Annotated in this window: 43 protein-coding genes, 1 tRNA gene and 4 pseudogenes (1 of these 48 running past the window's edge); 23 read left to right on the top strand and 25 right to left on the bottom strand. The window is 57.3% G+C overall.

Features of this window, described 5'->3' with window-relative positions:
- The 4 genes and pseudogenes from ACVWXW_RS09505 to ACVWXW_RS09490 form a co-directional block, all read left to right on the top strand.
- A pseudogene (locus ACVWXW_RS09505) lies at positions 1–278 on the top strand (IS630 family transposase) (it extends 645 nt beyond the left edge of the window).
- Between the two features lie 320 nt (positions 279–598).
- Positions 599–2851 carry a hypothetical protein gene (locus ACVWXW_RS09500; protein ID WP_457403664.1) on the top strand — a complete coding sequence of 751 codons (2253 nt, stop codon included), beginning with the start codon at positions 599–601 and terminating at the stop codon, positions 2849–2851.
- A gap of 252 nt (positions 2852–3103) precedes the next feature.
- Positions 3104–3283 carry a hypothetical protein gene (locus tag ACVWXW_RS09495; protein WP_011432732.1) on the top strand — a complete coding sequence of 60 codons (180 nt, stop codon included), beginning with the start codon at positions 3104–3106 and terminating at the stop codon, positions 3281–3283.
- 3 nt (positions 3284–3286) lie between these two features.
- On the top strand, positions 3287–4366 hold the full coding sequence (locus tag ACVWXW_RS09490; RefSeq protein WP_457403663.1) for a DNA polymerase III subunit delta': 1080 nt from the start codon (positions 3287–3289) through the stop codon (positions 4364–4366).
- Here ACVWXW_RS09490 and ACVWXW_RS09485 read toward each other — a convergent pair.
- Positions 4350–5693 carry an ATP phosphoribosyltransferase regulatory subunit gene (locus ACVWXW_RS09485; RefSeq protein WP_457388616.1) on the bottom strand — a complete coding sequence of 448 codons (1344 nt, stop codon included), beginning with the start codon at positions 5691–5693 and terminating at the stop codon, positions 4350–4352. The two genes, ACVWXW_RS09490 and ACVWXW_RS09485, sit on opposite strands and share 17 nt — an antisense overlap.
- A gap of 49 nt (positions 5694–5742) precedes the next feature.
- Complete coding sequence (locus ACVWXW_RS09480) at positions 5743–6813, bottom strand: isochorismatase (protein ID WP_457403662.1); 1071 nt, start codon at positions 6811–6813, stop codon at positions 5743–5745.
- Positions 6814–7128: 315 nt separating this feature from the next.
- On the opposite strand from ACVWXW_RS09480, the gene ACVWXW_RS09475 reads away from it, so the two are divergent.
- From ACVWXW_RS09475 to ACVWXW_RS09455, 5 genes and pseudogenes are all read left to right on the top strand, one after another.
- Complete coding sequence (locus ACVWXW_RS09475) at positions 7129–8511, top strand: nicotinate phosphoribosyltransferase (protein ID WP_457388620.1); 1383 nt, start codon at positions 7129–7131, stop codon at positions 8509–8511.
- 130 nt (positions 8512–8641) lie between these two features.
- Positions 8642–9778 carry a GDP-mannose 4,6-dehydratase gene (gene gmd / locus ACVWXW_RS09470; RefSeq protein ID WP_414344822.1) on the top strand — a complete coding sequence of 379 codons (1137 nt, stop codon included), beginning with the start codon at positions 8642–8644 and terminating at the stop codon, positions 9776–9778.
- Between the two features lie 176 nt (positions 9779–9954).
- A complete protein-coding gene (gene rpsD, locus ACVWXW_RS09465; protein ID WP_011432724.1) occupies positions 9955–10566 on the top strand; it encodes a 30S ribosomal protein S4 in 612 nt (203 codons plus the stop codon).
- Positions 10567–10919: 353 nt separating this feature from the next.
- Positions 10920–12121, top strand: a pseudogene (locus ACVWXW_RS09460) (RNA-guided endonuclease InsQ/TnpB family protein).
- 100 nt (positions 12122–12221) lie between these two features.
- Complete coding sequence (locus ACVWXW_RS09455; RefSeq protein WP_457403661.1) at positions 12222–12728, top strand: heavy metal-responsive transcriptional regulator; 507 nt, start codon at positions 12222–12224, stop codon at positions 12726–12728.
- On the opposite strand, the gene glmS is transcribed toward ACVWXW_RS09455, so the two are convergent.
- The 8 genes from glmS to rplI all read right to left on the bottom strand — a co-directional run bounded on the left by glmS (position 12689) and on the right by rplI (position 22711).
- The gene (gene glmS, locus ACVWXW_RS09450) at positions 12689–14536 is read right to left on the bottom strand and encodes a glutamine--fructose-6-phosphate transaminase (isomerizing) (protein ID WP_414382665.1); all 1848 of its coding nucleotides are present in this window, start codon (positions 14534–14536) and stop codon (positions 12689–12691) included. The two genes, ACVWXW_RS09455 and glmS, sit on opposite strands and share 40 nt — an antisense overlap.
- A 176-nt stretch (positions 14537–14712) precedes the next feature.
- On the bottom strand, positions 14713–15936 hold the full coding sequence (locus ACVWXW_RS09445) for an MlaD family protein (protein ID WP_457403660.1): 1224 nt from the start codon (positions 15934–15936) through the stop codon (positions 14713–14715).
- The gene (locus tag ACVWXW_RS09440; RefSeq protein WP_414355855.1) at positions 15936–16742 is read right to left on the bottom strand and encodes an ABC transporter ATP-binding protein; all 807 of its coding nucleotides are present in this window, start codon (positions 16740–16742) and stop codon (positions 15936–15938) included. Before ACVWXW_RS09440 ends, ACVWXW_RS09445 begins: the two co-directional genes overlap by 1 nt.
- 486 nt (positions 16743–17228) lie before the next feature.
- Positions 17229–18125, bottom strand: a complete 897-nt coding sequence (locus ACVWXW_RS09435) for a TerC family protein (RefSeq protein WP_457403659.1) — start codon at positions 18123–18125, stop codon at positions 17229–17231.
- 260 nt (positions 18126–18385) lie between these two features.
- Positions 18386–19219, bottom strand: coding sequence for a nickel pincer cofactor biosynthesis protein LarB (gene larB / locus ACVWXW_RS09430; protein ID WP_457403658.1), 834 nt, complete (start codon positions 19217–19219; stop codon positions 18386–18388).
- 46 nt (positions 19220–19265) lie between these two features.
- Entirely contained in the window at positions 19266–20162 is an 897-nt protein-coding gene (locus ACVWXW_RS09425) for a universal stress protein (RefSeq protein ID WP_457403657.1), read from the bottom strand.
- Between the two features lie 130 nt (positions 20163–20292).
- The gene (gene dnaB / locus ACVWXW_RS09420) at positions 20293–22068 is read right to left on the bottom strand and encodes a replicative DNA helicase (protein ID WP_414374022.1); all 1776 of its coding nucleotides are present in this window, start codon (positions 22066–22068) and stop codon (positions 20293–20295) included.
- A gap of 178 nt (positions 22069–22246) precedes the next feature.
- Positions 22247–22711: a 50S ribosomal protein L9 gene (rplI, locus tag ACVWXW_RS09415; RefSeq protein WP_414329820.1), complete on the bottom strand. Its 465-nt coding sequence runs from the start codon at positions 22709–22711 to the stop codon at positions 22247–22249.
- A gap of 775 nt (positions 22712–23486) precedes the next feature.
- Here rplI and pstS point away from each other — a divergent pair.
- From pstS to ACVWXW_RS09375, 8 genes and pseudogenes are all read left to right on the top strand, one after another.
- The gene (gene pstS / locus ACVWXW_RS09410; RefSeq protein WP_457403655.1) at positions 23487–24563 is read left to right on the top strand and encodes a phosphate ABC transporter substrate-binding protein PstS; all 1077 of its coding nucleotides are present in this window, start codon (positions 23487–23489) and stop codon (positions 24561–24563) included.
- Between the two features lie 33 nt (positions 24564–24596).
- Positions 24597–25565: a phosphate ABC transporter permease subunit PstC gene (pstC, locus tag ACVWXW_RS09405; RefSeq protein WP_457403654.1), complete on the top strand. Its 969-nt coding sequence runs from the start codon at positions 24597–24599 to the stop codon at positions 25563–25565.
- A gap of 6 nt (positions 25566–25571) precedes the next feature.
- Positions 25572–26462, top strand: a complete 891-nt coding sequence (pstA, locus tag ACVWXW_RS09400) for a phosphate ABC transporter permease PstA (protein WP_011432706.1) — start codon at positions 25572–25574, stop codon at positions 26460–26462.
- 82 nt (positions 26463–26544) lie between these two features.
- Positions 26545–27372: a phosphate ABC transporter ATP-binding protein PstB gene (pstB, locus tag ACVWXW_RS09395; RefSeq protein WP_457403653.1), complete on the top strand. Its 828-nt coding sequence runs from the start codon at positions 26545–26547 to the stop codon at positions 27370–27372.
- Positions 27373–27467: 95 nt separating this feature from the next.
- The gene (locus ACVWXW_RS09390; protein WP_457403652.1) at positions 27468–28295 is read left to right on the top strand and encodes a TlyA family RNA methyltransferase; all 828 of its coding nucleotides are present in this window, start codon (positions 27468–27470) and stop codon (positions 28293–28295) included.
- Positions 28296–28338: 43 nt separating this feature from the next.
- Entirely contained in the window at positions 28339–28761 is a 423-nt protein-coding gene (locus tag ACVWXW_RS09385) for a tetratricopeptide repeat protein (RefSeq protein WP_457403650.1), read from the top strand.
- Between the two features lie 354 nt (positions 28762–29115).
- A complete protein-coding gene (locus ACVWXW_RS09380; RefSeq protein WP_414332524.1) occupies positions 29116–29292 on the top strand; it encodes a hypothetical protein in 177 nt (58 codons plus the stop codon).
- Between the two features lie 112 nt (positions 29293–29404).
- A pseudogene (locus ACVWXW_RS09375) lies at positions 29405–29506 on the top strand (copper amine oxidase); the annotation flags it as partial.
- 123 nt (positions 29507–29629) lie between these two features.
- Here the strand turns inward: ACVWXW_RS09375 and sat are convergent.
- The 3 genes from sat to ACVWXW_RS09360 all read right to left on the bottom strand — a co-directional run bounded on the left by sat (position 29630) and on the right by ACVWXW_RS09360 (position 32278).
- On the bottom strand, positions 29630–30820 hold the full coding sequence (gene sat / locus ACVWXW_RS09370) for a sulfate adenylyltransferase (RefSeq protein ID WP_457403649.1): 1191 nt from the start codon (positions 30818–30820) through the stop codon (positions 29630–29632).
- A gap of 166 nt (positions 30821–30986) precedes the next feature.
- The gene (locus ACVWXW_RS09365) at positions 30987–31355 is read right to left on the bottom strand and encodes a hypothetical protein (protein WP_457403648.1); all 369 of its coding nucleotides are present in this window, start codon (positions 31353–31355) and stop codon (positions 30987–30989) included.
- A 140-nt stretch (positions 31356–31495) separates the two neighbouring features.
- Positions 31496–32278: a ParA family protein gene (locus ACVWXW_RS09360; protein WP_457403647.1), complete on the bottom strand. Its 783-nt coding sequence runs from the start codon at positions 32276–32278 to the stop codon at positions 31496–31498.
- 124 nt (positions 32279–32402) lie between these two features.
- Here ACVWXW_RS09360 and ACVWXW_RS09355 point away from each other — a divergent pair, with 124 nt between their 5' ends.
- The 5 genes from ACVWXW_RS09355 to ACVWXW_RS09335 all read left to right on the top strand — a co-directional run bounded on the left by ACVWXW_RS09355 (position 32403) and on the right by ACVWXW_RS09335 (position 37950).
- Complete coding sequence (locus ACVWXW_RS09355) at positions 32403–33689, top strand: glucose-1-phosphate adenylyltransferase (protein WP_457403645.1); 1287 nt, start codon at positions 32403–32405, stop codon at positions 33687–33689.
- 121 nt (positions 33690–33810) lie between these two features.
- Positions 33811–35583: an ABC1 kinase family protein gene (locus ACVWXW_RS09350; RefSeq protein WP_457403643.1), complete on the top strand. Its 1773-nt coding sequence runs from the start codon at positions 33811–33813 to the stop codon at positions 35581–35583.
- 48 nt (positions 35584–35631) lie between these two features.
- Positions 35632–36000 (top strand): hypothetical protein, encoded by a 369-nt coding sequence (locus ACVWXW_RS09345; protein ID WP_457403642.1) that lies wholly within the window; start codon positions 35632–35634, stop codon positions 35998–36000.
- A gap of 170 nt (positions 36001–36170) precedes the next feature.
- Positions 36171–36506 carry a YggT family protein gene (locus ACVWXW_RS09340; RefSeq protein WP_457403641.1) on the top strand — a complete coding sequence of 112 codons (336 nt, stop codon included), beginning with the start codon at positions 36171–36173 and terminating at the stop codon, positions 36504–36506.
- Between the two features lie 79 nt (positions 36507–36585).
- Positions 36586–37950: a cytosine deaminase gene (locus ACVWXW_RS09335; RefSeq protein ID WP_457403639.1), complete on the top strand. Its 1365-nt coding sequence runs from the start codon at positions 36586–36588 to the stop codon at positions 37948–37950.
- Between the two features lie 719 nt (positions 37951–38669).
- On the opposite strand, the gene ACVWXW_RS09330 is transcribed toward ACVWXW_RS09335, so the two are convergent.
- The 8 genes and pseudogenes from ACVWXW_RS09330 to zds all read right to left on the bottom strand — a co-directional run bounded on the left by ACVWXW_RS09330 (position 38670) and on the right by zds (position 53524).
- On the bottom strand, positions 38670–42032 hold the full coding sequence (locus tag ACVWXW_RS09330; protein ID WP_457403638.1) for a Swt1 family HEPN domain-containing protein: 3363 nt from the start codon (positions 42030–42032) through the stop codon (positions 38670–38672).
- Positions 42033–42070: 38 nt separating this feature from the next.
- Positions 42071–42643, bottom strand: coding sequence for a Uma2 family endonuclease (locus ACVWXW_RS09325; RefSeq protein ID WP_457403637.1), 573 nt, complete (start codon positions 42641–42643; stop codon positions 42071–42073).
- 39 nt (positions 42644–42682) lie between these two features.
- Positions 42683–43255, bottom strand: a complete 573-nt coding sequence (locus ACVWXW_RS09320; protein WP_457403666.1) for a Uma2 family endonuclease — start codon at positions 43253–43255, stop codon at positions 42683–42685.
- Between the two features lie 47 nt (positions 43256–43302).
- A complete protein-coding gene (locus tag ACVWXW_RS09315) occupies positions 43303–43950 on the bottom strand; it encodes a Uma2 family endonuclease (RefSeq protein WP_457403636.1) in 648 nt (215 codons plus the stop codon).
- A gap of 308 nt (positions 43951–44258) precedes the next feature.
- Positions 44259–47354 carry a DUF1156 domain-containing protein gene (locus tag ACVWXW_RS09310; RefSeq protein ID WP_457403634.1) on the bottom strand — a complete coding sequence of 1032 codons (3096 nt, stop codon included), beginning with the start codon at positions 47352–47354 and terminating at the stop codon, positions 44259–44261.
- Between the two features lie 675 nt (positions 47355–48029).
- Positions 48030–51629 carry a helicase-related protein gene (locus ACVWXW_RS09305; RefSeq protein ID WP_457403633.1) on the bottom strand — a complete coding sequence of 1200 codons (3600 nt, stop codon included), beginning with the start codon at positions 51627–51629 and terminating at the stop codon, positions 48030–48032.
- Between the two features lie 212 nt (positions 51630–51841).
- Positions 51842–52025, bottom strand: a pseudogene (locus ACVWXW_RS09300) (hypothetical protein); the annotation flags it as partial.
- Between the two features lie 59 nt (positions 52026–52084).
- Entirely contained in the window at positions 52085–53524 is a 1440-nt protein-coding gene (gene zds, locus ACVWXW_RS09295) for a 9,9'-di-cis-zeta-carotene desaturase (RefSeq protein ID WP_457403632.1), read from the bottom strand.
- A 152-nt stretch (positions 53525–53676) separates the two neighbouring features.
- Between zds and ACVWXW_RS09290 the strand changes: the two genes are divergently transcribed.
- A tRNA-Gly gene (locus ACVWXW_RS09290) sits at positions 53677–53748 on the top strand.
- A 106-nt stretch (positions 53749–53854) separates the two neighbouring features.
- Here the strand turns inward: ACVWXW_RS09290 and ACVWXW_RS09285 are convergent.
- The 4 genes from ACVWXW_RS09285 to ACVWXW_RS09270 all read right to left on the bottom strand — a co-directional run bounded on the left by ACVWXW_RS09285 (position 53855) and on the right by ACVWXW_RS09270 (position 57212).
- Entirely contained in the window at positions 53855–54682 is an 828-nt protein-coding gene (locus tag ACVWXW_RS09285) for a M15 family metallopeptidase (protein ID WP_457403630.1), read from the bottom strand.
- Positions 54683–54730: 48 nt separating this feature from the next.
- A complete protein-coding gene (locus ACVWXW_RS09280) occupies positions 54731–55168 on the bottom strand; it encodes a peroxiredoxin (protein WP_011432689.1) in 438 nt (145 codons plus the stop codon).
- 70 nt (positions 55169–55238) lie between these two features.
- Positions 55239–55856 (bottom strand): HD domain-containing protein, encoded by a 618-nt coding sequence (locus tag ACVWXW_RS09275; protein WP_011432688.1) that lies wholly within the window; start codon positions 55854–55856, stop codon positions 55239–55241.
- Between the two features lie 216 nt (positions 55857–56072).
- The gene (locus tag ACVWXW_RS09270; protein WP_457403628.1) at positions 56073–57212 is read right to left on the bottom strand and encodes an NYN domain-containing protein; all 1140 of its coding nucleotides are present in this window, start codon (positions 57210–57212) and stop codon (positions 56073–56075) included.
- Positions 57213–57671: the final 459 nt, after the last annotated feature.

Genomic DNA, 57671 nt, shown 5'->3' with positions numbered 1-57671 from the left:
GACTCATGTCCGGAACTGGATGCGCGGAAGGTGGTGATTAGAGTTCGGAAGTGGAGGGTTTGATTCAAGGAACAGGTGCGCGGATCATAGACCTGCCTGTGTATGCACCAGAGTTGAATCCGATTGAGAGGATGTGGTCGGTATTGAAGCCTTTTATCCGGCAGTTTTCCAGAGCCGGGAAGTATGGGATGGAGCAGATAGCAGAGACCTCTTGACTACTCATCAATCCATTCTGCTTCCGAAGTTGGTTTGCTAGGTGTTGCTACTGTGCCCCTTGATTCCTTAACAGGCTGTACTGCTCCATCCCTATGCACGAAGAGGGATGCCGCCGCCCTAATTACTGGGAAGAGACTCCCAGATACTTTGTCCCTCTAATGTCCCTCTAGTAAGAGGTACTGCACCACGAAGCACTCAGTGCCGCCGCAGGCGAACAAGCTGGCGGAGTTCGCAGTTACTGTATCAAGAAGCCGTCATAAAGGGCGGGGCTTGTAACCCAGTTTTCTGGTCAATGTGGCGTTGGCATCTCTTTGTGCTTTATCCTGAGGGGCGATAAGCTAAAGTACAGCAACAACACAGTCCTAAACTGGGAACTTTATTGATGCCTCCGCGCTCCTCTTCCTCCCAGAGTGGCTCTACCCCATTCCCCTTTCTGGAGGGGCGGGGTGCTGCTGCCGACGGGGCTGAGTCGAGCTTACCGCTGGGACAGCGTTTGCTGCGGGCGGGTCTGATCTCCCAATCCCAGTTGGCTCAGGCTCTGCGAGAGCAACAGCAAAACCACCTCAAGTTGGGAGAAGTGTGTCTCGAGCACGGCTGGCTCACCCCAGCCGCTCTCTACCGCTTCCTGCCCAGCCAGTCCCTTTCTCTGGGAGAGATTTTGGTGGCACTGGGCCACTTGGATTTTGAGCAGTTGCGGGTTGCTCTGGCCCAACAGCGTCGCTACGGGCGGAAATTGGGGGAGATTCTCACCTGGAAAGGCTGGGTACAGCCCGCCATTTTGGATCGCGCCTTGGATGTTCAGGTGCAACTGCAACGGATGGCTTCCCCCAATGCGTGGGAAGCACTGCAGCCTTTTTTGGCTAAGGATCCCGTACCCGAGGTTCAGCCTATCCCCCGAAGATCGACAATTCCTGGCCGAGAAGACCCAGCTCAGGATTGGCCTGCACCCGAAGAGGCCAGGAGAGAGAGTACGGTTCAGCCGCCGAGTCTTGAATCTGCGGCTGGGGGAGATTCCATCCCTGGAACATTAGCCGCGGCAGCCTCGGATCCCTTTGCCGATGAGCCTCAACCGGCCACCTTGGCTGACTACCGCAAGCAAGTGGAAGCCTTGCGGCTACAAATCGAGCTCCAGGAACAGGAATGGGATCGGATCCTGGCCAGCATGAACCAGCAGATTGCCGATTTTCAAAACCAGTATCAGCAGCGCATTCAAAAACTGGAAGCCACCATCCGTCTCCAACAAGCAGAGCTCCAGCACCAGGCAACGTTGCAGCAGGATTTGCGGGTTTGGCGGGAACAACTGCAAAGGCTGGAAACGGAGCTGGCTCTTGCCCGCGCTGCTGAGCAAAGGGCGCAGCGGCAGTTGCAAACCCAGCAAGATTGCTATCAGTCGGAATTGGAGCAGTTGCAAGAGCAAATCCAGATTCTGCAGAAACGCCAGTTGGACTCGGTGCCCAGCAGCGTTGTGGCTGACCTACGCGCTCAATTGGAAGCGGCGCTCCAGCAGCTCCAGCAGCTCCGGTCGGGGCGGGATCAGCTGCAGGCCCAACTTGCCCAGCAAGCTGCAGAGCCAGAAGCTGCCCCATCCCGGCATCTGGACTCCTTCTGGCCAGAGCAGGTTGCCGCTTTAGAGCAACAGATTGCGGAGCTGAGGGCCGCTTTGCAGATGTGGCAAGAGCGCTACGCCCAGCTACAGCAAGAGCACGAGGCCCAAATGGCGCGGCTTTCCGGCTATGTTCCCCCAGAGCAGGTGGAAAGCTTACAGGCGCAGCTACAACAACTGCAAGCGGAAATGGCGCGGCTGATGGCAGCCAACCGTGACTACGAAGCGCACCTTGCTCAACTGGAGGAGCAACTGCAGCAGAGCCAAGCCCTGATCCACCAGCTCAGGGCAGAACGGGCCGAGGCCGACCAGCGCATTGTCCAACTGGAGGGATCCCTGCAAGCCCGCCAAGAAGCCTTGGAGCAAGCTCAACAACAACTGAAAACCACGGGATCCCGCCTCAGCGCCCTTCAACAGCAGCAGGCCAACTTGACGGTGGAACTGCGAGATGCGCGAGAGCTGCTAGCGGCCTACCGACAGAGCTTGGAGACTTTACAGGAGAACCTCAAGATTGAGCAGAATCGCAACCGTCTGCTGCAGGTGAGTTACGAACAGCAAAAGCTGATCGCCGAGGCAGCGCAGGCTCAGTTGAGAGCAGCCAACTTCTCTGGCTCAACCGCCAAAGATGAGCCAGCACGTTCGCGTGAGCGAAACACAGTCCTTACGAGGAGACTGGAGGAACCTGCGACCGATGCCGGGGAGCTTCCCGCCAATCCTGAGGACACGCCGACGGATCCTTTGCTGGCGGAACTCACCCCCTGGGCCAGGCATCTGTTCCAAAACTTGCAGGCAGCGGGCTTGCTGGATCGGCCCCAGATCCAAGACATCCTCAGCCGCTGGCAACAGTCGGGGGGCAAGCTGACCGCGGTCATTGGCGAGTGTACCGGCCTGAAGGCAACCACGGTCGCGGTAGCGGTGCGGTTCCCGGTAGGGTGCCGGAGGCATAGCACTTTCAAGTTCTTTGCGGATGGGGGGTATTCTGCCCGTTTGTCGGGGTGCCGCACGGTGGGAGAGCATGACTCTAGTCAATAATAAGCTCAACTATACTGAAAATAATGTATAATATGTTCAGTACGGATTACTACCAGTTGATCTTTCTGTTTACTTTCGAGTCTGCCAACATGGTAGCCAAAGCAAAGCAGAAAATTGGTAGTAAGACGACACGGAAACTGCGCTTTGGGTATTCTACTCAAAGCTTTGCGGGATACCGCCATTCTGTTTGGAAACAAACAGAATGCTATCGCTGCATAGTTGAACAGTGATGTTCAGCAGTGTTCAGCGTAAATGTATCAGTTCCTCAAGGCTGCCGACTTGTTGGCTGCTGAAGTGCTGGAGTCCTTGCCGCCGATGGATGAATCTTCGCCCCACTGGGGGGATCCCTTGGTGGAGCGGGGGTTATTGCGACCGGAGACGCTGCAGTATTTTCGCAAACATTTCCTGCCAGCTTCTGCCAGCGGATGCTGAGATATGCCAGAACTCCGTCCGAGCGCCGAGACCGTCAAGCGGATGAAGGTCTTGCCTCCACAGCACATTGTCGGGCAGGAGATGGCGGCACGACTGCTTGTGGCGGCCCTGGAGAAGGGGCGGGTGACTTCCAGCTACTGCTTCTTGGGCCCCCAAGGGGTGGGGCGGAAGCTGATGGCCCGTTGGTTTGCCCAGGCCCTCTTGTGCGAATCCAGCTCCGGGATCCCTTGCGGCAAGTGCTCCCACTGCCGTTGGCTGCTGGCGGGCAACCATCCCAATCTCCACTGGGTCAGCCCCACCTACCTGCACCAAGGCCGCCTAATTGCGGCAGACTCCCCGGAGGCGCAAACCTTGCAACGGCGCTCGCCGCCCCAAATTCGCCTGGAGCAGGTGCAGGGGGTATCCCGCTTCTGTGCCCGCAAGCCGATTCGAGCCCAGCGAAAGGGCTCCGCCCCGCTAAAGGACTCCGTCCCGCTTACGCGAACGGGAGCGGTGGTGGTGCTGGAGGGAGCCGAAACCTTGGCGGAAAGCGCTGCCAATGCTTTGTTGAAAACCCTGGAGGAGCCAGGCCCAGCCCATATTATACTCATCGCCCCCCAGGCGGCCTCGCTGTTGCCGACGCTGTTGTCCCGCTGCCAGATGGTGCCTTTTCGCCGCCTCAGCCCAGAAGAGGTCGACCGGGTGCTGAGTGGGTTGGGTTGCCCAGATCTGGCAGGGATCTCTCGATCCGAGCTGATTGCCTTGGCCCAGGGCAGCCCCGGCTTGGCCTTGCTGGCCCACCAGCACCTGCAGCAGATCCCGCCGTCGCTCCTTGAGGAACTCAAACGTTGGCCCTGGCACTCTTCTCTCCAGCAGGCATTGGAATTGGGCAGAGCGGTGGCCAGTTTGGAGCTGCCGGCACAACTGTGGCTGATCGATTATTTGCAGCAGCATTTTTGGGCGCAGGGATCCCGTCAGCCGTTTGCGCCAGGGGTGCAGAGCGCCATCCGGCAGTTGGAACGCATTCGCCAACACCTGTTGCAACTGGTGCAGCCCCGTCTCTGTTGGGAGGTCAACCTTGCCAGCATTAGCCCGGGTGGGTGATGTGGTAGCTGCCGTCGGCTTGTACCCAGGCGATCTCCGGGATCCGACATTGGCGGGCATAGGCTTCGATCTCTTCAGGGGCCCGATCCAGCAATTCCAGCTCCACCGCCTCCGTTCGCGTCAGCGGTGCGGTGCACTCTTCTCGCCAGCGGGCGGCCAAGGCCAGCGCCGCCGGGATCCCTGCCGGCACCAGGGGCACCACCAACCGTTTGCAGCCCATCTCCTCGGTTTGGGGATCGGGGGGCAAGAGCCGCAGCAGCGTATCCGGCAGAAGGGTAAAGCCAATCCCCGGCTGCGAGGATTCCGTGCCGCCGCCAGCGCGACTGGCCTGCTGAGGGCTGTAGAGGGCGTACAGCCGGTCGTAGCGCCCCCCCAGAGCAATGACCTCCCCGCTCGCCACCGCCTGAAAAACGATACCGGTGTAGTAGGCCAGGGTTTGCAACAAGCTCAGATCCAGCACCACCCGCACCCCATGTTCCTCCAGCACCTGGCAGAGCTGCCGCAGATCCCGCAGCCGCTCAGGCGGCACAGGCAACTGAGCCAGGTCAGAAAGAACTGAGCCGGGCTGGCCCCGCAGCCCCAGAATCTGCAAGCCAATCTGGCGGGCGGCTTCCGGCAGAGGGGCCGATTCCAGGTAAACGTAGTCGAGCTGGGCAATGGCACGGCGCACTGCCGCTTGAGCCGTGGGGGCAACGGCGCTGAGCAAACTCTCGGTGAGGCTGACATCTCCCAGCAGCAGCGTCCAGGCGGCCTCCGTCCCGTTTACACAAGAAGAGATGCCGATCGAGCGAATGCAATCGGCCAGCAGCAGCAGAATCTCGGCATCTGCCAGCCATCCCCCTGCCCCGATCAGCTCCACTCCGGACTGAAAAAACTCCTGGCTACTGTAGGATCCCTCCTCCCGCCGGCTGTTGCGAAAAACGCTGCCGTGGTAGTAGAGCCGCAACGGCAAAGGCCCACCGGCTAGACGGGTGGCTGCCGCCCGCACAATGGAAGCAGTGAACTCGGGGCGCAGCCCCAGCATCGTCCCTTCGCCATCCCGCAGTTGCAGCACCGACTCAGCGCGGATGGATCCCCCCGCCAGCAGCGTTTCCAGCCGCTCTAGGGTGGGAGTGATGATGCGCTGGTAGCCATGGCGCCGGAAAACCCGGGTCAGCTGAGCCTCCAGCTTCTCCCGCCGTTGTACTTCCCGCGGCAGGAGATCCCGGGCACCGCTGGGGGGGCGCAGACTGCTGGAGACGGTGGAACTGGCCTCAGGGCGGGGATCCCAAAAGTGCTCCGCACCGCTACCGCGAGAGTGCTCCGCACCGCTACCGCGACCGTACACAGGGCTGCTCCAGCAGAGGATCCTGCTGCATCATACCGGATGTTGGAGGTCAGCTGGGATCCCGGGGAAACTCAGGCCACTCCCAGATGGGATCCGTGGAGCGCACTCGGTGCATTCCTGCTTCCGCAAAGCGGGCGAAAGCGGCCTCCGCCTGTTCGCTGAAATCCACAACGCCGGGGATCACCACCGCCGAGGTGCAGTCCTCCAGAAGATAAACTTTCTTGGCCAAGCTGGGATCCGTGGCTTGGATTTCCTGCAGCAGGTCACTCACCGTCCAGGCCACGCAATGGCTTTTGGCTTGGCCAGCCACGATCAGCGCATCAAACTGCAGCAGGTGGCGGATAAGAGGCTCATTTTTCTCGTCGATGGGATCCCCTTCCGGCCCGGTCAAAACCTCCGGGCTAAGCACGGAATAATTTTCCGTCAAGGGATTGGCTCCCTTGAGCTGCAGGCTGGGCTGGCTGCAGCGGGCCATGCCGTGAAAGAAAATCGCCTCCTCCACCGCTGGCACCAGGGCATGGCCAATCCCCCCCAGCATGGAGTGGTAGGGCCAGACGATGAGGGGATATTTTCCCCCCTGCTCCAACTGCTCGGCGTAGTGCAGAGCGTAGACCTGCAACCGCGTCAGATCCCCCTGGGTGAGGTTGGCAGCCATGGCGGGGTTAACCCGCCAGCGTCCGCAGCGGATATCGGCTGCCGAAATGGCCGTGGCCGGCTCAGGATGGGCTCCCTGCGCGTCCACCCAAAAGACGGGGTGGAAGATCTGCATGGCCGTGTGGGTGTCGAGAGTGGCAACAATCTGGGTGATGCAGGCCAAATTGCGGTAGATGAACTGACAAAGCCGTCGATTGTCTTCCACCGCTCCCAATCCGCCGGAACCGGCCACAAACAACTCAAAGCCGGGAATGCAAAAGGTGTTCTGCACATCAATGAGCAGCAAGCCCACCCGCACCCGATCCGCCTCTGCCGGCGGGATCCCTTGCTCCTTGGCCCAGAGCTCGGCTTCTGCTGCCCGCTGTTGGTAGGGCACGCGCCAAATCTCTCCCACCCGCTCCGGATCAAAGTGGGGGGGAAGGCCCGCTGGAGCCGCAACCGTTAGCTCCTGTGGAGTGGCATTCATGGCGTTCTCCCGGTGGGGGCTGGATTGACCAGGCTTGCACAAGCTTGATCTAAGGTTAAAGGAAGTCGGGCTGGTACTTATGGTTGGTTTCACTATAAGTTGGGGAAGAGGTTTTGTCCAGATGGCCGCCTGTATTTCTGGCTGAGTTTGGGTTTGGTGTCTTGTCGAGGCCGATTTTTAGGGTTTTTTGGGGTTGTGATGCTTCTGGTGGATCCCTACAAGCAGCCTTACTTATGGTAAGTTTCACTATAACCTTCGCAACAGCCCTCTGCTCGATCCCGCCGTTCCCCACTGGCTTCTGCCCCGAGGTTTTTCATGTTGAGCCCTGATTTCTCGTCGTTGCAGCCCCAAGACTATGGCTTGCTAACCGACCTGTACCAGTTCACCATGGCCGCTTGCTACGTGGGGGAAGGGCTAGAGGCTCAGCCCGCTGCCTTTGAGCTGTTCGTGCGGCGGCTGCCCACCGACTATGGCTACCTAATCGCCATGGGGCTCACCCAGGCAGTGGACTATCTGCAGCAACTGAGCTTCGCCCCCGAGGCTTTGCGAGCGCTGCGGGAAACGGGCATTTTCGCCGATGCGCCGGAGCGCTTTTGGGAGCTGCTGGCCCGCTGCCGGTTTGAGGGGGATGTGTGGGCGGTGCCGGAAGGAACCGCCATTTTCGCCAACCAGCCCCTGTTGCGGGTGGAAGCCCCCCTCTGGCAAGCCCAACTGGTGGAAACTTACTTGCTGTCCACCTTTAACTACCAGACCCTGATCGCCACCAAGGCGGCCCGTATGCGAGATGCAGCAGGGGATGAGGCCATTTTGTTGGAGTTCGGCACCCGGCGAGCTTTTGGTCCCCAGGCGGGGCTGTGGGCAGCCCGGGCGGCTCTGGCGGCAGGGTTCAATGCCACCTCCAACGTCTTGGCAGCCCTGAAATTGGGGCGCAAGCCGGCAGGAACCATGGCCCATTCCCTAGTGATGGCCATTGCTGCTCTCTCGGGAGACGAAACTCGCGCCTTTCAATCCTTTCGGCGCTACTTTCCCCAGGCTGCGCTTCTAATCGATACCTACGATCCCATCCAAGGGGCGCGCACAGCAGCCCAGCTCTTTGCGGCCAGAAGCCCAGATCAACTGGGATCCCAGGGGGAAATCGGCGGGGTGCGCATCGACTCGGGAGATTTGGAAGATCTCTCTCGCCGGGTGAAACAAATTTTGCCTCAAGGCGCCCCGGTGTTCGTCAGTGGGGATTTGGACGAATACGAGATCGAGCGCCTGCATCGCTCCCAAGCCCCCATCAGCGGTTATGGGGTGGGCACCCGCCTGGTGACCGGAGAAGGCGTGAACGGGGTGTACAAATTGGTGGAAATCAACGGGATCCCGGTGGCCAAAGCTTCCTTTGCCAAAGCCACCCTTCCCGGTCGCAAGCAGATCTTTCGCGGCCCTGAAGGAGACTTGTTGGGCCATGCTGACGAGCCCCCGCCTCCTGGCTACGAACCGCTCTTGCGCAAAGTTATGGAAAAAGGGCTGCTGCTGGATCCCTTGCCGGATCTGGAAGCCATTGCCCGCACCAGCCGCGCCTCTGTGCTGTGCCTGCCCCAGGGAGTGCGACAACTGCGCCAGCCGGATCCCTGGCCCACAGCCCTGACTGCCGCTTTGCAACGGTTGAAAGACCACACCCTTGGCCAGGAATGTGCCTCGGCGGGCCCTGCCTGAGGAGAAGGAGTCCCGCTGCACTATAATGTTCTAGCTTCAAGGTCTCCGCTTTGAGGTTTGAGTTTTGCCATTGGACTTGAGCCTTGAGCCACTTGGTTCTTCATTTTTCCCGATCTTTGCCCCCAGCTCTATGACCCAACGTGCCCTAATTACCGGCATCACCGGACAGGATGGCTCCTATCTGGCCGAGCTGTTGTTGAAGAAAAACTACGAAGTTCACGGCATCATCCGCCGCGCCAGCACCTTCAACACCGACCGCATCGACCACATCTACGTGGATGCCCACAACCCCCAGGCCAGGCTGTTTCTCCACTACGGGGATCTCACGGATGGCACCACCCTGCGCAGGATCCTGGAACAGGTGCAGCCGACGGAAGTGTACAACCTGGGGGCCCAATCCCACGTGCGGGTGAGCTTTGATGCGCCGGAATACACCGTCGATGCAGTGGCCATGGGTACCCTGCGTCTCCTAGAGGCCATCCGCGACTATCAGCAGCGCACCGGGATCCGGGTGAAGTTTTACCAGGCAGGCTCCTCGGAGATGTTCGGCCTGGTGCAAGAGATCCCGCAAAAGGAAACCACCCCCTTCTACCCGCGCAGCCCCTATGCCTGTGCCAAGGTGTACGGCTACTGGCAGACGGTCAACTACCGCGAAGCCTACAACCTCTTCGCCTGCAACGGTATCTTGTTCAACCACGAAAGCCCACGGCGAGGGGAAACCTTTGTAACCCGCAAGATCACCCGCGCCGTCAGCCGCATTGTGGCCGGTAAACAGGACAAGCTCTACCTGGGCAACCTGGATGCCAAGCGGGACTGGGGCTACGCCAAAGACTACGTCGAGGGGATGTGGATGATGCTCCAACAACCCCAGCCGGATGACTATGTGCTGGCTACCGGGGAAACCCACACTGTGCGCGAGTTTGTGGAACGGGCCTTCGCGCTGGTGGGCCTGCCGATTACCTGGAAAGGCTCCGGCCAAGCCGAACAGGGGTTGTACAAAGACCAAGTGTTGATCGAGATCGATCCCCGCTACTACCGCCCAACCGAGGTGGATCTGCTGTTGGGGGATGCTTCAAAAGCCAAGCGAGTCCTAGGATGGGAGCCCAAGGTGAGCTTCCCGCAGTTGGTGGAGCTGATGGTGCTGGCCGACTTGGAAGCCATCGGCCTGGATCCGGATCCCATCTTGGGGGAACGGCGCACCCTCAACGGCCTGCTCAGCGAAGATCGCGCTTTCATCCGCACCCAGCTGGGGGTTCACTACGACTGACAGGGTGAATACAACGGTGGAGACGGGATCCCAAAAGACAGCCTTGACCCCTTGTCCAAAGCAGGAACTAAACGCTTAATATAGTAGATCGCCGATTCTTTTGGTGCCTCGTCCTCTTGCTCCCCAGCTGACCATCTCTTGCTGACTTTGTTTGCTGATTTCGGAGAAATGCCCGCATGTCCCGCTACACAGGCCCCCGCCTAAAAATTATTCGTCGCTTCGGGGGACTTGATCTGCCCGGCTTGACGCGCAAGCGCCCCAAAAATACCAACCCGCCCGGTATGCATGGCGCCGAGCGCAAGAAAAAATCCGAATATGCCATTCGCTTAGAAGAAAAGCAGAAGGTGCGCTTCAACTACGGGCTGAGCGAGCGGCAGATGATCCGCTACATGCGCAAGGCACGGCGCTCCAAGGGATCCACCGGTTTGGCCTTGCTGCAAATGCTGGAAATGCGGTTGGATTGCATCGTGTTTCGTCTGGGCATGGCTCCAACCATTCCGGCAGCTCGGCAGCTCGTGAGCCACGGCCACATAGAGGTTAACGGCCAAAAGGTAACCATTCCCAGCTATGGCTGCAAAGTGGGGGATGTGATTACAGTAAAAAACAAGGAATCTTCCCGCAAGCTGGTGGCCGCCTACGCGGAGTATCCGGGGTTGTTTTTGCCGGACTACCTGGAGTTTGACAAAGAAAAGCTGCGCGGACGCATCAAGGAATTGCCCCCCCGCGAGCAAATTTGCGCCCCGGTCAACGAGCTTTTGGTGGTTGAGTTCTATTCCCGCAAGCTCTAGGGATCCCCTTTTGTGGCCATTGCAAATTGCAGGGGAATTTTGGGCAGTTTGACGTTCTCCTCACCCTTGAGGCCGGGGGATTTTTCACGGTTTGTTTTTTGTAGCGTTTCCCCTGCTCATCGCTCCTGTTGGCGATGCGTAGCGTTAGCTAGACCGCCGGGAAGCCCTGCCCTCTGTTAGTGACTAGTGGCTGGTCACTATCCACTCACCACTATCCAGGGTGAAGGTCGGGATGAGAGGCGGGGACACTTTGGTTTTCAATGGACTGGCCTAAAACCGAGACGGTAACCCCACCGCATGAAGCAATAGGGGCAATAGGGTAGGATTCATTCCAGTAGATTACCCTTGCCTCAATGAGAACTGCTTACCAGTACCGTTTGCGACCTACGCCCAGCCAGATTGCTTTGATGAGCGAGTGGCTAGACTTGTTACGCAAGCAGTACAACTACCGCTTGGCAGAGCGCTTTGCGTGGTGGGAACACAATCGCTGTGACATCAATGCTTGTCCCTTAATCTGTCACTTGCCTGAGCTGAAAGACAAGCCCGATTTCTACTCCCAGAAACGGGACTTGGTGAGCACGAAAGCCCTGTTTCCGGAGTACAGAGCAGTCCATTCGCAAGTCCTCCAGAACTGCATAGAGCGAGTGCACAAAGCATTCGACCGCTGGCTGAAGGGGGACGGTAACGGCAAGCGGGCAGGGAAACCCAGATTCAAGGGAGTTGGGCGGTATCGCTCCTTCAGTTTCCCCCTGATGCAACAGGACTGCATTTGCGGGCAGTTTATCCATCTGCCCAAAATCGGTGCTGTTCGGATAATTCAGCACCGTCCTTTGCCTGACGGTTTTGTCATCAAGACTGCTACCATCACCCGCAAGGCAGACGGGTGGTATGTGACCTTGAGCCTGCAAGATTCGTCCGTCCCTGAGTTTACTCCTGAGTCTGCAACGCTGGAAAACACTACAGGGATCGACGTGGGGCTGGACTCCTTTTTGGTGACCGATGCGGGGGAGTCTGTTCCAGTTCCCCAGTATTACCGCAGAGCCCAAAAGCGGTTAAAGAGACTGCAGCGGGCAGTGTCTCGCAAGAAGAAAGGGTCAAACCGCCTATGGCTAGTGACTAGTGGATAGTGACCAGTGGATAGTGAATAGTGACTATCCACTAACCACTATCTCAGCGCAAAGATTTTCATGACAAAACAGCGAACTGGCTGGTAAGCAAAGGCAAGCATATTGGGTACGAAGCCCTGAATATCAAAGGTATTGCGAGGACGAAGCTAGCAAAATCTACCTATGATGCTGGGTGGGGACAATTTCTGCAAATGCTGGCAGTCAAGGCTGAAAGAGCTGGGCTGAGGGCGATTGCAGTGAATCCCAACGGCAGCAGTCAAAACTGCTCTCGGTGCGGTCAAAGAGTACCGAAAGCGATTCAAGACAGATGGCATTCTTGTTCCCATTGTGGGCTAGAACTAGGGCGCGACCACCATGCGGCCATCAACATCAAGCACAGGGCGGTGGGGCATCCCGTTCTTTTCGCGTCAGCGGGACGTAGTCCTTGAAGCCCGCACTCTCTCGCTTTGGCGGCGCGGAGCGCTTTGCGTCAGCATGAGTGTGGGAGTATGTCACGCTGAAGAAATCTACAGGGATCCAGTTGGGGACATGTCGAATCCTGCTGCTGTCCAGGACTTGTCTGCCAGCCTGAAGATCGGCCAGGTGGCTCTAGCAGCCGGCTTGCCTGTACGCACGGTGCGCTACTACGAATCGATAGGCCTGCTGAAGCCAACGGTGGAACGGGCGGAGTCCAGCTATCGGCTGTTCGACCCTTCGGTTTTGGTTCGCCTGGCTTTTATCCGCCGCTGCCAGAGCCTGGGCCTGAGCTTAGAAGAAATCCGCCACATCCTGGACATCCACGACCGAGGGGAGCAGCCTTGTCCAGAAATTCGCCAGCATCTGCAAGGCAAGCTGCAGGAGATTGAACAGCGAATTGCCGATCTGCAAGCGCTGAAAAGCCAAATTCAAGGTCTCCTCTCCGATTGGCAGATCCCCCCTGCGGCTGCTGATGAAAAAGAGGTGATCTGCCCGATTTTGCAAAAACCAGGGGCCAGGGGCGGCAAGGGCAACAGCCGTTACTCCACCGTTACCGACTTAGCCAAGTTGCGCGGCTGATCCACATCGGCTCCGCGGCGCAAAGCCATGGCGTAGGCGAACAACTGCAGGGGGATCACGTTCAGAACCGCCGACAACAGGGGTGTCGTGCTGGGCACCTCGATGATGTGGTCGGCTTTCTCCCGCACCTGGGTGTCTTCGGGGTTGATGAGGGCGATCACCCGTCCCCCCCGCGCCCGCACCTGTTCGATGTTGGAGAGCATTTTTTCGTAGACGGGATCCCGGGTGGCAATGCACACCACCGGCACCCGCTCGTCGATGAGGGCGATAGGGCCATGCTTCATCTCCCCTGCCGGGTAGCCTTCGGCGTGGATATAGCTCACCTCTTTCATCTTCAAAGCTCCTTCCAAGGCAATCGGGGCGTTAACCCAGCGGCCCAGATAGAGCATGTTGGCAACATGATGGTACTGCTCCGCCAGTTGGTCGTAGAGGGCGGCGTCCTTCAGCATCAGGCTGATCTTGCCCGGCAGCTCAATCAAGGCTTGCAGGTGGGCTTGGATCTGGGCCGGGCTGAGGATCCCTTTGGCTTGGGCCAGTTGCAGGGCCAGCAAATACCCCGCCACCAACATGCCAGTAAACACTTTGGTGGAAGCCACGGCAATCTCCGGACCGGCATGGATGTAGAGAACCCCGGCATCCGCCAGACGGCTGGCCTGGGATCCGATGGCGTTGACAATCGCCAGAGTCGGGATCCCTTGGGTGCGGGCCTCGCTCATGGCTGCCAGCGTATCGACGGTTTCTCCCGACTGGGTTAAGGCCAGCAACAGGTGGTTGGGGCGCAACACCGGCTGGCGGTAGCGAAACTCAGAGGCATAGTCCACCTCCACGGGGGTACGGGCCAAGCTCTCGATGAAGTACTTGAGCACCCAGCAGGCGTGCCAGGCAGTACCACAGGCTACGGCGTGGATGTGCTCAATGTGGGCCAGTTGTGCTTCAGAAAGCGTTAGCCCCTCCAGTGTCACCCGGCCCTGTTCCAGATCCACCCGCCCCCGTAGCGTATCGGTGGTGGTGCGGGGCTGCTCAAAGATCTCCTTTTGCATGAAGTGCTTGTAGCCTCCCTTGGCGGCTGAGACGGGATCCCAGGCCACGGTGATGCTGGATTTGCGCAGCTCCTCGCCGGTAATGCGCAAGTAGCGCACTTGAGACTCCGTGAGAACCGCCATTTCCCCATCCTCCAAGAACACCACCTTGCGGGTATGGCGGACAATGGCAGGCAGATCGGAGGCGACGAAGTTTTCTCCTTCTCCCTCTCCCACCACCACGGCTCCGGCATTGCCCAAACGGGCTGCGATCAGCCGATCCGGCGCCTCCCGATCCAGAGCCACTACGGCGTTTCCTCCCCGCAGTTGCCCCATGACCTGGCCAAAGGCCGCCTCAAAGGAGCCCAGCTCTTCTGTATAGAGGCCGAGCAGTTGGGCGATCACTTCCGTATCGGTTTGGGAGCGAAATGGGATCCCCCGCTCCAAGAGGCGCTCCTTCAGCTCCAGGTAGTTTTCCACAATGCCGTTTTGGATCACCACAATGCGCCCGCGCTCGTCGCACTGGGGGTGAGCATTTTCTTCGGTCACGCCGCCGTGGGTGGCCCAGCGGGTATGTCCGATCCCTACCTTGGCGGTGGGCATGTTGGCGGTGAGCTTCACCAGCAGGTTGTGCAGCTTGCCGGTGGCGCGGACAACTCTCAATCCTTCTTCGGGATCCACTGTGGCAATGCCGGCAGAATCATAGCCCCGATACTCCAAGGTGCGCAGGCCCTCCAACAGGATGGGGGCAGCCCACTGAAAACCCACGTAGCCGACAATGCCACACATTCCTCACACCTCAACCTCAGTCGCGCCAGCGTTGCGTAGCAATACAGGCAACACCTTATCCGCAAAGCCTACCCCAGGTTGGGGATCCCTTCAACGGCTTTGGCCGCCGTTGTTACCTCAGCGGGTCATCTCAGGGATCCCAGACTCCCGCTAGAGAGAGGGGAAAGGCAGCCAACTTATGGGGAAGTCTGCGGCTGCCATCCTTGGGATCCAGGGGCAACTCCCTGGGCAAAAGAGACGGGCGCAAAATTGAACTGATAACCTTCGGCCACCGCGGGCTGGATCCCATCTTCCCCAGGGACGCTGGAGACCAAGTTGCTCAGCCCCAATACCAACTCTCGAATGCCGCGGCGAAACTGGGGATCCCCGGTCAGCTCGTCGATGTCGGCGGTGATCTTTTGCATGTTTTGAAAGGTGATGCGCGCCGAATCGAGGGTTTGGCGCAGAGTAGCTAAAGTGCCCGGATCGTTGAGGCTGGCGGCAATCTGCCGCAGATCTTCGGTAGCTTGGGCCACGTTCTCCGCAGCCGCTCGCACCTCGGCCAGGATCTGGCGCACATCGGCCTGGAGTTGTGGATCGGTAACCAGCGGGCGCACCGCGCTCGACATGGCCTGGAGATCGGCGCTCACCTGCTGGATGTTCTCCAGAGCGGCGTTAAGGGAAGTGCGGTTTTGATCCACCAGGGCGGTGAATTGATCGGCAGCCGCTTGCAAACTGCGGGCAGTTCCCCCCACAGCTCCAGCCGCGTCTTGGATGGCCGTGGCAGCGGTCGTGAATTGCAACAAGTCCAGATCTTCGGTGCGCAGGGCAGCTACTCGCTCTTCCACGGTTTCTGAGAGATCGGCCACGCTATTGGCGACGCGGGTGAGACCTTCTAGGGTGGCGTTAAGGGTGTCGAAGAGCTCATCGTCGTTGATCCGTGTGAGCAACTGATCCAGCCGGATCAATAACTGGCCAAAATCCACTCCAGGTTTGCCCTCCACCACATCCCCATCGCAGATGATTTGACTGCTGTCGCAATCCGCTGCCAGAGGGGATCCCGTTGCCGCCTGACCCCTCCCCTGGGGCAGGATGTCCATCACCGTTTCCCCCACCAACCCCGTCTGTTTGGTTACAAACAGGGCGTTGCGGGGAATAGCCAAAGGCTGGTCAATGGCCACCTGCACCTCCACTTGATTGGGTTGAGGCGTGATACGCTCCACCCGACCTACGGTTACCCCCCGCAGCCGCACGCTGGATCCCTCGGCCAGCCCGGCCACGTTGGTATAGGTGACGGTAAATTGAAAGCCGCGACTGCCGAAGCGCAGGTTGTAGATCCACAAAAACAGGCCGGCAAAGCCCAGCGCCCCCGCCAGGATCAACAGGCCCACTGCCCCTTCTCGCACTGCTCGCGAACGCATCACACCTGCCCCGCCACTTGAATTGGCCCTTCTACGCTACCGCTGAAAAACTGCCGCACAAAGGGGTTATCGCACGTTTCGATCTGCTGCACGGATCCCTCCCACTGCACCCGCCCCTGAGCCAACAGGACAATGCGGTCGGTGGCGCGGTAAATGGTGCTGTGCTGGTGGGTCACCACAATGTAGCTCTCACAGGCTTTTTTCACCTGCTGCAGCTCCCGGATGAGATCTTCAATCACCGTCGAAGCAATGGGATCTAAACCCGCAGTGGGCTCGTCGTACAGCAGCAATTGGGGCTCATCCTGGGGCAGAGAAGGATCCTCCATAATGGCGCGGGCGAAGCTGGCCCGTTTGCGCATCCCCCCCGAGAGTTCTTCTGGCAGGTTGTGCTCTTTGCCCGCCAGTCCCACCGCCTCCAGCTTGGCGGCCACCAATTCCTGAATACGGGAGCGGGGCAACTGCGAGTGCTCGTAGAGCAAAAACCCCACGTTTTCTTCCACCGTCAGGGAGTCGAAGAGGGCGGCCTGCTGAAACACCATCCCTACTCGCAAAGGGGGAGTTGCATGATGGGCTTGAATCTCCGGGAGCGGGATCCCGCACCAGAGCACTTCTCCAGCGTCTGGCTCCGTTAGGCCGGCGATGATGCGCAGCAGCGTCGATTTCCCGGTGCCCGAAGGCCCCACCAGGCCCAGGGCCTCACCCCGGTACACCTTCAGATCCACGTGGTCAAGCACCACCGTCGAGCCGAAGCGCTTGGAAACTTGGCGCAGCTCCACCAAGGGGGCAGTGCTCTGCACTGCTGGCATGCTCAGAACCTCCGCCCTCGCCAAAGGCTGGAGCCTATTTTCCGCGGCCTGCTGCTCCTTTGGGCTGTCTATGCTGCTTCTGAAGCACTTGACCAATGATTTCAAGCAAAACTGGGGGCTCAGGATGCTTCCCTCCTTGAGTCGGCTTCACTGCTAGTTTAGGAGTCGGCAGGGGCCAAGGCAATGAAGCACCCACAGCCCTATCAAGGCAGATCAGGGATCCCTGGCGATAGGCCCAAGCCGTACCTGATACATTCACGCTGAACTCTCCTGAACATGGTTCAGGAAAGAAGCGATCGCATCCTGCCTATCTCTGTTCGCGTCAGCGGGACGGAGTCCAAACAGGAAGGCGGTATCCCGCAAAGCCCTGAGGAATACCCCCCGAGCGCTTTCCCCCTTCACTTCCCGGCAACCGTTGCGGTGGACTCAAGGATCAGGGGGAAACTTGGTCTACTATATCCCTCTCAATGACTTTTGCCAAACCGCCTAAAGCTCAGTAAATTCAGCAAAGTTCAGGGTTTTGGGGGTTAGAGGCATGCTCTCCTCTCCATTCTCTCTGCTCTGGGGCTCAGGGGCGAGGTCTTCCTCAAGGGCAGCCACCCAACCGGAGGGGACGATTTCCATCTCGTCTGTAACCCCTGCTCTTTTCTCTTCCCTCTTCTCTCCGTCAGCCAGCTCCGGCTGTTCATCCTGCTCCGAATTGAGTTTCACGCGCCGCGAGAAACCCCAGACAAATAGGGGGATCACAGCCACCACCATCCCCCACTCCGGGATCTCGATTTGGGGGAAAAACACCTCCAACAACATGGTGCTCCCCACCAAGGCGATGATGGCAAAAGCGGCGTCTTCCAGGTGAGAGAACTCGTCCAACCAACGCAAAAACAGAGAAGCCATGTAGCGCATCAGGGTAATGCCGAGAATGCCGCCGAGGATAATGACCCAAGCCTTGCGGGAGACGCCCACCGAAGCGGCGATGCTGTCGAAAGAAAAGACCAGATCCGTCAGTTCCACCATCACCAGGGTCTGCCAAAAATTGGCGTGGCGGGTGATGTCCTGTTCTTGGCCTTCTTCCTCGCCCCGAAAGTGCTGCCAGGCCAGCCAGAGCAGGTAGCAGGCTCCCAAGAATTGGGCGGGCGGATACTCCACCAACCAAACTGCCGCGAAGACAATAGCAATGCGAAAGCTGTAAGCGCCAATGATGCCCCAGCGCAAGGCCCGATTTTGTTGCTGAGGGGTGGGCAGATGCTTCACCAGAGCTGCTAGGGCAACGGCGTTGTCCGCAGAGAGGGCGGCCTCCAAAAACACCAAAGCCACTACCAAGAAAATATCTGTCCAGGTGAAGGACTGAGTCATCCCTTGCGCCAGGATCAAGGTCGCTCCCATCGCATCTGTTGCATTTTTGACAAGTGTTGCATCAATTAGCATATTCGCGCGTTTTGTCCGCCCCAGTCAGTCCAACACAGCAGTTAACCAGCGTAGGAACTCTCCCCATCTTCGGATAAAGGTACCCCAGAAAAAGGCATGAACCCAGTTAGGTGACCAGAGGCAACACCCTCAAACTCCCGAAGGATGGGAAAGAGAAAGCCCAAGCCTAAACTATGGCCTGAGTATAGCCTGTTTGGCTCAGGATCTATTTACAATTCTTAACCTTCCGAAATCTGTCGATTCCCTGTTGGATCTCCAGTGGGGCCGCATGAACTCAATCGAGCTGCCAGCCGTTGTCCGCAACGCAGGATCTGGCCTGCCAGAATCGCCGCCCCAAAACCGTTATCAATGTTCAGCACTCCCACCCCCGCTGCGCAGGAGTTGAGCATAGTGAGCAGGGCAGCCAAGCCTTGAAAGCTGGCCCCGTAGCCAATGCTGGTGGGCACAGCGATCACCGGACAATCCGCCAGACCCGCCACCACGCTGGCCAAGGCCCCCTCCATGCCCGCCACCACGATCAGCACGTCTGCTTGCAGGGCCGCCCGGTTGTGCAGCAGCCGATGGATCCCGGCCACCCCCACATCCCAGAGGCGCTTCACCTGAAACCCAGAAAGCTCGAGCGTGAGGGCGGCTTCTTCTGCCACCGGTAAGTCGGCAGTGCCGGCGGAGATCACGCTGACCTGTCCAGGATGGCTGACCACCTGCCGGGGCGGGATCCAACACAAGCGGGCCAACTCGGAATACTGGGCCTGGGGCAAGCGGCTGCGGATCTCGGCATACACCTGGGCTTCGATGCGGGTGGCCAAGGCCAGGGATCCCCGCTGGTGGAGTTGCTCCAGGATCTGGGCAATCTGATCTGGGGTCTTGCCCGGCCCCCACACGGCTTCAGGAAAGCCCGTGCGCAAGGGACGGTGGTGATCCACATGGGCGAAATCTCCCACCGGCTCGAAGGGCAGAAAGCGATAGGCCTGCAGAGCTTGCTCTGGGGTGAGCTTCCCTTGGGCCACCGCCCGAAACAGATCCTGCAGCGCTGTCGTGGAAGGGGGGTTCATGGAAGGTGAGTTAATCTGCAACACTCGGCTTGGATCTTGCCTGGATTTATTGGGCCAAAGACCCGCGCGGGAAAAACAACACCGGATGCCAACTTTGCCGCAAAATCTCGCCGGTTAGGCTGCGAACCGACCACTCCCAAAAGCTGCCCACATGGGGGGAGGCAGTGGCAATGGCCGTCATGTCTTCATCGGCAGCAGTAGCCAGGATCTCTTTGAGAGGGGATCCCACCCGCACCAGGGTGCGCAGCTGTACGGGCTTCACCTGCTCGCTCAGGGGTTCAAGCACCTGGGCCAGGTCAGCCTCGGCTTTGCGTTGGAGCACCTCCACCGGAGTTCCTTGGTTGCGGCGGGCGCTGGGATCCACCACGTAGAGCAGGGTAAGCGTCTGGCACTGGGAAGTACCGGGCAGCAGGTGGCCGAGATGGTTCAGCAACTGCTGACGCGGCTGCTCAAAGTCAAAGGGCACCAAGAGGCAGCGAAACAGGTGGCGGCTGCGCAAGCGCAATTCTTCCAGGGTAAAGGTAGCCAGCAGTTGGGGGCGCATCACCAGTAGGGGGATTTTCAGCTTCGGCAACAGCGTCATGGTGGTGCTGCCGAACAATTTTTCGGCGAGCAGGTTGTGGGTACCCATGCCTGTGATTAACAGATCGCAGCCGTAGGCTTGGATCCCTTTTAAGATCGCCTCTGCCGGCTTGCCCACCTGCACCAGAGCCTTGACTTCCAACCCCGCCGGGATCGGGTTCAGCAGCTTCTGCAACTGGGTCTGCTCCGCTTGGACTTCGGGGGTAATGTCGTCGGGAATGCCGATGTCGTCCTCTTGCCAATCTACGCTGCGGACGAAGGTGACGCGCTCGATGCCATTGCTGTGCAGATCTTCTAGACACTTGCCAAAACGCTGCAGGCCATCTCGGCGGTCGGTGGCAATTAACACGTTTTTAAACATATGTTTTGAGCATTAGGAGAGAGGGTAGCCGGCTCAAGAGCAACGCTTTGGCCCGCAGCGATCCTAAGCTAACACCTTGCGGGGTTGTTCCCAAGGCAGCAGCTCCGGATCCCTCTTCGGCATCGGTTGCTCAGCGGTTGGGATCCGCCAGGTTGCGAAACTGGGTGTACTGGCTTTCGAACAGCAGGCGCACGGTACCGGTGGGGCCGTTGCGATGTTTGGCGATGATGACCTCGGCAATGCCGCGATCGCTGGTGTTGGGATCGTAGTATTCCGGGCGATAGATCATCATCACCAGATCGGCATCCTGCTCGATGCTGTTGTGAACTAGCAGACCGTTGGCCACGAAGTTGTGGTGGCGGGGCATCTCGATGTCGTAAACCGGCTGAGGCTCCCCCGGCTCGCTGATGAGCACCACCGGATCCCAGATCAGCCCCTCCTGCACTACCACCGCCACCTCTTCCTCCAATTGCAGCTCGTCGAGGGTTTTCCAGCCGTCTGGGGTCAAGAAGGGATGGTTGCCGGTGGCGCGAATGGAAAAGTTGAGGCGGGTCTTCAGAACACAGGTGGGCTGCCGACCACTGCAAAACACCTTCACAGGCTGTTGGGGCACCAAGCGTCCGCGTCCGTTCAAGCTGAGCAGGCGGGGCAGTTCCGCCGCAGCCGGCAGGGCCGCCAGTTGATCCAACCGCCAGATCTTGCCGCGATCCACATCCATCACCTGCGTATCCCCGGCCAGACAGCCCGATTCCCGCAGATCCGCCAGCTGTGGACGTTTGTCGGAGCGCGACTCGACAGCCCGACTGAGCTGAGACAGCACCAGCACCGGCACCATCAGCTCCTTGGCCATGGCCTTGAGGCCACGGGTAATGCGCGACAGCTCCTGCACCCGGTTGTCGGCGGCGGATCCCTGCATCAGTTGTAGGTAATCGATCAACACCATCCCCAACGTTCCCCCCTGTTCCGCCTGCAAACGCCGCGCTTTGGAGCGAATTTCTGTAACGGTACAGTCGGGGGTATCGTCGATGAACAGGGGCAATTGCGATAAAAAACCAATGGCTTGGCCCAGGCGCTGCCACTCGTGTTCGCTGATGCGCCCAGAACGCAGACGGCTGCTGTCGATGCGGGCTTCGCTGGCCAAAAGCCGCTGCACCAGTTGCTCTCGTGACATTTCCAAGCTAAAGATGGCGACCGGCTGCTTGGCATAGGCAGCCACATTCTGGGCAATGTTGAGGGCAAGACTGGTCTTCCCCATCGAGGGACGACCGGCCAGAATCAGCAAATCGGATCGCTGCAAGCCCTGGGTCAAGTTATCCAGGTCGATGAATTTGGTCGGGATCCCCGGAAGCTGTGCCCCGCTTTGGAACTTCTCTTCCAAGTCCGAGAAGATATTGACCAAAACCTCAGAGGCCGGGATAAGACTGCGCTGCACTCGCTCTTGGGTGAGGCCAAACACCTGCTGCTCGGCTTGATCCATTACCTGAGACAGGGGCTGACTGGTATCGTAGGCCAAACGAGCCAAGGTATTGCTCACCTGGATCAACTGGCGGCGCATGTATTTATCCATCACCAGGCGAGCATACTGGTCGATGTTGACGCTGCTGACGGTTTGCTCCAGCAGACGACGGATCGCCCCTGTTCCTCCCACCCGCTCCAGAAGATGATGATCCGCCAACCAGGCAGACACAGTCATCAGGTCAGTGGGTTGGCCTTGGCTGTGCAGTTGGAGAGCAGCCCGGTAAATCTCTTGGTGGGCAGAGATATAGAACATCTCTGGACGCAGAAACTCCGCGACCCGCACCAACGCATCCGGATCGAGGAGAATGCCCCCCAGGATTTCCTCCTCGGCTTCAATGTTTTGAGGAGGAAGCCGATCCCCACCCGTTAAGTCGTAATCGCTGATCACCACAAGCCAGGATAGGAAAATCAACCCAGCCCTAGGGCAACCGGCCTCTCAGCCAGTCAGCTCCAATCGTCAGGCGGGTCAAGCTCTAGGCTGAGCATACCCGCTTGTTGCCTAAGGCAAAAACCCTACTCACCCCGGGATCCCTCACAGGAATTCAGGGAGCCTCAAAGGTAGCTTCTCATTCGGGAGTAACCTGAATGCGCAGCGTAGCGGTAACTTCGGGGTGTAACTTTACCTGCACGGGATAAACCCCGGTTTTTTTGATTTCCTCGTTGAGGAGAATGTTGCGGCGGTCGATATCTAGACCGCTGGTAGCCAGCACCACCTCAGCAATATCGCTGGTGGTCACCTGCCCAAATAGGAGGTCGTGTTCTCCCACTTTCTTACGGATGACGAAGCGACCAATGGTCTCCAGAGCGGTCTTGTAGTTTTCCGCCCGTTGTTTTTCTGCCAGTTTACGAGCCGCTTCCTGCTCCAGACGCATCTGCTGCTCTTTCAATATGCCAGGGGTAACCCGCACCGCCATCTGCCGCGGGAAGAGGTAGTTGCGAGCATAGCCGGGCTTGACGTTGACAATCTCTCCGGGCTTGCCCAGCCCTGGGATCGCCTGGCGCAGCACAACCTGCATGTTACGTTTCGACATTGGGAAGACACTTCTTTTCTCGACAGCCCTCCATTCTAGAGGCTCAGTAGAGCCATTGTCAGCTTATGGTCATTTCGATTCAAACCAGGACACTGCACCCCCACCTAGAACGTTGGTCGCGCCGTCGCGTCAGCGTTACGGAGCAATAATGTACGGGGGAAGAAGGCTTTTCTCAATAGCCCAGGCGTCTCACCCTAGCCTGAAACGACTATAAACTCCAAAGCAAGCTGCCCCCTACGCCTCAGCCCTTTGGCATGAGGGATCCCTTCTCGGAGCTCATTGCCGATGAAGCTCTCTTGCCGCTCGCAACCCCGGTAGGAAGACAAGAAGCCACCTTGTTTCTAAACCAAAAATGCGGAAGGTTATTTGTTTCAGGAAATACTTAGCAGAGGGTATAGAGTGGCTGACACCAAAGGGGATCCCTTGAGGGGTTTGCAACATTTGGCGGATATCCCCAAGGATAACCTGGGCTTAACCTCGATTTAACCAAAAACAACTGACCTTTACGTTATAGTAGCTGGGCGAATTGGTGAAGTCTTCGATGGAGCGTTCCGTGGGAAACCTTGCGTGCTCGGAGGGAGCCTTGGGGCGCTGCGATCGGTTGAAGGCTTGTTGAGGATCGCAGGGTTAGCTTGAGGGTTGCCTCCAAGCTTCCAGGCGGTAGTGGCATACCCAGCCCGACGAGTTTTGATTGGGTTGGGTAAGGTTCTCGAGTGAAGTAGCCTTTTTTAGATCTGGGCTAGGATTTTATCTTCATCTGGGAGAGGAGATCTGTATGGTGACGTTGCACCCCTTGGAGCGTCGTTCTTTCCTGAAGTTTCTATCTGCCACTGTTGCCGGCTTTGCGGCTAGCCAGGCGAATTGGCAGCGAGTGTTTGCTCGGCAGACCATCACCATCAATGGCGCTGGGGCGACCTTCCCGGCCCCCATCTATCAAACTTGGGCCCAAGAGTTTGGCAAGAAAAACCCTAACATCCAGGTCAACTATCAGTCTGTAGGAAGCGGTGCGGGTCGTCGGCAGTTTGTAGCCCGCACGGTCGATTTCGGTGCCAGTGACAGCGTGCCCCGTCCTGAAGAGATCAACCAAATTGAGAATGAGGCTAACCCTCCCAAAGGGATGGTTTCTGTACCCATGGTGGGCGGAGCGTTAGTTGCAGCGTACAACATTCCTGGGGTGGGCCCCGAAATCCGCCTTTCCCGCCTGGCACTGGCGAATATCTTCCTGGGCAAGATCAAGAACTGGAACGATCCCCTGCTGGCTGGCCTTAACCCACAGGTGACTTTCCCGGATTTGCCGATTACCGTCGTGCATCGCTCTGATGGAAGTGGTACCACCGATATCTTCACCACTCACCTCAACGCTATTAGCCCAGAGTGGAAGCAAAAGGTGGGTCGCGGCTCTTCGGTAAACTGGCCAACCGGCGTAGGGGCGCGTGGGAACGAAGGGGTTTCCGAGCAGATCAAGCAAATTCCTGGCTCGATTGGCTACGTGGAATTCGGCTTTGCCAAGCTCAACAACCTGAACATTGCCCGTCTGGAAAACCGGGCAGGCAAGTTTGTAACTCCCAACGTCGAGACGGAGAAAGCGGCGCTGGCCAGAATTCAGCTCGACGAGCGTTTGCTGGGGGTCGATCCGGATCCTAGTGGGGAAGACTCTTACCCTATTGCGGGCTACACCTGGATCCTTGCCTACAAGGTTTACCCCAAAGCCGAGACTTCCAAGGCCGTTAGAGAGTTTCTCCGCTACGGCCTCACTGAGGGGCAGGCTTTCGCTGAGCAGTTGGGATATGTCCCTCTGCCGGAAGAAACGCGGCAAAAAGCTCTGGCTGCGCTGGAAGGCATTACCCCGTAAAAACTCTTACCAACCACTTCTGGCTTCAGGCGGATGAATACCTTTTTTTCTGACAGCAGTTCTATGTTTCGGCCTCGGCCGGTTTTCCAGCGCCGGCGCGACCAGGTTTTTATCTGGGCTACGCGGATTGCCGTGTTTTTCTCGGCCTTCCTGCTGCTCTGGATTGCTCTGGAGATCGGCATTCAGTCTTTACCTGCTATAGACAGGTTTGGACTAAGCTTTTTCTGGAACACCACCTGGGATCCGGTCGAGGATATCTATGGGGCCTGGCCACAGATCTACGGCACGCTAGTGACTTCTCTCATCGCTCTGATTGTGGGGGTTCCTTTTAGCTTTGGCATCTCTATTTTTCTGAGCGAGGATTTTCTTCCGAAGTCCTTGCGTCTGGCTCTGATCATTGTGGTTGAGCTGTTGGCGGCTATTCCCAGTGTGGTGTTCGGCATTTGGGGATTGTTTGTCTTCATCCCCTTCTTCCGCCCCGTTCAGATGTTCCTGTACGAGAACTTCAATTGGCTTCCCATTTTCAGCACACCACCGATTGGGCCGGGGATGCTGACGGCAGGGGTTGTCTTGGGGATCATGATCATCCCCATCATCACGGCCATCGCCAGAGAGGTTTTGGTGGCTGTTCCTCCTGAGCTGCGCGCGGCTGCCTATGCGATGGGGGCTACGCGATGGGAAGCCATTTTTGGAGTGGTACTACCGGCTGCGATTGGGGGTATGTTGGGGGCTGTGGTGCTGGGTTTGGGACGCGCCCTGGGCGAGACCATGGCGGTGGCAATGCTGATTGGCAATGCGCGGGGGATTAGAGTCTCGCTTTTGGCCCCTGCCAGCAACATCCCTGCATTGCTGGCCAGCGAGTTTGCAGAAGCAGCCGACAAGCAGATCTCGGCTCTGATGTATGCGGCTTTGATCTTGCTGGTCATTACGCTGGTGGTCAACATCATCGCTGAGCTATTGGTTCGGCGCGTCAAGTTTGCTTTGACGGCTTCTCGGGAGTAGAGGAACATGGCGACACAAGTGGCAGCACAGGCCAATTTGTTCAAACGCAAAGTCAGATCCAAGCGCGTCGTGCTGGACTGGGTGATGACAGGCCTGATCTTTGCTTCCAGCATTTTTGCGATTGTTGTGCTCGCTTCCATCCTTTACTATGTTTTCGTCAATGGCATTGAGCGCTTCAATTGGCAGACCTTAACCCAGCTTCCTCCTCCTCCTGGCGATCAGGTAGGCGGCTTTGGCAACGCTGTGCTGGGAACGATCATTGTGGTATCGATTGCCATTACAATCACTTTCCCTATTGGTCTATTTGCTGCGATCTATCTCTCGGAGTTCGGCCAGAACAGTTCTACAGCATCATCTCTGCGTTTCATTATCAAAGTGCTGACGGGGGTTCCTTCCATCATCGCTGGCGTGTTCGCCTATGGGGTGCTGGTGCTTTCCACCAAGACCTTTTCTGCCCTTTCTGGCGGAGTAGCTCTATCGGTATTGACTTTGCCGATCATCATCCTCTCCTGCGAGGAGGCTCTGCGCTTGGTGCCGGCGGACACTCGGGCTGCCGCCTACGCCTTGGGAGCTTCGCGGGTGCAGACTGTGTTTCGAGTTGTCTTGCCAGCTGCTTTGCCGGTCGTTCTGACGGGAGTGACCTTGGCCATTGCCCGAGCAGCTGGGGAGACTGCACCTCTAATTTTTACTGCTCTGTTCAGCTTTCTATGGCCTGATGGTCTGCTGAAGCCAGTAGCCTCGTTGGCGGTGCTGATCTACAACTTTGCCATTGTTCCCTTCGAGAACCAGCAGAAAATTGCTTGGGGAGGAGCCTTGGCTTTGGTGATTCTGGTTTTGATCACCACGATCAGTTTCCGGCTGCTGCTGAGTCGTCGTCAGGAAACCATTACTATCTGATCTGGTTCTTCTGAGATTTTTGCCTCACTATTCTTCGATTTTGAGTTTGGGTTCTGAAGCAACGTCTACCTCTGGTATTCCTATGCGCCCTCCATTTCCCGGCACTCCTGATTCCTCTAAGAAGTCTGCCAACTTAACTGTTAAGCTGGAAACGCAAGCAGTCAGTGTTTACTACGGCTCTCATTTGGCGGTGAAGCAGGTTTCTCTGAAGATTCCCAAGAATCACATCACTGCTTTTATTGGCCCTTCCGGCTGCGGCAAGAGTACTTTGCTGCGCTGCTTTAACCGCATGAACGATCTGATCCCGGGGGCGAGAGTAGAGGGATCCGTAATTTTTCACGGGAAAAACATCTACGATCCCGATGTAGATCCTGCTGAAGTGCGGCGGCGAGTTGGCCTGGTGTTCCAAAAGCCCAACCCCTTCCCGAAGTCCATCTACGACAACATTGCCTTTGGGCCACGGGTCAACGGCTACCAAGGAGACTTGGATGAGCTGGTAGAGCGCGCATTGCGTCAGGCCGTCCTCTGGGACGAGGTGAAAGACAAGTTGAAGACGAGCGGCCTCTCCCTTTCGGGGGGACAGCAGCAGCGCCTCTGCATTGCCCGCACCTTGGCCATCCAACCAGAGGTGATCCTGATGGACGAGCCCTGTGCCTCGTTGGATCCAATCTCCACGTTGCGCATTGAGGAGTTGCTCAAGGAACTGGGCCGTCGCTACACGATCATTATCGTTACCCACAACATGCAGCAGGCAGCGCGGGTCTCCGACTTTACCGCCTTCTTCAACACTGAAGTCGACGAAGAGGGGTTTCGCTACGGACGGTTGGTGGAGTTTAACCGCACTGAGAAAATCTTCAACGCTCCCGCCCACCGGGAAACGGAAGAGTACGTGAGCGGACGGTTCGGCTAATCTGCTGTTGGCGATCCCTCAATTCTGGTCAGTTGGGATCCCGCTCGCCTATTCTAATGGGCGGGAAGATCTATGCAAGGTGAGGCACCGGCGAGATGGCCAAGCGGGTGCGTCTGGATAGCTGGTTGGTGGAGCGCGGATATTTTTCCTCACGCCAGCAAGCGCAACGCTCCATTTTGGCAGGAGAAGTCTTTCTAAATGGGATGCGGGCGGAAAAGCCTGGAACCTGGGTGAGCGGGGATCCGACGGTGCAAGTCCAGTCTGGGCCTGCTTTTGTCTCACGGGGGGGAGAAAAGCTACAGGGGGCGCTGCAAACTTTTCCTGTTCAGGTGCAGGGTCGTATTTGTTTGGATGCGGGCATTTCCACAGGAGGTTTTACAGACTGCTTGTTGAAACGGGGAGCCCAGCGGGTCTACGGAGTGGATGTGGGCTATGGGCAACTGGCCTGGTCTTTGCGAACGGATGCGCGGGTGATCCTAAAGGAGCGGGCCAACTTGCGCCATCTGCAGCCGGAGGATCTGTACGGAAGCGAGGCACCTCCCCAGAGCTGGCCGGATTTGGCGGTGGTAGACCTGTCTTTTATTTCCCTGACTAAGGTGCTAGCTCCGCTGTGGAACCTATTGCGTTTCCCACGGGAGGCGCTGTTGCTGGTGAAGCCCCAGTTTGAGGCGGGCCGAGACCAGGTGGGTAAAAAGGGGGTGGTACGGGATCCGGTTGTCCATGCCCGCGTGCTGGAGACGGTGATGCGCTCGGCCGTGGCCCAGGGTTGGCAGGTGCAAGGCTACACGTGGTCGCCCATCACTGGCCCTGCCGGCAATATCGAGTATTGGCTCTGGCTGGCTGAAGGAGAAGGGATCCCTCTCCCCAGCGGCAGTGCGCTACAACAGATGAGCGAGCAGGCGAGAGCGACTTTACATGCATAGATCGTCGATTTTGTCAATAAGCTAATGTGCTGGGTTGGGGGAGATGAGCCAAAAAATTGAAGAATTGTTTCAGGAAGGGATTCGGCGCTATGAATCCGGGGAAGCGGCCAAGACGTTAATTCCCTCTTTTGAGTCGATCTGTAAGGGATCCCCAAAGGCGGCGGCTTGGACGTGCTTGTCCTGGCTCTACCTTCTGGAGGGGCAGGCGGAAAAAGCTCTGAAGGCCGCCCAGACTGCTGTGAAGTTGGATCCGGTGGATGCCCAGCCCCGTGTGAATCTGACCCTAGCCATGCTGGAGCTGAAAAAAACGGGGGTACGTCAGCAGGTGGAGGCCATTAAGCAAATCTTGGCACGGGATCCCGAGCAGATTGAGGGCGTCAAATCCAACCTGAAGGAGGGAGGGAACCGCCGTCCTGCTTGGCCCCACTTGAGCAAGATTTACAACTGGCTTTTTGAAGAAGATTAAGTGACCCTATTCCTTGTTTTGCAACAAGACTTTAGGAAAATCTAGAGCTTTTTATTTTAATCTACAACTCTTAGCGATGTTCTCATGGAGTTGGTGCTAAACTTCTTGTACCCAATAGCAATATGGGATCCATTTATCGATAGGGGTTAGCTCTCGTCGCTTCTCTTCCCCGGCCTCAGTTGATTGATGAGATTGAACTCCGGGCTGGCGCGAGATGCTTAGCTCGGCGGTGGCTGCACTTCATTATATTGCAGTGGTGTTGCACTGCCGCTGCTTCCATAGCCACTGAATCGAGTCCCGTTTTCCAACCTCACTTTTTTGACCCCTTTGACTGCAGATGGGAGGAACTTTAAGATGAACCGTCAGACCGTTTGGGTTAAGAGCGATACCCGAAACCACCAAGGCTATTTCATTCCCCAGTGTGAGTATACTTTGGTCGAGGCCGACCAAAACGGCTGGGCGCTGATCTGTGCGGACAATGCCCGCTGCTATTATGTGGATCCCGAACAACTCTGGTTTGAGGCGGGATGAGAACTGTTGCTGCCTATTCAGGGCTGCTTGACTTCGAGGGAGTTCTGTAGAAACGCGGGCTCCCCATCATACATTCTCCCCATGCCGTTGGGCAGGGTTTTTTTCATGGGATGAGGATTGGCCCGTCATGCCTGTACACAGAACGGGCTTTAGGCTGGTACCTTGGGGCTTCTTCGACCGCAACCCGACAATCAATCTAGCGGAGCCGGCCTGATACTCGACTGGAATCTGGTTCAAGTTCAACTTTCAATACAACTTTTTTCAATACAACTTTCAATACAGAGGGTCTGGTCTGTCCCAGGCCCTTTTTGACTGCCACTTAGGGAGATTCCCAGGGTTAACCCCGCTCTCGCATGGCTTCGGCCAGCAGCCGGGCCACTTCTGGTCGAGAAAACTCCGGCGGGGGCACTTCACCGCGGCGCAGCATTTCCCGCACCTTGGTACCTGAGAGGTGAATGCGCTGGTGAGGCTGGCTGGGGCTGGTCTTGGCCGTGGCCATGGTGCCGGTGACGGTGCAATAGAAAGCATGTTCAAACTTCAAGGGAATGATGCCCAGCTCCCCCGGCTGGAACTCATCGAAAATGTGTTGGGCATCGTAGGTACCGTAGTAGTTCCCCACCCCGGCGTGATCCCGCCCCACAATGAAATGGGTACAGCCATAGTTTTTGCGAATGAGAGCATGGAAAATAGCCTCGCGGGGGCCGGCGTAGCGCATCGACGCAGGATTGATGGCCAAGATCACCCGCTCCTTGGGGTAGTACTTTTCGATCAACACCTCGTAGCAGCGCATACGCACATCGGCGGGAATGTCGTCGCTTTTGGTAGCCCCCACCAGCGGGTGCAAAAATAGCCCGTCCACAATCTCCAAGGCACATTTTTGGATGTATTCATGGGCGCGGTGGATGGGGTTGCGGGTTTGGAAGCCTACAATGGTTCTCCAGCCTCTTTCCCGAAACAGGTGCCGCGATTGGGCCGGGTCAATCTGGTAGGCCGGAAAAAGAGGGTGGGGATCCCGCTGCAGGAGGGTGACGGGGCCGGCCAAATAGACGGATCCCTGCTCGTAGAGCACCTTTACCCCTGGATGCTGCTCATCGGTGGTGCGATAAACTTGCCGGGCTTCGCGGGTTTTGTCGTAGGTAAATTTCTCCGTCAGCTCCAGTAAGCCCAGGATCTTGCCCTCGGCACTGGCCAAGGCAATCATTTGCCCCTCTTTCAGACCCGCTGCCACTTCCGAGGAGACCGGCAAGGTGACCGGCAGCGACCAAGCCAAGCCATTGGCCAGGTGCATCGTTTCCAGGACGGCCTGGTAGTCTTCCCGCCCCATAAACCCCGTCAGTGGGCTGAAGCCCCCAATGGCGATCATCTCCAGATCCGATTGGGCCCGCTCGTCGAGATAGAGGATGGGGCAATGTTCTGCTTTGGAACGCAGCTCCTGCGCCTGCTCAGGCGGGGCAATGCAGTTGATCAGGGTGCCCCCGTGGGGCGGAATGGCATCACCAGCAGGGAGAGTCGATGGAGATTGGCTCATGAGAAGGGCACTGAGAACAAAGGTTATCCAATCCAATATCCAACTATCGGATCCCAGATCCCCAGAAAGTGGGGAAGAAAGCACAGGTCGGGCTGAAAGCAGGCGGGAGCAGAACAGATGAAGACCCCATCCAGGCTCACACCCTCAGGGATCCCTTCCATCCCAGTCAATCCAGCAGATAGGGAGGCATGCTTTCATCGGTGGCCGATACGTTGTCGAAGATGGGCCGATTCATGATCTTCTTTTGCGCGTGCAGAGGCGAGGATTGGGGTTTGGGCTGAATGATGGGGGCTTGCTCTTTGGGTTTCCGTAACTCCTGGATGGTTTTGGCCCGCTCGTCCGCAACCGCTTGCAACTGCGCCAGCGCCTTTTGCAATTCGTCCCGATGGGCAGTGACTTGCTGCAATTGAGCTTGCAGGGCAGAGACTTTGTTTTGGTAGTCTTGCAAGAGTTGTTGAGCTTCGGCCAGTTGGCTTTTGAGGGCTTCCATTTCCGGCGATTCTGGGGTTGGTTCTGAGGGAGACTGAGAAGACATCGTTGTCGGCTCCTCGCCTGTGGGAGTAGACTCTGCGGAGGTGGGCTCTGAACTGGTTTTAGCACCGGCCTTGCGCCGAATTCCGCCGGAGCGGCGGGAAATTTCCCCCGACGAAGGAAAGAGGCTACGGTCAGATCCGGTCACAAGAGCACCTCGTGTTCAACCAACTGTAGCAGCCGCTGACACACCGCCGACCCAGGCCGATAGTCCATCACCGTCAAGCCGTAGTCAAAAGCAATGCGCAAATCGCTGCTATCTGGAATAGTAACGGGTGAAAGCACATCCGCAAAAATCTGTTGCGCTTGCACATACAATTGCCCGGTATGGGATCCCGACCAAATGCCCCCCGGCAGATAGCGGTCATCCAGCATTGTCAAAATGGCGCGGGCTTGGCTTAGCTGGCCTTTCAGGGCCTCAATGTAGCGCAAGGTCACTTCCGTGCAGGAGAAATCGGCGCGGTTGAGCCGTGTCGGGATCAGTACCCGCTGGGCCACCCGCAGGGCATTGGCGGTGAGAGCATTCAGTTCTCCCGGCGTATCGAGAAAGATGAAGTCGTAGTCCTGCAGCAAGGGATCCAGTTGGCGCTGCAATAGATTCTGCCCCATCTCTCCGGCAGCAGCCAGTTGGGCCGCCACTTCCGCCATGGTGCTGTGGGAGGGCGCCACATCTACCCCCTTGTCGGTGCAGTAGATCACCTCTTCCAGAGGACGTTGGTGTTGCGGGTGTAAGCTGGCCCAAACCGTTTCCGGTGCCGGCAAGGATCCGGCCCCTTCCAGGTAAAGGTTGCTGGCAGTGGCCTGGGACGTGAGATCGATGAGCAAAACTCGGTATCCCCGTTGGGCCGTCAACTGAGCCGCGTGGACGCAGAGGGTGGACTTGCCGGTGCCCCCTTTGTTGTTGGTAAAGGCCAGGATGCGCGCCATCAGCTCCCCCCGTTTTGCCAACTTGTTCCCCTTTCCGAGCAGCCCGGCCAGATCCGACAGGACAGCCGTTTAGGTGGCCCCGCAGCAGTCTATGCTATTGGGTGTAGCCTGGTGGAGGACAACCATGCGCGATGTACTGGCGATCATCTTGGGAGGTGGGCGTGGCACCCGACTTTATCCCCTGACCAAGCGCCGCGCCAAACCCGCTGTGCCCCTGGCCGGCAAATACCGCCTCATCGACATCCCGGTCAGCAACTGCATCAACTCCGACATCGAAAAAATCTACGTCCTCACCCAGTTCAACTCGGCCTCTCTGAACCGCCACATCGTCAACACCTACCGCTTGTCTCCCTTTACAGGCGGCTTTGTGGACGTTTTGGCGGCCCAACAAACCCCTGACAATCCCGATTGGTTCCAAGGCACCGCCGATGCCGTTCGCCAATACCTCTGGCTGATGGACTCCTGGAAGCCGCGGGACTTCCTCATCCTATCTGGGGATCACCTCTACCGCATGGACTACCGCCCCTTCATCCAGCATCACCGGCAGGTTGGGGCCGATGTGACGCTGGCGGTGCTCCCCTGTGAAGAAAAAGTGGCCTCGGGTTTTGGCTTGCTCAAGCTTGGCGAGAACGGTTGCATTGTGGATTTCAAGGAAAAGCCAACAGGAGATCTGCTGAAAGCCTGTCAGGTGGACACCCAAGCCCTCGGCCTCAGCCCGGAAGAAGCCAAAGCCAAGCCCTACATCGCCTCCATGGGCATCTATGTATTCAAGCGAGAAGCTCTGATCGAGATGCTCAAAGTCAAGGAGCACACCGACTTTGGCAAAGAGGTGCTGCCGGCAGCCATCGGCAAGTACCATCTGCAAGCCTACCTCTTCAAGGGTTACTGGGAAGACATCGGCACCATCGAGGCTTTTTACCGGGCCAACCTGGCACTGGTGCAGCAGCCCAACCCGCCCTTCAGCTTCTTCGACAGCGAAATGCCCATCTACACCCGCCCGCGCTTTTTGCCCCCCAACAAAATCCTCGACTCCCAGATTGTCAACTCCATGATCGCCGATGGTTGCATCATCAAAAACGCCCAAATTCGCAACTCCATCATCGGCATTCGCAGCCGCTTGGAGGCCAACACCATCATCGAAAACACCCTGGTGATGGGAGCCGATTACTACGAGTCGGTAGAAGAGCGGCAGGCCAGGCTGGAGGAAGGGATCCCACCGGTGGGCATCGGGGCCAACTCCCACATTGTCAACGCCATCGTGGATAAGAATGCCCGCATTGGGCGCAATGTCCGCATCCTCAACAAGGATCACGTCACCGAAGCGCAGCGGGAAGAGGAAGGGATCTGGATCAGCAACGGCATCGTCACCATCATCAAAGACTCGGTGATCCCGGACAACACCATCATTTGAGGGGGAAACAGGCCGGCCCTGGCCGAGAAGGGGGCCGGGTGAGGCACAGAAACAGTGAGGCTTTTTCTGTTAAGATGGATACCGAGAGCTTTAAAACAAAAGACTGTGAGATCGCTGGAGTGTGTTTAGTAGAACTTCGCCCATTGACGCTTTGGAAGTTTACGATCCGCAATTGATCTGCCGCTATTACCGCTGGCGCCTGCCCCAAGTGATCGGTCGGGCGCTGGCCATTCTCTGGCCTTTCTTGTGGTTTGTCCTCTGTTTGCGCTGGGATCAACTGTGGGGACACACTGATCGCAATGTGGGACGGCGCTCAGTGCAGTTGCGAAAGCTACTCACCGACCTGGGGCCAACGTTCATCAAGGTGGGGCAGGCCCTCTCCACCCGCCCCGATCTGGTGCGCAAAGACTACCTAGAAGAACTCACCCAACTGCAAGATCAACTGCCGCCATTTCCTTCCGAGCAAGCATTTGCCCGCATCGAATCCGAGTTGGGCCGTCCGATTGCCGAGATCTTTGCCCAGATCTCTCCAGAGCCGGTGGCTGCTGCCAGTTTGGGCCAGGTTTACAAAGCGCAGTTGCACAGCGGCGAATGGGTGGCGGTGAAGGTGCAGCGACCCCATCTGCGAGAGCAGTTGAGCCTGGATCTGTACCTGATTCGCTGGGCCTCGACATGGCTGGGCCCCTGGCTGCCCTTGAACCTGGGCAGTACTTTGACGGCGGTGGTGGATGAGTTTGGCCGCAAGCTTTTTGAAGAGATCGACTACCTGCACGAAGGGCGAAACTGCGAGCGCTTCGCCGAATACTTCCGCGACGATCCGGATGTGTACGTGCCGCGCATCTTCTGGGCTTACAGCACCCGCCGGGTTCTGACCCTGGAGTGGATCGACGGCATCAAGCTGACGGATGTGGAGCGCATTCGAGCAGCCAACCTGGAGGTGAAACAATTGGTGCGTATCGGGGTGGTTGCTGCCCTCAAGCAATTGCTGGAATACGGCTTTTTCCACGCGGATCCCCACCCAGGTAACTTGTTTGCCCTCACCGATGGCCGTATGGCCTACATCGATTTCGGCATGATGGATCAGCTCACCGAGGAAATGAAGGAGTACTTGGTGGATGCTCTGGTTCACCTGGTGGATCGCGACTACAACGCCCTGATCGATGACTTTATTCATCTGGGCTTTTTGCAGTCGGATGTCGGCCGCCAAGAGCTGATCCCCGCCTTGGAAAAGGTGCTGGCAGACGTGCTGACCCAAGAGGTGGTCAACTTTAACTTCAAAACGGCCACAGATCAGTTCTCCGACTTGATGTACCGCTACCCCTTTCAGGTGCCCTCCCACTTTGCTCTGGTGATCCGCTCTTTGGTCACCCAAGAGGGAGTAGCCCTCAGCCTCTATCCCCAGTTCCGCATCGTCGGTGTGGCCTATCCCTATGTGGCCAAGCGCCTGCTGACGGATGAATCGCCGCGTATTCGCCAACGGCTGCTGCAAGTGTTGATCAAGGATGGTAAGTTCCGCTGGAACCGCCTGGAGAACCTGATTCAAATTGCCCGCAGCGATGGGGGATTGGATTGGTTACCCACCGCCCAAACGGGTTTGCGCTACCTGATGTCGGAAGAGGCCCGCGATCTGCGCCGCCAGTTGGTGCTTTCCCTCACAGAAGATGATCGCCTTCACTTTGAGGAGCTGCAGCGTTTGTGGCAGTTGCTCAGCCCTGAACTTTCCCCAGCTTACCTCTGGCAGGCAACGCTGAGATCCCTACCCTCGACCGGCGATCTGCAACACACGCTTGCCGAGTTGAGGGAGCAGGTGCAAGCCCATCTGGAACATCTCAGCCGCTGGCGGCTACCTCAACCTTGGTCGGATTTGCTGGCAGGAGTGGGACAGGAAAGGTAGAACGGAAGAAGATGACTCAAGTTTATTGTTATTGAGCTGGACAAAAGCGTGGCAGATCAGAAAGGTGACTTCATTGCGGGTGTAGTGACTGGCGCCCTGTTGGGAGGGATCATCGGCGGGGTCATTGGGTTTGTGCTTGCCCCTCGACTCAGAAAGGGATCCGCCGAAGGCCAACGCCGGGATCCGGATCGTCTCAACGGCACCTCCGCAACCCCTGAACGACCGCGCCTCAGTGCTTCAGGTGAGCCCGCCATGTCCAGCGACTGGAGGAAGTGGGAAAATGAGGCAGAACGCATTGCTCAAGCCCGCCGCACTCTAGAGGCCAAGATTGCCGAGTTAAACGAGGCGATTCAGGCCATGCGCACGCAATTGCTCGTCAAGGAAACCTCTTCCAGGGCTGTTGAGGAAAAGCCTTGAGCAGGGGATCCCTGTCCATGCCAAACTAGAGGCGGCAGCGGCTTTCCTCTCTAGGTTCTGCCATCCTCTCTCGGCTGAGTTGCGATCCTGGGCCAGGTCTGCCTCTGGCGAAGGTGCTTCAGCTTAATGGATGTTGAGTTGATCGAGTTGTTTCCCTACTTTTCCCAACCATGATGCTCAGTCACTTGTTGTCTCCTCTCGCCTGGATGGACAGCCTCTCTCTGGGGTTGGTCTACGGCACTGCCGCGTCTTTGCTGTTCCGCTCCCTTTACCAGTTCATTGTCATTTACAATGCTCTGCTGATCGTGCGGATTTTGCTGATGCTGAGCTGGTTCCCGCAACTGAACTGGTCTAACCCCATCCTGTCGGTGCTCAGCCAACTCACCGATCCCTATCTCAACCTGTTCCGCGGCATCATTCCCCCCATTGGTGGCTTGGACTTTTCCCCCTGGTTGGCCTTCATTTTGCTCAGCTTTGCCATGCAGGTGGTGGGCCAGTTTGCCTAGCCGCTGTAGCACTGGATTCATCTGGATAGGCCGGGATCCCTTTAGGTAGGATGAAGAGCCGCTTTTTTCGCCGTCCACCATGCAGATCCCCGGCGTTGCCCACTACTGGCTGCTGAATGCTCAGGTTCCCCTGTCGGTACTGAAGGAGGCGGTGCCAGGAGCTGTTCCCAACCGCGATAACCTGGTGTTGCTGGATCTGGAAATCGAAGGGGGGCAGATCCGCCAAATCCGGCTGGCAACAGGGATCCCGCCCCAGGGGATCCCCGGCGTGGATCTAAGGCGGGGCCAAGTGTGGCCGTGTTTTGTGGACATCCACACCCACCTGGATAAGGGGCATGTATGGCCGCGCACCCCCAATCCCGATGGTACCTTTGCCGGGGCGAGGCAGGCCGGCCAGGAAGATTGGGTGAAGATGAAGCAAGCCTATGACGGGGATCCGGAGCAGTTTCGGGAGGATCTCTACCGTCGCTTCAGCTTTGGTTTGCGCTGCAGCTATGCCCATGGATCCCAGGCAGTGCGCACCCATCTGGTCTGTGAGAATCCTCAGGTTATGGGGGCCAGCTGGGAGGTGTTTGTCCAGTTGCGCCGAGAGTGGGCGGGCAAGCTGGAACTCCAGGCGGTCACGCTTCTGAGCTTGGATGCCTTTCTCACCCCTGCAGGGGAAAAGCTGGCGGACAAGGTGGCGGAAGTGGGCGGGATCCTGGGTGGGGTGGCGGCGATGGGGCCGGAACTGGATCGGCAATTGGATCGGGTGTTTGCCCTGGCCAAGGAGCGGGGCTTGGCTCTGGACTTTCATACGGATGAGACGGATGATCCGGGATCCCTCACGTTGAGACACGTAGCAGCGGCGGCCTTGCGCAACGATTTTCCCCATCAGGTGGTGTGTGGCCATTGCTGTAGCCTGGCCGTGCAACCGCCGGAGGTGGCCCACAAGACTATGGCCTTGGTCAGAGAGGCGGGAATTGCCGTGGTCAGCCTGCCCATGTGTAACCTATATTTGCAAGCCCGTAACCCCGGCCATACCCCCCGCTGGCGGGGAGTGACGCTGCTGCACGAGCTGAAGGCTTTGGGCGTGCCGGTGATGATAGCCAGCGATAACTGTCGGGATCCCTTTTATGGCTTTGGGGATCACGACGGCCTGGAGGTGTTCCGGGAGGCCACCCGCATTTTGCACCTGGATACCCCCTATGGGGATTGGCCCCAGGCCATCACCACCACCCCTGCCCGCATCATGGGCTTGACCGAGCGAGGGCAAATTGGGGTGGGCTTGCCGGCAGATCTGGTGCTGTTCAAGGGACGTGGCTTTGACGAGCTGCTCTCGCGACCCCAACATGACCGGGTGGTGTTGCGTCAGGGGCAGGCCATCGACACCACTTTGCCGGACTACAGCGAGCTGGACGACCTAATGGAGAGGGTGGGGACAGCGCTCAGCTCCGAGAAGTAGAGCGGGGTCACAGTCGTTTCAAGTTAGATTAAGACACTTCCCAATTGCTGATACATTCACGCTGAACTCTCCTGAACATGGTTCAGGAAAGAAGCGATCGCATCCTGCCTATCTCTGAGCAGGAAGGCGGTATCCCGCAAAGCCCTGAGGAATACCCCCCGAGCGCTTTCCCCGTTCACTTCCCGGCAACCGTTGCGGTGGACTCAAGGATCAGGGGGAAACTTGGTCTACTATATCCCTCTCAATGACTTTTGCCAAACCGCCTAAAGCTCAGTAAATTCAGCAAAGTTCAGGGTTTTGGGGGTTAGAGGCATGCTCCACGGTGCCGCCCCAGCGTTCCGCGCCGCTGCCACAACCACCACCTCCAGGCAAAGGGAGAGAGCATGACTCTAGTCAATAATAAGCTCAACTATACTGAAAATAATGTATAATATGTTCAGTACGGATTACTACCAGTTGATCTTTCTGTTTACTTTCGAGTCTGCCAACATGGTAGCCAAAGCAAAGCAGAAAATTGGTAGTAAGACGACACGGAAACTGCGCTTTGGGTATTCTACTCAAAGCTTTGCGGGATACCGCCATTCTGGTTGGAAACAAACAGAATGCTATCGCTGCATAGTTGAACAGTGATGTGTGGCTACGCCACGCAAGCGAACAGCAGTGTTCAGCGTAAATGTATCAGCTAGTGCACAATGCTAAGGAAAAAGTTTCATTCCCGCTTAAAAATGACTATGCGGATTGTCCTCGAACTCCAGGGTGCAGAACTTTAAGGTTCGGCAGTTTTCCGCTACCGTGCGCCTCACGCTCTCCGGTAAGCCTTCCGGTATTTCCGCGTCGATTTCCAGGGTAATTTTGACAGTGGCTCCTGGCAGATTGGTCAGGTGCCGGATGACCTCGTCGGCAAGGGTTGCAACATCTCTGTTGACCCGCAGGGGATCCATTTCCACCCTGCCGTAAAATCGCCTCGGCAACGCCGGCTGGGAAACTTGATTTCCTTGATTCGTAACTGGGGAATCCTCCTCGCCGGGGCCAGGAAGAGGCGGAGTGCTGTCTGGGAAGATGCAGGGCGCCTTTGGGGAAGGAACTTGAAGGGCTTCCAATTGACGGCGGGCAACCTCTGGCTTGACCAGCAGGCTGTTGGAACCGATGCTGGGCTTGACTATGGCTGCCACTTGCAAGCCGAGGTATTTGCCTTTGGACTCATCGAAGGCCTCTGCGTAGGCAAAGCTATCCTCCCAAGCAGTTGAGGCTACCCCGTCTTCTACAGCTCTTAGAAGAACGGATGGGTCTTTCAAGCGGGGTAGGTAGAGGTACTGGGCCAGGCATTCCCACAGTCGTTTGAGATCGATGTGATCAGCCTCGCGCCAGAGGAATCTATCCAGCGTATCCAGGCGGAGGGTGATGGCAGAGTAAGCGGTAACCAGATCCCCCTCGTGGACAGCTTTGCGGCTGGCTTGCAAAATGGGGGAGTCTTGCCCCTGCAGTCGGCATTCTTTCCACTCTAGACTGCCTTGGGGATCAGGCTGGGCTGGGATCAGCAGCCATTGATAGGTTTCCCGCAGAGCAGCCTCAACAGCAGCCTCGGATTGGTGCAGCTTGGTATCGGCTTGGGCGGTTTGGAAGGCATCTAGGTTGAGGAGATCTTTGTCTTCCAGGATCCCTTTCCAAGCTAGGTATTGGGCGGTATTGCGTTCTAGGCTTTCCAGGCGGGTTTTGTCGGGCGCCAAAAACAGCAGCATGTTCCTGTAGTAGCGGGGGCCGCTGCCGCGACGCTGGAGGGCCTGCTCAGCCCAGACTCGCCCAGGGCTATCCTGGCTACCCCGGCTATGGGAATACTGAGGATGCAGGATCACCAGCCGCACGCCTAAAGTGGGATCGTCGGGAATATCGGCAGTGGAGTCGGGGGCAACGTGAACGGCGCTGAACTCACCGCGATTTCTGTCGGCTTTGAGGCGCCGGATGATCTCTTGGCAGAGGGTGTGGGGCTCGTCCCTCAACAGTTGCTCGGCTCGCTCCTGAGCAGTGCGGTTGACGTTGGGCTGGGTGGAAATCCAGTAGCGACTGCCATCTCCGTATAGGTAAGTTGCTTGGTCGGATAGCCGCCGCAGGGCATCGCCGAAGGTGATGGGGTGTTCTCCCGGTTGCACGCAGCCCAGCTTGATGCGGCGCTCCTCAATGCCGCGGTTGGCGGCCCGCAGGGTGGGGGCGGATCCCATGTAGATGGTGCGGGCAACCCGGCGACAGGCGGAATACCGGCCCAGGTTGGGGTGATCTCGGTCGAGAGTCAGGGGCAGGGAAGTGGGGCCATCCACGTCTTTGTCGATTACCGGCAGCCAGTTGTCGTCTAGGTAGCGGGTCAGCTCTGCTTGTACCTGTTGATCGTCCATGGGGATGTGGGCGGGCAGGATCATCAGGCTGCGGTCATTTCGCTCCCAGAGGGTGTGGATGACCCTGGCCATCAGCCGTAGCACACCGCGGGTGCGTTGAAACTTGTCGAGAGTAGACCAGTCGGAGTAAAGGCGGTCAAACAGCTCTGGGTGAATGGGATAAGCAGCCTTGAGGCGGCGTTCGTAGTCACTTTCTTTGCACTCGCTGGGAAATTCCTGGCTTTGGCTGCGATAGAGATCCATGAACGCTTTCACCACGGCATCCCGCTGCACAAATAGCTCGGGATTGGTGAGGGGCTGAAACAGGCGGCGGCGGACAATTTCAAAGCTTTCTTCAGCGCTCGCGGGCCGCCAAGGGGATTCCACCCGGCCAATGGCATTTCTCAGGCGAACCAGAGCTTCTTTGCCCCGCTCCCCGCCAATTTCGATATCCGAAGAAGGAAGGCTCACCACCAGCAGTGTATCTTTTGCGTTCTTGGCCGATTCGCTCAGGGTTTGGGCAAAGGTAAACTGGGTGTCGAAACTGCCGCCGGCTAGGTCAGGGCTGTCGTGGAGTTGGCGAGCATAGGCCACCCACTCATCGATTAGGATCAGGCAAGGGGCATAGCGGTTGAACAAGACTTTAAGCGCATCGCCGGGGTTGGTGGAAGTTGCGTCGGCCTGCTGCACCCGCGCATAGCCTTCGGCACCTCCCAGTTGCCAGGCCAACTCCCCCCAAAGGGTGCGGATCAGGGGGCGGTTTTGCTGGGCGTGCTCAGGCTTGTAGGAGGGAATGCCGCTGGGCTGGAGCTTGTTCCCCACCAGGACGGCTATCCTGACGTTTTGAGGTGGTCTCTGCAGACCGACGGCTTGGAGAAGAGACTCTGTGCCGGGTAGGGGGCCCTCACCCCTAGCCCTTCTTCCAAAGAGGTGGTAGAGGGCAAGCATGGCGTGGGTTTTGCCGCCGCCAAAGTTGGTCTGCAACTCTATCACGGGATCCCCCCCTTGGCCGCTGAGGCGCTTCAGGGCATTGGTGAGCAGTTGTTGCAATCCCTCGGTAAGGTAGGTGCGGCGGTAGAACTCGACGGGATCCCGGTACTCATCCGAACCTTCGCCCAGGTAGACTTCCCAAAGATCGGCGGCAAATTCGGCTTGTTGGAAGCGACCTGAAGCCACATCGGGGTGGGGAGTGGCAACCTCGCGCCAGGGCTTGAGGCCAGCCTGGGGCTGACCTTCTGTAGGGGATCCCATAGCGCGACGGCTTTCCCGCTTGGCCTGTTCTTCGAAGCGCAGTCGCAGTAGCTCTTGTTTTTGTTTTTCAACTTCGGCAGCTTGGGGGGCAGCAATGGCGCTCAGCAGTCGGGCAACGCTATCGAGGGCGCGATAGGCATCGTCAAAACCAAAAGTGCAGGTGTGGGCCCAGGTGTTGCGGGTATTGCGCAGCTCGCTGACTAGGGTGCGCTCCGCTTGTCCCAGAGTTTGCCTGAAGACGGTGTTCCACTGCTCCCACATGAGAGTCAGCAGCGCCAAAACATCTTCCTCCAGGATCTGCTCAGGACTTTTGAATTTGGGAGAGCTCTCGGGCAGCTTGTCGGCGACAACTGTCAGCCACTTCTCTCCATGGAAGGCTTGCATCTCCCGCACGACAAAAGGATAAAGCCCCTGCCGCAGAAGGTTGAGGGCGCGTCCAACTCGTTCGTGGTTGCTGATAGCCATAAGTGATTGAATGAAATTGAAGTTAGGGGGTGGGTCGATTATTTCCAGATTAAAGTGAGATCCACAACAAAGCCAGGGAGAACCGGATCCCCAGACAAGCTAGCAGGTCGCTCCAAAACTTGCACCAGCTGACCTGGGCGGTAGACGTAAACCCGCTGGCTTTCTGGATCGATCAGCCAGCCCAGTTGGGATCCGTTGTCTAGGTACTCCTGCAGCTTGGCCTGAAGGATAGCCAGCTCGTCAGTGGGGGACTTCAGTTCCAGCACAAAGTCGGGGCAAAGAGGAGCAAAGCGACGACGCTGCTCCGGGGTAAGCTGCTGCCAGCGCTCTTTGGCAATCCAAGCGGCATCGGGAGAGCGGATGGCCCCATTGGGCAGGGCAAAACCTGCAGAAGAGTCGAAGACAAGACCTAAGTTCTTGCCTCGATTCCACTGCCACAGTTGGCCCAGTAGGTCGGCGTTGCGGAATCCACTTTCGCTGCCTGCAGGGGCCATGGCGATCAGTTCTCCTTGGGCGGTGCGTTCCAGGCGCAGCTCAGGATTCTGCCGACAAAGCTGCTCGAAAACTTCATCGGTTAAATTCACAGCCGGCTGCAGGTTGAGGGCAATCATGAGCTCATCCTGGTGGGCAGTTTTAGAGCGTGGGGAGCACTATTCCCAGATTAAGGTGAGATCCACCACAAAGCCAGGGAGAACGGGATCCCCAGACAAACTAGCAGGTCGCTCCAAAACCTGTACCGGCTGACCTGGGCGATAGACGTAAACTTGGCCCTTTTCTGGGTCGATTAACCAGCCCAGTTGGGATCCGTTGTCCAGGTACTCCTGCAGCTTGGCCTGAAGGGTGGCCAGCTCGTCAGTAGGAGACTTCAGTTCCAGCACAAAGTCAGGGCAGAGGGGAGCAAACCGACGGCGCTGCTCTGGGGTGAGCTGCTGCCAGCGCTCTTTGGGCATCCAAGCGGCATCGGGAGAGCGAATGGCCCCATTGGGCAAGGCAAAACCGGCGGAAGAGTCAAAGGCCACACCAAGCTGAGTTTGCCGGTTCCACTGCCAGAGCTGGGCGCTAAGGCTCAAGTTTTGACGACTGCTTTCGCTGCCTGCAGGAGCCATGGCGATCAGTTCTCCTTGGGCAGTGCGCTCTAGGCGCAGCTCAGGATTTTGCCGGCAAAGCTGTTCGAAAACTTCATCGGTTAAATTCAAAGCCGGTTGCAGGTTGAGGGCAAGCATCATCTTCTTTGGGCAAAACTCTCAGAGTACGTGGCCTATGGCTCGTATTAATTCCCTAAGATGGAGCGTATTTTTTGGCGAAGGGCACGAAGGGCTGGACTTCTACCCAGATCTCGACTTTGGGCCAAGACTTCTGGCACCCACTCTAAAATCGGTAGCTGAGGAAAGGTTGGGCTGGTGGCAGAAGCCTGATATTGGCCGGATTGCAGGATGTAGATGGTTAGCTGGTTGCCTTGATAAACCCAAAGTTCGGGCACTCCTAGGCGGGTGCAAGCCTCAATCTGGGTTTTGGAAGTAACATCCACTTCGATGGCCAGATCCGGAGGCGGGTCAACAGATAGATCCAGCCGATCTTTGCCAATCACGGCCTGGTGATTTTGGATATAGAAGCATTCATCAGGTTCGATCCCGTAGTTCATTGCTTGCTGTTTGAAGGTAGCTGACCCAAAACATTCGCAGTCAACTTCCAGTTCCTCTAGCAAGATTTTGACAATGTCTCCAATGATGGATTTTTCTCGCTCATGCTTGGGTGAGGGCATTCTGATTTCCAATATCCCATCGCTGTAGGCAATGCGGCTGGCTCGCTTTTCGCCCAGCTCATCTAGGATGGCTTCAAAGTCTAACCAATTCAGATTGTGAATCAGCAGGCGCTGGCCGGGTGGGATGGTGAGTTGTCGAAGCTGGAGGGTGACCATCGTCTGGTTGGGTGTAAGGATAGAAACTCTGAGGTCTTTTAGCTTATGGGGGTGTGGGGGTAGCTAAGCCCCGCACTGTACTCGTAGAGTCAGTGTCGGGATACAGATACCCCCACATGGTGTATGATGGGAGTACTTGCACAAAACGGCTTTTGCCGGAATCTGGTGCAACTACGCGGTAGGGCATTCCGTGTCTGCTCGTGGAGGGTTCTTGCGTAGGCTCCCCGATGAAGCGAGAAGCCCGCTCCGTACTGCCTGCAGTCGGAGTCGGGAGTATGTCACGCTTTGCTTCCCCCAGAGGTAGAAGGCTAAAGCAAGCTGGGCTGGAAAGGATCATGCTGCTTTTTCTTTATTTCGGATGCTAGCCGGTTAATTTCCGGCCAGGCAATGACGAGAGTGTTATAGGCTAGGGCTTCTTGAGTCCAGCCTTTCTTTTCGCAGAGGGTATAGAGCCGATAGGCCAGATCGCGGGCAACCGCACCTCTATCTCCCAAGGCAGCCAGGAGAGCGGCGGCTTCCATTTCTCCTTTCCGATCGAGGGTGTGGATGAGGGTCTGGGTGATGAGCCAGGCGGAGGAAGCAAGGAGCAAGGGGAGGGAATCTGCTCCCTTTTCTTTTCTCTGGGCTATTTCCTCTCTTCTCAACAACCGCACCTTGCCGGCCTTGGCTTCTAGGATCCCAAGTTCCTCAAGGGACTCAATGCTGACGTTTCTGGCCTTGCTGAGGACTTCTGCTTCCCCGTAGGGGCCTGGCTCAAATTGATATTGGGCAAACCAAGTGGTGGCCCAGCGGCTGCCCTCATCGAGTTCCCCTTCTTGTTCGCTGAGATATTCATCTAGGTACTGGTTGATCAGTTGCAGGGCAGTGCGGACGGTCAGGGGCGAGCCATCGCTTTCCAAAACTGCAGCATAGCGGGAATAGATGGCCATGCCGGGGCCGATGCTGGCTTGGGCCAAGTCCACAGGAGCAATGCTGCCCTGCTGCAGAAGCTTGAGAGCCTCAGGCAGCTCGCGCTTCAGCTCGGCAAGGAATTGACGACGGGATACCTTGGGCGCATCCGCCGGGCGGGGACGACAGACCAGGACGATCGAAGAGGCAAGGGCGTTACGCCCCAGCTCTCTTAATCCGCCTGTCTTTTCAGTTCGTACCGGCCAAGTGCCGTCAATGCTGAAGTTGGATTGAATCAGTCCTTCCAGAATCGTTTCCCAACCGGTAGAGACTCTGCCCATGGGTTCTGTGCCGCTAACGCGAACACCCCTAGCCCTTCTCCCAGAGGGGGAGAGGGGAACTGGATCGTCTATATCCTCATCTTCTTCCCCTTGCTCCACTTGGGAGAGAGAATCGGGGGATGAGGAGTCTTCTTCCATTTGCTTAAAGGCGTAGTAAACTGTAACGGGATAATCGGGATGATTCAGACGGTTAATACGCTGGAAAACTTTGATTAGGCTGGCTTCAAAAAATTCTTTGGCTTTATCCTTACTGCCATGCCGAAACCGGTCTGCCACCATTTCTTGCGCTTTGGGGACTAAAACGGTATTGAAAATGGTGGGGTAGACAGAACCCATGGATCGCCTGAGCCAAACGTAAAAGAAATCCGAGAGATCGGCATATGGCACGGCATCGTAGTAGGGTGGATCGGTGGAGATAATTTTGGGAAGTATGTCGTCCGAGCTTATAAGAGTGGCGTCATGCTGATTAACTTTTGCAGGGATGTTGGGTACTAAGTTTTCAAGAACCCCGGTCAAATACTCAAGTTGTCCCAAAAAGTTTCCCGATGAGTTTGAAAATGGGTTGCCTTCTGTAAAGTCCCAATTCATAGGTATTGCTTGTCTTGCAAAAACTTGTTCTACTTTTTCACACTTTGTATTCCAGAAACACATACTTGAAGATCGGTTTGCCAATCGGCTTACATTCATCCCCAAATAAACACTAATCGCCTCTCCATACGCCCTCGCGCCTGTGCCGCCCTCGGCTAGGGGCACATCGTCATTGGGGAGTCCGGCGGCAATGGCATCGGCTGTGGCCTTTTCCCGTGCTTCCGCCACCAAATCACTGAAGGTCGTCAGGGCCACCAGTTGCCGGGGGGTGAAGAGATCTGAGATTTTCCTCATCCCATAGTTGGGAGTCTTAAAATCCCTTGGATTATGGGGTAAATTGGCATCTGGTTTCCAAGTGGGTTGTGCTGATTCAGCAATTTCAACGTGTTCTTGTTGAGGTGATAGATACACCCTGCCATTTTGTCCCTCCGCCACAATGGCCATCATCTGGGATCCCATGCGTCGGGCCTGACCCTCTTTGCGGATGTACTCCAGCGGCACAGGCGTTCCGCAGGCAATGCAGCGTGCCCCTCTGCGGCCTACGGTTCCCTCCGGCGCTTTGCCCTTACCTGACCTGACCACAAACCGGATCGAGGGAGCAGAAGCGTTCTCTCCCCCATTCACCACCACCGGCTCTACCCAAGCCTCTTTCCCCTTCTTCGTCGAAAGCTGAAACGATCGCACCAAGGGCATCTGACAGCGGCAGGCCGGATTTGGACAGGTCACCGTCCGCGCCCACAACCAGGCAATTACCGTCAACTCCTCTGTGCCTAAGGACTCCGTCCGAGTAGCGCGAAAGTGCTCCGCACCGCTAGCGCGAATGGACTCCGTCCCGCTGACGCGAATGGGGTTTGAATAGGAAGGATAGAGGTGTCCAATGCGTTCAAAGGCTTGTTTCCGCATCCAAGCCCCGTAATACCGGACGTCTGCTGCCAATCCTTGGGCCCCCCGCCAGGCTGAGATATGCTTCTTAGCCCGATCTTCAGGGTTGATGGGGGCCTTGTCCTTAAACTTCGGCGGAATCTCAATCAATGCTTTGTTGATCAGCACCGCCACCGGGTTGAGATCGCTGGCATGGGCCTCTAACCCCAAGCGCTGCGCTTCCAACGGGATGGATCCGCCACCGGCAAAGGGATCGTAAACGGGCGGCGCGTACTTGGCGATGTATTCTCTAACTGCTGCCGGATCCGTAGGGGGCTCTTCCCCCCGATCCCAGGCTAGACATCGGGCAATTTCTCGCTGCGCTGCCTCCAGCACGCCGGAGTTTGGATTGTTCACGTCATCCCAGGACACCAGACCCCGCACGACCCGCTTCCCCTGTTCAATCTCTATGCGGCCCAGGATGTTGAACAGCCGCTGCCGCTCTCGTTCTTGGTCGGCCTCGGTGGGGAACTTGTCCGGCCAACTGGAAGGGTCATCGACCAGGGAAGCCCAGAGCACTGCCCGACAGGCTGCTAAGGGTCGCCGCGCCCACCAGAGATGTAGGGTGCTGGGGTGACCATGGCGGATGGATTTCTCGCGAGCCGATTCCAGATTGATGGCTTCGAGGGGCAGGGCAACTTCAATCAGCTTCTTGCGGCGGCTCATTAGACAAAGGTCAGCTAGAAATTGCAGGAGCCCCGCACTGTACCCGTAGGGTCGGTGTCGGGAGGAATGCTATAATAATACTGCGGACACCAGAAACGGTTGTTTAAGGCACTGGTAACGGTCGATTGGGGGTGCTGTAAACCACCCCAGAGGCTTGTGGTTGGCTTGCTAACTGCAGGGCTACTAAAAGCCCGCTCCGTACCGCCTAGCGGTTGGTGTCGGGTAGTTTACTCGGGTTAAACAGTCTGCAGTTTAGAGTTTAGTCTGAGGGGAAGGCGGGCTCAACGAAAAGATGGCTCCAGCCTGTTCAAGAACAAGTGACATACTCCCATCACTGACCCTACAGGTACAGCGTGGGCTTCGCGCTTCATCGGGGAGCCTTCGCAAGAACCCTCCACGCGCAGACACGGAATGCCCTACCGCGTAGTTGTACCAGATTCCGGCAACGCCGTTTTATACAACTACTCCCATCATACATCATGTGGGGGTATCTGTATCCCGACACTGACACTACGGGTACAGTGCGGGGCTTAGCTACCCCACGCCCCCACAAGCTAAGGCATCTTGATTTTGGACAAGCCATGTTGGGCTGCAAGACAACTCGCTGACCTGCTGGAACATGGATTTGCCGCAATTCCAGTAGCATGAATTCATCCTACCAATGAAAGTTAGTATCTATTTGGGATCCCTTCCTCGATTCCACAATTCTTTCCAATCATAGTTGACGCTACTGGCCCCAAAATCCGGCTCCCGTTGAAAAGGCCGCCGCACATACCGCACCTGGCAGCCTTCGCCCGGCACGGTGTAGGTGCCTGCAGGGGTCTTTACCCTGAAGGCATCCCCTTCTGGAAAGGCGGGATCGGCTGGCACTTCTACCAAAGCCACGATGAAATGGTCGGGTTTGTTGAGAGCTGTCAAGATTTCATTTTTGGTAACGGTTACCGTCTTTGCTCCCTCAACTCTGCCTTTGACTTCAATGAAGCGAAGGCCTTCCCTTCCAGCGGATTCGATATCATAGCCCAGGTTTTCAGCGCTGACATCACGAGGTTCGTAGCCCAACGCCCGCTCTATGGCCATAACGGCAGCCATTGCTGCTTGTTCTACTCGCCGGGTTTCGCGGGCAAAGGTGGTAGGGGTTGACCCTCGCTTGCCCTGTAGCCGCTGCAGCAGTCCGATGGGGATCACCAAGGCTTTCCCGGTTACCACCGGCGGCAAGGAGGATAGCTGGCGCTCCTGCTCCAACTCCGATAGGCGCTTCTGAAGGCGATCCGCCAACTCATCCGCCCGCTGCTGAGCCTTGGCAGAGTTGAGCTTGGCGTTGGGCCTGCCGGCTTGCTCTTGCAGCCGCAACTGTGCAGCTTGATGATCCCAGTAGTTAATTTCTCGGGTGAGGCGATCTTTAACAGCCAGCTCCGTCTTGTTGATCAATTCTTCCCGCTGAGCTTTGATTTCCTGGAAATGCTGGGGAACTAAACGCTCAATGGCGTAAGCGATGGCTTGGCTTTCTACCTCTGAAGCCGAGAGCTGGGGGATGTGGGATCCAGCTTTCGCTTTCACAAGGTCGCGCTCTGCGGGAGTTAGGGGCCGGTAGTCCAAGTAGGGAGCATAGCCGGCGCTTCTTACCCTGACGCTCTCTCCTCCTCCTAGCCCTTGGGGAGCGGGGAGAAAGATCTCCACATATTGCATCCGTCGGGAGATAACCCGTCGCTGGCCATTTCGGTCTAGGCGCCCATCCTGAAGGGCATGCTCTAGGTACACCAGTATCCGTGGTGTTTCGCCGGGATCGTTTTCATCGACGAGGATGGATCCCTGTCTGAGCAAATCTCGGTGTTGCTCCAAAACCAAGTCCAGAGTGGCATCCAGCAGGGGATGGCCTGGGCAGATGAACTCTGCCGGGGGCTTGTTGGGGACGCTGATGAGGTTTTTGTTAAAGGTAATCCGCTCGTATTTTTTTAAGATGGGTGCGCCCAACCCAATCTGGCGGTCGCGATTGCGAATTGCTGCCGGCACATGGGTAATTTCATAGCGTTTGGGTTCCCGCTCTCGAATGGTGCCACCCAAGCGTTGAAAAGCTTCTAGGAAGAAGGAGGCAATGAAATGAGGCTGGAGCTTGCGGGCCTCGGCTCGCTCCATTTCCGCCCGGATTTGCTGCACTTTGGTCGTATCCATCGAGTCGTGGGCCAGGGCGCGTTCTGCCAGGAGTTCCCTGAGCCGCTCGTGGTCTAGGCGATCTGCAATCACTTGATTGAGTCGGGCCTTGACCTCTGGACGATCCCCGTAGCGAATGGCCTCGATCAGCAGCTCTCGCAGTTCTTGACCGGCAATCGCTTTGCCCAGGACATCGAAGACCTTGCCCCCCAAGGCCCTTTGCTCGATTTCTATTTTTTTCAGCAAAGCCAAGTAGACATCTCCTTCCCGCGTTTCCTCGGCCACTAGGTTCCACAGGTGGCAGACCTCGGTTTGACCAATGCGGTGAATTCTCCCAAAGCGCTGCTCCAGGCGGTTGGGGTTCCAAGGCAGGTCGTAGTTCACCATCAGGTGGGCCCGTTGAAGGTTGATCCCTTCTCCCGCAGCATCGGTAGCAATGAGTACTTGAACGGCGGGATCCTGTTTAAAGGCTTCCTCGGCTTTTTTGCGCTCTTCTCGACCCATGCTGCCGTGAATGGTGATCACCGCTTCCGGTTGGCCCAGCAAGTTCCCCACTCGGTCAGCCAGATAGTTGAGGGTATCTCGATGTTCGGTGAAGATAACCAACTTGCGCCGATGTCCGCCGGCATCAAACATCTCCCCCTGATTTTGCAAGAGTTTCGATAGCTCCTCCCACTTGCGGTCTTTGCCGCTACGTCTCACTTGCAAGGCTAATTTTTCCAGCTCCTGCAGCCGCTGAATTTCTGCCTGCAGCTCGACAATTGTGCGGGCGGCAGTTGCCTGATCTACCAGCTCTTCTTCTCGCGGTTCCCGCTCTTCAGCAGGGCAGTCTTCAAAATCCTCATCCCAGCCTTCTTCGTCTAGCAGGGAAGTGGTAAAAGCAAGGTTGTCTCCCCGGCTGCGCAATTGTTCTTCCTTTAGCTTCCGCTGCAGTCTCTCTCGTCTTCGCAGCAAGGATTGGTAGATCGCTTCTGGAGAAGAGGCTAGCCGACGTTGCAGGATGGTTAAAGCAAAACCGACCGTCCTTTTGCGGCTACCTTGCTCTAAAGCTTCCGCGCGGTTAAACTCTTCGCGCACGTAATCGGTCACTTCCTTATAGAGCCTGGCTTCCAGGTCAGACAAGACGTACTGGACGGTGTAAGCTCGCCGTTCGGGAAAGAGAGGCTTGCCATCGAACTTGAGCAGGTCTTCTTTCACCAGCCGCCGCATCAAATCCGAGGCATCACAGGTATGAACTCCATCTCGGAATCTCCCCTCAAAGCGATCCCCATCCAGCAAAGCCAAAAAAAGCTGAAAGTCTTCTTCTCTACCGTTGTGGGGAGTGGCTGTCATCAGTAAAAAGTGGCGTGTTAGCTGCGAGAGCAACTTGCCCAGCTTGTAACGCTTGGTTTCTTTGATTTCTCCCCCAAAGAAGGATGCGGAGAGTTTGTGGGCCTCATCAACAATAACCAGATCCCAATCAGTTTGCCTCAGTTTCTCCTGCAGGGCCTCATCTCGGCTGAGCTTATCGAGGCGGGCAATGAGAAGAGGTATCTCCAGGAAAGGGTTGCCAGTTCGGGCGGCTTGAATGCGATCGTTGGTCAAGATCTCAAAGGGCAAATGAAACTTTTGCACCATCTCATCTTGCCACTGCAGCGTTAGACTCCCCGGGCAAACGATGAGACAGCGGTGCAAGTCACCTCGAATCAATAGCTCTCTAACCAAAAGCCCTGCCATGATGGTTTTGCCGGCACCTGGGTCATCGGCCAGCAAAAACCGCAGCGGCTGCCGCGTGAGCATTTCCCCATAGACGGCGCTGATCTGGTGGGGCAGGGGTTCTACCAGAGAGGTGTGAACGGCCAGCAAGGGATCAAACAGGTGCGCCAGCCGAATCCGATAGGCCTCTGAAGCTAGGCGAAATAAGGCGCCGTCTCCCTCGAAGTTGCCAAGGGATCCCTCGGCTACCACCTCTAGGGTTGGCTCTTTATCCCGAAACAGAAGCTCTGAATGGAGACGCCCCTGAGTGTCTTTGTAGATGGCCTCGATGGTGCTGCTGCCGTACCACCTCACACTCACGATGGCAACGGTTTGATTGGGCAGGATCCCTTTGACCTTGGCGCCAGGGGTGAGATCTTCCAGTCGAGCCATAAACTGCGGGTTTCCAGAGCTGCGAGCGGAGCCTGTTCCAGCTCCCCATTGCTATGTTGCGCTCACTTCCAGCTCTTTTCCCACAGCAAAAGTCCCCTTCTTCCATAAAAGGAGACAGCAGTTTGGAGTTGGCAAGCGGCTTCACGACGGTTTTAAGCCGGTTTTAAGTCCTGATACATTTACGCTGAACACTGCTGAACATCACTGTTCAACTATGCAGCGATAGCATTCTGTTTGTTTCCAACCAGAATGGCGGTATCCCGCAAAGCTTTGAGTAGAATACCCAAAGCGCAGTTTCCGTGTCGTCTTACTACCAATTTTCTGCTTTGCTTTGGCTACCATGTTGGCAGACTCGAAAGTAAACAGAAAGATCAACTGGTAGTAATCCGTACTGAACATATTATACATTATTTTCAGTATAGTTGAGCTTATTATTGACTAGAGTCATGCTCCTATCAGGGATCCCTGTGGGCAGCCAGAATGGCCTGAGCAGCCAGGTGGCCGGAGAGGGTGGCCCCTTCCATGCTGTCGATGTAGTCTTGGGCGGTGTAGCTGCCGGCAAAAAAGAAGTTGGGTACTGGGGTCTTTTGCTGTGGGCGATAGGGATCCATGCCCGGCGCTTCTCGATAGAGGGAGTGGGCCAGTTTCACCACGCTGTACCAGGTCATGTTCAGCTGCCGGGATGAGGGAAACAGCTCGTGGACTTGGTGCAACACGTGCTGGGCAATTTGCTCGTTGGGCATGGAAATGAAGGGATCCCCCGGCGTGAGCACGCATTGTAGCAGGGATCCCTGGCCCGGCTTGTAGTAGTCGGCGGGGCTGGTGAGGGCCAGATCGGCAAAGCAGGAAAAATCGGCATCGGCGGTGTAGAGGAGATTGTCGATACCCAGAGCCTCTGGGTGTTGGCTGGCTCGTTTGGCCTGGCCTTGGGGGTTCAGCTCCGTCACCCAGCCATCGAAGCGCAACTGCACCGTGGCCACCGGTACGGATTCCAGCTTGTAGAGGTTGTCGAACTGAGGCCACTGCCGCCATACTTCCGGGATCAGCCGTTTGGCCCCTTCCACCGCCGTTGCACACACATACACATCTGCCTCCACCCGCTCTCCATTGGCCAAGAGCAAGCCGGTCACCGCGTAGGGAGGAGAGTCGTTCACTTCAATGCGACTGACCCCTCTGCGGGTGTGGATCTGGCCCCCGCGGGCTTGGATGTAGCGGACGATGGGCTGAGTGAGGTAGGTGTCCGGGGATCCCTTGAGGAAATTGAGCTTGGAGGCCTCTGTTTTGCTGGCAAACATCTGAAAGATCGTCAGCATGCAGCGGGCAGAAATCTGCTCTGTATCGATAAAGCCCAAGGCATAGGCAATCGGGTTCCACATCCGCTTCAGGCTACCCTCGGATCCCCCATGCCGCCGAAACCAATCGGCAAAGCTCATCCGATCCAAGGCGCGAATTTGCCGCATTGCCCCTTCATAGTCCAGCAAGCCGCGAATCAAAGGGCTGGTGCCCAGCGCCAAGGCGTTGCGCAGCTTGTCCGCCCAAGAGAGCTGCTCGGTGGTGAAAAAAGCTTTGAGGCCGTTGAAAGGCGCCCCCAGGGGAAAGCGAAAATCCAGACTGGCCGTTTGCCCACCTCGGTTGACAAAGGTGTGGGTGTGTTGCTTGGGCAGCAGGTTCTCGTAGGCCCCCACCTTTTTCATCAGGGCAAACAAATTGCTGTAGTTGCAGAAAAAAACGTGCAGCCCCATCTCGATGTGGTTGCCATCGGCATCCTGCCAGGATCCCACCTTGCCGCCGACAAAAGGCCGCGCCTCGTAGAGCTGCACCTCGTGTCCTGCTTCAACCAAATCGACTGCCGTCACCAACCCGGCCAATCCGGCCCCGATAATGGCTACCCGCATAGCAATACCCTCAAACAGGCGCTGCCCGGGATCCCGCCCAGACTTTGCGCAACTGCAAAGAAAGATGAACTTCTCTCATTCTGGAACAAAATGCGCCGGGGATCCCTGACTTGACAAACCACCGCAAAACTTGCCATCATAAGTTTCCCGACGCGGATGTAGCTCAGTGGTAGAGCTTCTCGTTGCCAACGAGACGGTCGCGCGTTCGAATCGCGTCATCCGCTTGCTTAGGCTTGTGAACCCATTCAAGAGGGGAATGAGATCCCTGCAAGGGAGAGGGCCGTGACGGTAGTCCCAAGGAGCTCCCCCTTTCCTCTCTCCCCAAAGGAGTCAGCCCTCACTCCCAGCTCTTCTCCCTCTGGAAGAGGGGAGAGTAGGGGTCTCGGTTTGATTGGGCTGATTTGGGAATGGTTTGATTTGGGGAGCGTAGAAGGTCTCCAGGCTGTCACGGTCGCCCACAAAGCGCCAGTGCCAGGGTTCGTAGCTTACCCCCTGAGGGTTGTTTCTGGGGAAAGACAGCTCAAAGCCAAAGCGGGCCGCGTTGCTCTGCAGCCACTGGAAGGCCGGGGTGGTCTCAAAGGCTTCTTGAGTATCCCACTGCGGAAACCCGGCATCCCCAAGGTCGATGGCATAGCCAGTGTGGTGCTCGCTATAGCCAGGGGGAGCACTGACAGCAGCTCGTTCCTCGGGTCGCAAGGCTCGGGATTGAGCCAATTGAAAAAACAAGAATTCCTGATCCGCAATGGAGCGAAACCCGGAAATGGGGACAAGGCGGATCCCGGCAGCTTGAGCTGCTTCACTCATGCGAAGGTAACTTTCAGCAGCCGCCTGGCGTAGGCGCACCTCACGACCGTGGTAGTGGCCCACCACCCGCAAGCTATCTGCAGGGGCTTCGGAATAGGCATAGTGCCCCAACAGAGAAGGTCGCCCATTCTGCATAGTTGGCTGCGGCAGAGGGGGCTGACCGGCTTCCTCCAGAACTTGGGGATCCGCCGCCTGCTGGGATCCCGGTAACTTCTCTATCCCCCAACCCGCCAGGAGCACTAGCCCAACCAGCACCAGGCCCAAGACTAGACGGGACCTCAGGGCAGGCACCGAACTTTGCGCTTTTTTCGCCGGAGTGGACTGGCGACGGGCGACCGGAATGTCGTCGTTCATGCGCAAAGGCCGGGATCTAGCGAGGAGTACTGAAAAGAGGCAGCGTTTCTACAAACCCAAATCCGCCAAAATATCGCGGGCATGGGTTTCGGTATTGATGTTCTGGTAGACCTTGGCAATTTTGCCCTCGCCATCAATGACGTAGGTCACCCGCTTGGCATAGCCGCCCCCATCCACATCGTAGGCGCGGGTAATCACCCCACTGCTATCCACCAGTAGGGGGAAAGGCAAGTTGTACTTTTCGGTGAACTTTTGGTGAGAAGCTTGGTCGTCCATGCTCACCCCCAGCACCACCACATCCTTGCTTTGGTAGTCGGCGTAGGCGTCGCGGAATCCACAGGCTTCTTTGGTACAGCCGGGGGTGTCGTCTTTGGGGTAAAAATAGAGGACAACGGTTTTGCCTGCAAAATCAGCCAGCGAAACCTGGTTGCCTTGGGTGTCAGTGGTGTTGAACCCAGGAGCAGGGGTGCCAACAGCGAGAACCATAGGTGCGTGACCCAAAAAGTGTGATGAATAGGGCTGCCCTCAGCATTTTCTTCAGCCCTGCTTGTCTCTGTCAAGGCATTACCGCTCCAGCTTGGCATTGCAACTCAGCCACCAGCTCTTGAAGCTCCGCCGATAGATTGCCGGGCAGCCGTCGCCTCAGAATCTCTGCCAACGATCGATAATACCACAGGGATCCCTCTTTTCCGGCGGAAAACCGCTGCCAGAGTTCATCCCCCAGTTGGCGAAAATCCCGCAAGATGCAGCGGGCGTTGTGCAGCTTGTCAGAGGCGGCCACCAACAAAACCGAGGCATTTGCCGTTTCCAGGTGCTTCAGGTAGGCGGTTTTGCGCTCTTTCCAGTTTTCTTTGGGCTCGCCTCGGGAGCCATCGCTTTCGGTATCCGTACATCCCAGGATGATCTGCAGCACCCGTTCTCCAAAGTGCTCCCGGATCTGTTGCTCAATCTGGGCCCGGGGCTCGCCTGTGTTGTGGGGGCCGTCCTCTAGGCTGTCGTGGAGCAGAGCGGCAATCGCTTCATCTTCATCCGCCCCATGCTCCAGGGCGATGGCTGCTACGGCCAACAGATGGCTGAGGTAAGGGATCCCGGTTCCCTTGCGGGTTTGAGAAGCATGCCAGCGATGGGCATAGTGCATTGCCTGCACAAACCGCTGTGTGAGTTGCGTTGACATCTGGACTCTCCAATTGGGGTTAAGTTGACTGCTGGGGCAAGGTTGATCCAAGCGAGTCTCAGGCGTTGAGACTGCAAATCAGAAAATGGGATGAGCACTTCTGATCACTTCAAACAAGGTTAAGACGCTGTGCCGCCTACCCTCAACCCCAGCCCCTCTCCCTGCCTTGGGAGAGGGGAGTCAGGGATCGATGTAACTGTGCTGAGATGGCAAGGTTTAGCCGGTGGCCGGAGTCTGTTTTGCAGGCAGCGGCACCAGCGTTCCTGTTCCCTGCCAAGCGCACAAATCCACGAACTGGTCGGCTATCCGAATTAACGCCGGGTTTGTGTTCGGCCTGTAGGCGGCTACCTCCAGCCGGCAGCCTTGGCGGCGGATATGCTTGAGGGCCGGCACAAAATCTCCATCCCCACTCAGCAGCAGCACCGTCTCGTAGTGGGAGTGCATCGCCATCAAGTCCACGATCAGCTCCCCATCCAGATTGGCTTTGCGGCTGCCGTCGGCGTGGATCACCACCGGCTTGGTGACCACCCGATAGCCCTGTTTTCTCAACTCTCGCAGGAAACGACGCTGAGCTAGGTTGTGGCGATCTACCCCGCTGTAGACATGCACTTCCATCTCAGATCTGCCCTGGGCCAGCCAACTCAGCAGACTAGGATAGTCGAGATGGGATCCCCACTGCTGGGCGCTGGCGTGGAGATTGGCCGCGTCGATGAACACCCCCAGGGCTTTGCGGGGAAAAGCAGGGTTCGGCTGGGATGCCACCAGCTGCTGCAGGTGTTGGAGTTGCGCCTGCACCAACTCCAGTTGCTCCAAAGTCACTTGGGGCTGGGATACCGGCAGAGCATTCAACCGCAGCTCCACAGCTTTTAACCGCTGCTGAATGTGCTGGATGGCCTGGGTGGTGGGGGCTAGCTGCTGCCGCACGGACAGATGAGACGTGGGCCGAGCTTCGAGAGCGTCGATCCGTCCTTGAACTGTTTCCAGTTGGGCTGCCGTCTGCTGCTGCTGCTGTAGCCAGATGGACTCTAAAACCTCTGTTTTCCGCTCCAGGTACTGAATGGCTTCAGCTAGGGAAGCCAAGGTCTGCTGCATGGGGGACGGATCAACGGTGGGCCGAGCCTCCAGCGCCTCGAACCGCGCCTGCAGGGTCTCCAGTCGGGTTGCTGTCTGCTGCTGCTGAATCCAAGTTTGCTCCAGAGCTTGGCCAAGCTGTTCTTCGTGACGGCGGATGGCAGGATAGGCCACGGCCAAAGGTAAAAGCCCCCAGATGGCTTGGCGGGTCACCAGGGCCGTCACTCCCAGGGCCAGGGATCCCGTCCACAGCCAGGTTAAGGGGAAGGCAGAAGCCCTATTCATACTCATACTCATAGTCAGCTCTCCTCAGTTTGGGTTATCGATCTGCTCGGTTGCCGGGATTTCACCTCACTCACATGGGCCACCTCAGGGATCCCTCTCGAAGATCGAGATGCCCAGAACTCCCAGAGGCATCGAAGAGGAGCAATTCAGCAACTGCAGTATGCCGGCTGTTGGAAGGGGAATCTTCCAATCGCTGGACAAACGTATTTCCCTTGTTGAGCAAACGGATCAGATATCGAGTCAGTTATCGAAAGCAGGCTCAAACTTGTTCCTCTTGACCGACAGGCCCCGTGGCCCGCTCAACCTGGATTCAACGTCCAAGCTATTGGCTGACGGTATGGGCCGTAAAACCATTGAACGGAGCAGGGTCAGCTAGAAATCGCAGGAGCCCCGCACTGTACCCGTAGGGTCAGTGTCGGGAGGAATGCGGAAGTTACGATAGAACCATGACCCAAGTCC

It is taken from the genome of Thermostichus sp. MS-CIW-30, assembly GCF_054058015.1.
This window is presented reverse-complemented; position numbering and strand designations above follow the sequence as displayed.

What these genes read in the sequence shown, in the direction of transcription:
- ACVWXW_RS09425 (WP_457403657.1), bottom strand. Translation starts at nt 20,162, where the DNA reads ATGTTTAAAAACGTGTTAATTGCCACCGACCGCCGAGATGGCCTGCAG.
- ACVWXW_RS09330 (WP_457403638.1), bottom strand. Translation starts at nt 42,032, where the DNA reads ATGGCTATCAGCAACCACGAACGAGTTGGACGCGCCCTCAACCTTCTG.
- ACVWXW_RS09500 (WP_457403664.1), top strand. Translation starts at nt 599, where the DNA reads ATGCCTCCGCGCTCCTCTTCCTCCCAGAGTGGCTCTACCCCATTCCCC.
- ACVWXW_RS09490 (WP_457403663.1), top strand. Translation starts at nt 3,287, where the DNA reads ATGCCAGAACTCCGTCCGAGCGCCGAGACCGTCAAGCGGATGAAGGTC.
- ACVWXW_RS09285 (WP_457403630.1), bottom strand. Translation starts at nt 54,682, where the DNA reads ATGAACGACGACATTCCGGTCGCCCGTCGCCAGTCCACTCCGGCGAAA.
- ACVWXW_RS09320 (WP_457403666.1), bottom strand. Translation starts at nt 43,255, where the DNA reads ATGCTTGCCCTCAACCTGCAACCGGCTTTGAATTTAACCGATGAAGTT.
- ACVWXW_RS09315 (WP_457403636.1), bottom strand. Translation starts at nt 43,950, where the DNA reads ATGGTCACCCTCCAGCTTCGACAACTCACCATCCCACCCGGCCAGCGC.
- ACVWXW_RS09340 (WP_457403641.1), top strand. Translation starts at nt 36,171, where the DNA reads ATGATGCTCAGTCACTTGTTGTCTCCTCTCGCCTGGATGGACAGCCTC.
- ACVWXW_RS09480 (WP_457403662.1), bottom strand. Translation starts at nt 6,813, where the DNA reads ATGAATGCCACTCCACAGGAGCTAACGGTTGCGGCTCCAGCGGGCCTT.
- ACVWXW_RS09365 (WP_457403648.1), bottom strand. Translation starts at nt 31,355, where the DNA reads ATGTCTTCTCAGTCTCCCTCAGAACCAACCCCAGAATCGCCGGAAATG.
- ACVWXW_RS09335 (WP_457403639.1), top strand. Translation starts at nt 36,586, where the DNA reads ATGCAGATCCCCGGCGTTGCCCACTACTGGCTGCTGAATGCTCAGGTT.
- ACVWXW_RS09385 (WP_457403650.1), top strand. Translation starts at nt 28,339, where the DNA reads ATGAGCCAAAAAATTGAAGAATTGTTTCAGGAAGGGATTCGGCGCTAT.
- ACVWXW_RS09310 (WP_457403634.1), bottom strand. Translation starts at nt 47,354, where the DNA reads ATGAGCCGCCGCAAGAAGCTGATTGAAGTTGCCCTGCCCCTCGAAGCC.
- ACVWXW_RS09355 (WP_457403645.1), top strand. Translation starts at nt 32,403, where the DNA reads ATGCGCGATGTACTGGCGATCATCTTGGGAGGTGGGCGTGGCACCCGA.
- ACVWXW_RS09445 (WP_457403660.1), bottom strand. Translation starts at nt 15,936, where the DNA reads ATGCGTTCGCGAGCAGTGCGAGAAGGGGCAGTGGGCCTGTTGATCCTG.
- ACVWXW_RS09390 (WP_457403652.1), top strand. Translation starts at nt 27,468, where the DNA reads ATGGCCAAGCGGGTGCGTCTGGATAGCTGGTTGGTGGAGCGCGGATAT.
- larB (WP_457403658.1), bottom strand. Translation starts at nt 19,219, where the DNA reads ATGAACCCCCCTTCCACGACAGCGCTGCAGGATCTGTTTCGGGCGGTG.
- ACVWXW_RS09495 (WP_011432732.1), top strand. Translation starts at nt 3,104, where the DNA reads ATGTATCAGTTCCTCAAGGCTGCCGACTTGTTGGCTGCTGAAGTGCTG.
- ACVWXW_RS09360 (WP_457403647.1), bottom strand. Translation starts at nt 32,278, where the DNA reads ATGGCGCGCATCCTGGCCTTTACCAACAACAAAGGGGGCACCGGCAAG.
- ACVWXW_RS09305 (WP_457403633.1), bottom strand. Translation starts at nt 51,629, where the DNA reads ATGGCTCGACTGGAAGATCTCACCCCTGGCGCCAAGGTCAAAGGGATC.
- pstA (WP_011432706.1), top strand. Translation starts at nt 25,572, where the DNA reads ATGGCGACACAAGTGGCAGCACAGGCCAATTTGTTCAAACGCAAAGTC.
- ACVWXW_RS09275 (WP_011432688.1), bottom strand. Translation starts at nt 55,856, where the DNA reads ATGTCAACGCAACTCACACAGCGGTTTGTGCAGGCAATGCACTATGCC.
- rplI (WP_414329820.1), bottom strand. Translation starts at nt 22,711, where the DNA reads ATGTCGAAACGTAACATGCAGGTTGTGCTGCGCCAGGCGATCCCAGGG.
- pstS (WP_457403655.1), top strand. Translation starts at nt 23,487, where the DNA reads ATGGTGACGTTGCACCCCTTGGAGCGTCGTTCTTTCCTGAAGTTTCTA.
- sat (WP_457403649.1), bottom strand. Translation starts at nt 30,820, where the DNA reads ATGAGCCAATCTCCATCGACTCTCCCTGCTGGTGATGCCATTCCGCCC.
- ACVWXW_RS09475 (WP_457388620.1), top strand. Translation starts at nt 7,129, where the DNA reads ATGTTGAGCCCTGATTTCTCGTCGTTGCAGCCCCAAGACTATGGCTTG.
- ACVWXW_RS09440 (WP_414355855.1), bottom strand. Translation starts at nt 16,742, where the DNA reads ATGCCAGCAGTGCAGAGCACTGCCCCCTTGGTGGAGCTGCGCCAAGTT.
- ACVWXW_RS09325 (WP_457403637.1), bottom strand. Translation starts at nt 42,643, where the DNA reads ATGATTGCCCTCAACCTGCAGCCGGCTGTGAATTTAACCGATGAAGTT.
- ACVWXW_RS09455 (WP_457403661.1), top strand. Translation starts at nt 12,222, where the DNA reads ATGTCGAATCCTGCTGCTGTCCAGGACTTGTCTGCCAGCCTGAAGATC.
- gmd (WP_414344822.1), top strand. Translation starts at nt 8,642, where the DNA reads ATGACCCAACGTGCCCTAATTACCGGCATCACCGGACAGGATGGCTCC.
- ACVWXW_RS09270 (WP_457403628.1), bottom strand. Translation starts at nt 57,212, where the DNA reads ATGAATAGGGCTTCTGCCTTCCCCTTAACCTGGCTGTGGACGGGATCC.
- ACVWXW_RS09435 (WP_457403659.1), bottom strand. Translation starts at nt 18,125, where the DNA reads ATGGGAGCGACCTTGATCCTGGCGCAAGGGATGACTCAGTCCTTCACC.
- ACVWXW_RS09280 (WP_011432689.1), bottom strand. Translation starts at nt 55,168, where the DNA reads ATGGTTCTCGCTGTTGGCACCCCTGCTCCTGGGTTCAACACCACTGAC.
- rpsD (WP_011432724.1), top strand. Translation starts at nt 9,955, where the DNA reads ATGTCCCGCTACACAGGCCCCCGCCTAAAAATTATTCGTCGCTTCGGG.
- pstC (WP_457403654.1), top strand. Translation starts at nt 24,597, where the DNA reads ATGAATACCTTTTTTTCTGACAGCAGTTCTATGTTTCGGCCTCGGCCG.
- zds (WP_457403632.1), bottom strand. Translation starts at nt 53,524, where the DNA reads ATGCGGGTAGCCATTATCGGGGCCGGATTGGCCGGGTTGGTGACGGCA.
- glmS (WP_414382665.1), bottom strand. Translation starts at nt 14,536, where the DNA reads ATGTGTGGCATTGTCGGCTACGTGGGTTTTCAGTGGGCTGCCCCCATC.
- ACVWXW_RS09380 (WP_414332524.1), top strand. Translation starts at nt 29,116, where the DNA reads ATGAACCGTCAGACCGTTTGGGTTAAGAGCGATACCCGAAACCACCAA.
- pstB (WP_457403653.1), top strand. Translation starts at nt 26,545, where the DNA reads ATGCGCCCTCCATTTCCCGGCACTCCTGATTCCTCTAAGAAGTCTGCC.